This is a genomic window from Winogradskyella bathintestinalis, from assembly GCF_030407435.1.
GTDB classification, from domain to species: Bacteria; Bacteroidota; Bacteroidia; order Flavobacteriales; family Flavobacteriaceae; genus Winogradskyella; species Winogradskyella bathintestinalis.
The window spans coordinates 1-57,671 of the sequence record NZ_JASDDK010000007.1; the positions used below are offsets into that span (position 1 = coordinate 1).

The following is a 57,671-nucleotide window of genomic DNA, read 5'->3' on the forward strand; positions in this document are numbered from 1 at the left end:
TAAGGTGGTTATAGCGACGGGGCTCACCTCTTACCATTCCGAACAGAGTAGTTAAGCCCGTTTGCGCCGATGGTACTGCTTTACTGTGGAAGAGTAGGTCGCCGCCTTTTTTAGAAACCCTTACTATGTTTATAGTAAGGGTTTTTTTGTTTATCTACTAAAAGAACTTTTTACTATCTTCAAACTTTAGATCCTATACCAAGTATGAAAGAAAACAAAGAATTAAATTTAGCTTGGAATTTTGTAAATAATACCAATAGAAACATTTTCTTAACAGGTAAAGCGGGTACTGGGAAAACTACTTTCTTGCATAAATTAAAAATGCAATCGCAAAAACGAATGGTAATTGTTGCTCCAACTGGTGTAGCTGCTATTAATGCAAAGGGTGTAACTATTCATTCTTTTTTTCAATTACCTTTTGGACCTATTCTGCCTGATTCAGATTTAAAATCTTCGACTGGATTTAATAGAAAGTTCAGTAAAACAAAAATTAATATAATTAAATCCTTAGACCTATTAGTTATAGATGAAATTAGTATGGTTAGGGCTGATTTATTAGATGGTATTGATAAAACATTAAGACGTTTTAAAAATAGAAATTTGGTATTTGGTGGCGTGCAATTACTAATGATAGGAGATCTTCAACAATTATCTCCAGTAATAAAAGAACATGAATGGAGATTATTAAGTTCTTATTACAAAAATGCCTTCTTTTTTAGTAGTCACGCATATAATAATAGCAATGCTTTAGTTATAGAATTAAAACAAATTTATAGACAAGATAATCCTGTTTTTATTAATATTTTAAATGAAATTAGAAACAATCAACTAAGTCAACATTCTGCACAAGAATTAAATAAACGATACTTGCCTAATTTTGAACCGAAGGAAGATGAAGGTTATATTTCTTTAACAACACATAATAATAAGGCACGACAAACTAATCTGGTAGAATTAGAAAAACTAGATACTAAATCACGTACCTATAAAGCAAAAATACAAGGCAATTTTCCTGAGCATTCGTATCCGAATAAAGAAGAATTAACATTAAAGGAGGGGGCACAAGTGATGTTTATTAAAAACGATAGTTCTGAAGAAAAGCGTTACTTTAATGGAAAAATAGGTAAAGTTGTTTTATTGGATAAAGATGAAGTTATTATTAACTGTCCAGATGATGACTTTAATATTGTAACTAAGCCTGAAATTTGGGAAAATATAAAATACACAGTAGATTCTGAGACCAAAGCAATTTCAGAGGATAAAATTGGCAGTTACACCCAAATGCCATTACGGTTGGCATGGTCTATTACCATACATAAAAGTCAAGGTTTAACTTTTGAAAAAGCCATTATAGATGCGCAAGGAGCATTTGCTCATGGTCAAACTTATGTAGCACTAAGTCGCTGTAAGTCGCTTGAAGGTTTGGTTTTAAAAAGTAAAATCACACCAAATCAAATTATAAGTGACGGTAATGTGATTTCGTTTAACAGGGATGCAGAAGCCAACCAACCTACTGATGACATTCTGCTACATTCGCAAAAGATATTTCAACTCGATTTAATTTCAGACATCTTTAATTTCTATAAATTTTTATATCCTATAGATAGAATTTTGGATATTTATTACAAAAACAGAGCTAGTATAGAAGGTTCTATTGATTCCTCTCTATTAGCTATAAAAGATAGTGTAACTCACTTATTAAAAGTTAGTAATACATTTAAAAGTCAATTGAAATCAATCGATAGTACCTCTGAAATACCAGAATCGAATTCGGCACTACAAGAACGTTTTGTTAAAGCCATCAGCTATTTTCAAGAGCAAACAAAATCATCAATTGAAACGTCACTAAAGTCTTTAGGTTTCACAACCGATAATAAAACTGTCGAAAAAGATATCAATAAACAGTTAGAGACTCTAGAAGAATTATTGACAGCCAAGTTGCTATATTTTGAAGGTCTACAAACAGGTTTTAACATGCATCAGTTTTTAGAATTAAAAGCTAAATCGGTATTTCTAGGAAAAGAAAAACCTAAAAAACAACGAAAAGCTGTTGTAGATGGCACTACTAATGTTGCCCTTTTTGAATTATTAAGAGAACTTAGAAATCAAATTGCCAATAGAGAAGATCTCGTGCATTTTCAGGTTTTTACTCAAAAATCTTTATATGCTATGTGTGAAACCTTACCCACAACGCGACAAGAACTTAAAGCCATTCATGGCATGGGAAAAACACGAATTACAAAATACGGTAAAGAAATTTTAAATGTCATTATAAATTATTGCGATGAAAATGATATTGAAGTTTCAGATGAACCCATAACCATTGAAGTTCAAGAACCTAATAAGCGCAAAAGTGATACCAAGAAGATTTCCTTAGACCTGTATAAAACTGGAAAATCCATAGAGCAAATTGCCATGGAACGTGAGTTAAATGTAAATACTATTTTTGGACATTTAGCAACTTTTATAGCTTCAGGTGAAATAGAAATTACTAGTTTAATATCTAAAAAGCATTATACAGAATTGAAGGAACTTATTCCGACTAAAACTTTTGATAATCTGTCAGATTTAAAACATCAGTTAGACGATAAATATTCTTATGGTGAACTAAGATTGGTATTGCAAGTCCTCGAAAATGTCTAAATTAATATTACTCTACGATTACGTATTTTACTAAATAACCATTCGTTTATTATTATCAATAAAATCGAAGTGATTAAGACATATCCAAAGCACCATACTACCATAAGCTATGTAGCAACACTGTTTTTAGGATAGATCATTATTCATATTTAATTCTACTAAATAAAAAAGAACTTGTCGTAAATTAACGATTGGACTATTGGTTTTAAATATTAAAAATCGAGTTTCAGTCAAAAAGAATATTATAATCTATCTTATTGTACATGGAGGCCGAAAATTAAATTATAGATTCTAGAGGATTAGAAGAAATGTTAAAATTTTAAAAAATCCTGCACGCTTGATTGAGTGCCAAAAAAATTTGTATTTAAGCTTATCTTTATGGTTCATAAAAAAACCCATCATAAAACAATGATGGGCTCTAAAATTTGGTATTTTATATGATATTATTCCTTTATCAAACCACGAGAAATAACAATTTTTTGTATTTCTGACGTTCCTTCGTAAATCTGGGTAATTTTTGCATCACGCATTAATCGCTCTACATGGTATTCTTTCACAAACCCATTTCCACCATGAATCTGCACGGCTTCAACCGTATGTTCCATGGCCACTTTACTCGCATAAAGTTTAGCCATAGCACTAGACATGTCGTAATTATTTCCTTGGTCTTTGTCCCAAGCAGCTTTCATTACTAACATTCTAGCTGCTTCAATTTCTGTGTGCATATCAGCCAATTTAAATGCAATGGCTTGATGATTACAAATTTCGGTTCCGAAAGCTTTACGTTCCTTAGAATATTTTAAAGCCAATTCATATGCTCCGGCAGCAATACCTAAAGCTTGTGCTGCAATACCTATTCGACCTCCAGAAAGCGTTTTCATAGCAAATCTAAATCCAAATCCATCATCACCAATCCGATTTTCTTTTGGTACCTTAACATCATTAAACTGTAAAGTATGAGTATCACTTCCTCTAATTCCTAATTTATCTTCTTTAGGACCAATATCAAAACCAGGCATTCCTTTTTCAATGATAAATGCATTTATACCGTGAGATCCTTTATGTTTGTCAGTTTGAGCAATAACTAAATAGATTTCTGCGCGCCCACCATTTGTAATCCAGTTTTTAGTACCATTTAAAACATAATGGTCACCTTTATCAATCGCTGTGGTTCTTTGCGAAGTTGCATCACTACCTGCTTCTGGTTCACTTAAACAAAATGCTCCGATACACTCGCCTGTAGCTAATTTGGTTAAATATTTTTCTTTCTGTGCCTCATTGCCATAGGCTTCAAGGCCATAACATACCAGAGAATTATTTACAGAAACCATTACAGAAGCAGAAGCATCAATTTTAGATAGTTCTTCCATAATCAGCACATAAGAAATGGCATCCATACCACTTCCTCCATACTTGGGATCTACCATAATTCCTAAAAACCCCAATTCACCCATCTTACGGACTAACTCATCAGGAAATGTTTGAGCATTATCTCGCTCTATAACTCCTGGAAGTAATTCAGTTTGTGCAAAATCTCGCGCAGCGTCGCGAATCATTAAATGTTCTTCTGTTAAATTAAAGTCCATAAACTATCGTAATTATTGATTTCTTTAAAATTTCATGCAAAGATAATTTTTTATTGCAGTATTTTCAATAAGTAATATTATTTTTACTAATATGACAAAATCAGATTATAAGGTTATAGGGGTAATGTCTGGAACTTCTTTAGACGGTATCGATATAATCTATGCTACCTACACCTATAATAAGTTTTGGGAATTTGAAATTGAATATGCTGAAACCATAGCGTATCCTAAGACATGGCACTCAATTTTAAGTAAGTTGGTGAAAACTTCAATAAATAATCTGCAAACAATTGATAATGCATATACTGAATATTTAGCGCAGACTATTTTAGATTTTATAAATAGAAACCATCTTGAAGCCATAGATTTTATTGCTTCGCATGGACATACTGCTTTACATCAACCTGAAAATACACTCACTTATCAAATAGGAAATCAACAACTTTTAGCAGAAAAACTAAACCGAAAGATTGTATGTGATTTTAGAGTACAAGATGTTAAACTTGGTGGACAAGGTGCCCCTTTGGTACCAATTGGTGATCAATTGCTATTTAAGGATTATGATTATTGCCTTAATCTCGGGGGTTTCGCTAATATATCTTACGAACGTAATAACGAGAGAATCGCTTTTGATATATGTCCAGTTAATATTGTTCTAAATTATTATGTTTCCAATTTAGGTTTAGCATACGACGATAATGGTCATTTAGCTTCAACCGGAAACGTACAATACGATTTATTGGTTCAACTCAACGAACTCGATTTCTATAAAGAACAGCCACCAAAATCGTTGGGTTTAGAATGGGTTCAATTTAATTGTTTTGCTATAATAGATGCTCGTCAAATTGAAATTAAAGATATATTAAGAACTTATGTTGAGCATATTGCTATTCAAATTTCAAAAATATTAAGTCATACAAATTCTAGAGTTTTGGTTACGGGAGGTGGCGTATATAATAAATTTTTAATGCAAAGAATTCGGACGCTTTCGAATGCTATAATAAGTATTCCTGATAATGAAATCGTAGAATATAAAGAGGCCTTAATTTTTGGGTTGCTGGGTATTCTTAAAGATAGAGGTGAAGTGAATTGTTTAAAAAGTGTAACAGGAGCTACAAGAAACCATTCGTCAGGAAAAATTATGTATCCTGAAATGCAAAATTAATAACTATTTCACTTTTTAGCTTATAGAGTTTTTTATATTTGTTACAACTAAATAAACAACAAAAATTGATAAAAGATCTACTTCAGAAATACGAAAACAAAGCTCCAGAAATCGTATTTCATTGGAACGACTCTGAAACAGATGCAGAGGGTTGGACTGTAATAAACTCATTGCGAGGCGGAGCAGCAGGAGGAGGAACACGAATGCGAAAAGGATTAGATAGAAATGAAGTGTTATCTCTAGCTAAGACGATGGAAGTAAAATTTACGGTTTCAGGTCCTGCAATCGGAGGCGCAAAATCTGGAATTAACTTCGATCCTCAAGATCCACGTAAAAAAGGTGTTTTAGAGCGATGGTATGCGGCCGTTTCTCCACTGTTAAAAAGTTATTATGGTACGGGTGGCGATTTAAATGTTGATGAAATTCACGAGGTTATCCCCATCACAGAAGAAAGTGGTGTATGGCATCCGCAAGAAGGTGTTTTTGAAGGTCATTTTAAACCTACAATAGCTGACAAAATTAATAGAATTGGTCAGTTAAGGCAAGGAGTTATTAAGGTTATAGAAAATTCTGATTACTCTCCAGACGTTAATAAAAAATATACGGTGGCAGATATGATCACTGGTTATGGTGTTGCCATTGCAGCAAAACATTTTTACGATATAAATGGATACACTATAAAAGGAAAACGTGTCATTGTTCAAGGTTTTGGTAATGTTGGTGCCGCTGCGGCTTTCTATTTTGCCCAGATGGGTGCTAAAGTAGTAGGTATAATTGACAAAATGGGCGGCTTAATTAATGAAGAAGGATTTTCATTTAAAGAAATTACGGATTTATATCTTGATAAAAATGGAAATACTTTAATTGCAGAAAATTTAATCCCATTTAAAGAAATCAATGAAAAAATCTGGTCTTTAAAGGCGGAAGTATTCGCACCTTGTGCAGCTTCTCGATTGGTAACTAAAGACCAAATAGATCAAATGATTTCTACAGGTTTAGAAGTTATTACCTGTGGTGCAAATGTGCCTTTTGCAGATAAAGAAATATTTTTCGGCCCTATTATGGAATATACGGACCAAAAGATTAGTTTAATACCAGATTTTATTTCAAACTGTGGTATGGCTCGTGTATTTGCCTATTTTATGGAACGCAGAGTACAAATGACTGATGAAGCCATTTTTAAAGACACTTCCAAAGTTATACGAAAAGCGCTAAAAGAAGTACATAAAAATAACCCAACCACAATAGGCATTAGCGAAACAGCTTTTGAAATTGCATTGAGACAATTAATATAAATCCCTTAAGATATGGAAACTGTAATAATTCTTGTATTCGTTATTGGCTATTTGGCTATAACCTTAGAGCATAATATTAAAATCGATAAATTAATTCCAGCTTTAGTGATGATGGCAATTAGCTGGGCTTTAATTTCGTTGGGTGTTGATGGATTTTCGCAATGGTTTGATTCGGCAAATCATAATTTAATGGAAAATTTTGGTTTATTAGGTCATGAAGAAAAGATGCATCTTATGGAAGAGACCTTACTTCATCATTTAGGCAAAACCGCAGAAATTTTAGTGTTCTTGCTAGGAGCAATGACCATCGTTGAAATTATAGATTATTTTGACGGGTTTTCCACTATTAAAAACGCCGTAAATTTTAATAGTAGAAGAAAATTGCTATGGATGTTCTCTATCTTAGCTTTTATCCTTTCAGCAATTATTGATAACCTAACAGCTACGATTGTGTTAATTTCAATACTTCAGAAAATAGTAAAGGAACGAGATGTAAGAATTTGGTATGCAGGTTTAATTATTATTGCTGCCAACGCAGGCGGAGCGTGGTCTCCTATAGGAGATGTTACTACGACAATGTTATGGATTGGTGATAAGGTATCTACAGGTAAACTGTTTGTGTATTTATTTATTCCATCTTTATTATGTATGGTAGTTCCCACTTTCATCGCTTCACTTCTTAAACCTTTTAAAGGCGATTTAGAACTACAGGAAGCTACAGATAAACCAAAAAACAAGTATAGTTCTACTATGTTATTCTTAGGACTTGGAGCTATAATTTTTGTGCCAATTTTTAAAGTCATTACGCACTTACCTCCTTATGTAGGTATGATGCTCTCATTAGGGGTTGTGGCAATTTTTGCAGAAATTTATAGTAATTCAAAATTTGCCATTTCTGAAGTGGTATCGGAAGAGCACACGCAAAATGCAAGCCATAGTCCCGTACATCATTCCTTATCTAAAATTGAATTGCCAAGTATTTTATTCTTCTTAGGGATATTAATGGCTGTGGCCGCATTAGAATCATTAGGTATATTGTTCAACTTTGCAGGATCCTTGCAAGAATCAATGCCAATGTTAGGTACTGAGTTTCATCATGAAGGTGTGTCAGATTTAGTCGTATTACTTTTAGGTGTGGGGTCTGCAGTTATAGACAATGTGCCGTTAGTGGCTGCCAGTTTAGGGATGTTTTCGGAACCAATGGATAATGAGCTATGGCATTTCATTGCGTATTCTGCCGGTACAGGAGGAAGTATGCTAATTATCGGTTCAGCAGCTGGTGTAGTTGCTATGGGAATGGAAAAAATAGATTTCTTTTGGTATTTAAAGAAAATATCTTGGTTGGCTTTTATCGGCTTTATTGCTGGTGCAGCCGCCTTTATGGTAACAAGATCTATTTTTTAATATACTTAAGCCAAAAACACAACGTTATAACAACAAGAATTAAAATTCAAACATTTTATTTAAATAAATTAGTATGATATCATTAAGTACTATTCAAGATGAAGCAGAAGTTTTAACGGATGGAGAATCCGTTGAAAAAACCTTGTCTATAATTGAATTGATTACAAGTGGAGGCACATCAGGAATTGTTATTATTCTGATTTTATTCCTTTTATTAGTTGTAGCTATTTATATTTATTTTGAACGCATTTTTGCAATTAAAGCAGCATCAAAGGTCGATTCTAATTTTATGAATCAAATAAAGGACCATGTCAGTAACGGAAAGATAGATTCGGCCCAAATGTTATGTGCTCAGCAAAATTCGCCTGTATCTAGATTAATCGCCAAAGGTATTACAAGGATAGGAAAACCTTTGGAAGATATTAATACCGCCATTGAAAACGCTGGACGACTAGAAATATATAATCTTGAAAAAAACGTAAGCGTTTTAGCAACAATCTCTGGAGTTGCACCAATGATTGGTTTCTTAGGAACTGTGGTTGGGATGATTATTTCAATTTTTGAACTGGCAAATGCTGGGGGCACCATTCAAATGGATGTTCTTGCCAGTGGGTTATATACCGCAATGACTACAACCGTAGGCGGACTTATTGTTGGTATTGTGGCTTACGTGGCTTATAACCATGTTGTAGGACGATCAAACAAAGTCGTTTACCAAATGGAAGCTAATTCTATTGAGTTTTTAGATCACCTAAACGAACCAATCTAAATTTATGAACATAAGAGGAAGAAATAAAGTAACACCAGAATTTAATTTCGCGTCCATGACGGATATTGTGTTCTTGTTATTAATCTTTTTTATGATAGCATCAACATTGGTCAGTACAAATGCGATTGATATTATTTTGCCAAAAGCAAGTGGTAAAACAGAAAATAAAAAATCGACAGCAGTAAGTATCAAAAAAGATTTAACCTATTATATCGATCAGAAACGTGTTGGTGAAAGTGTTTTAGAAACGCAATTGTTATCAATACTTTCAAACCAAGAATCACCAACTATTGTTTTACGGGCGGAAAAATCTGTTCCTGTAGAGAATGTCGTGAAAGTAATGGATATAGCCAATCGGAATAAATTTAAAGTGATATTAGCGGTACAGCCGAATTAGCGGTATTGATTTAAGAATGATTTAATAACCGCAAAGATTTAAAAAACTGAGAGGTTTAAAAATAGTAACAATAAAGTGAAATACCTACACACCAAACACGAACGCAATTCAGCAAGAATCACAGTCCTCATTTCTTTGATTCTGCTGTTGTTATTGTTTGTTGTTGGTCCTCAATATATGGATCCACCAGAAGAATATGGTGTTGCTGTTAATTTTGGAACTACGGATTTAGGTAGTGGTAACAAACCGTTGAGTGAACCACGTAAAGCGGTTGAAGATAAAATTGTAGAAGAAAGTGCTGTAGAAGAAGTGCAGCCAGAAGAATCTCAAGTCACACCAGCTGAAGCTTCAACGAAGGCAGAAGAAGTATTAACACAAGATAATGCGGAAGATATTGCCATAAAAAAACAAAAAGAAGCAGAGGCAAAAGTGAAAGCCGCAGAAGCTAAAGCTAAAGCAGAGGCAAAAGCAGCAGCAGAAAAAGTAGAGCGTGAAAAGCGTGAGGCTGAAGAAAAGAAACGTGCAGAAGATGCTGAGAAAAAAAGAAAGCTAGATGCGCTTATTGGTGGCGTAAAAAATGCTGAAGGAAATACCGATGGAGGAGAAGGACCAGATAGTCAAGGGGGGAATAAAGGGCAACTAGATGGTGATCCGTATGCTCCAAGTTATTTTGGTGGTTCCGGTCCTGGAAAGGGTGGTGTTGGTTATGGATTAGGGGGTCGTGGTAAGCCATCACGCCAAATTTATGAGCAAGATTGCAACGAATATGGTTTAGTGGTTGTTCAGATTAAAGTTAATCGTCAAGGGAAAGTTATAAGTGCGGAACCTGGTATTAAAGGTACTACCAATAAGCACCCATGTTTATTAGAGCCAGCACGGAAGATAGCCATGTCTCATAAGTGGCCTTCAGATCCAGACGCACCAACAACACAAGTTGGCTTTGTGAGTATTAACTTTGATGTAGGTCAGTAACTCATGAATTATCTAGATACCGTTAATTGGATGTTTCAGCAGCTTCCAATGTATCAAAATAAAGGTAACTCAGCTTTTAAAAAGGATTTAACAAATACTATTAATTTAGCGAAACATCTCAATCATCCTGAGAATACATTTAAATCTGTACACGTTGCAGGTACAAATGGTAAAGGTTCTACGAGTCACATGTTGGCATCAATATTTCAAGAATCAGGTTATAAAGTAGGACTATATACCTCTCCACATTTAAAAGATTTTCGAGAGCGCATTCGAATCAATGGAAAAGTTATAACAAAACAAGCAGTTATAGGTTTCATTAAAAAAAATAAATCGTTTTTTGAAGCACATCAATTATCGTTTTTCGAAATGACTGTTGGCATGGCTTTCGATTATTTTTCCAAACAACAAGTTGATATTGCTGTAATTGAAGTTGGATTGGGCGGACGATTAGATTCTACAAACATCATAACACCAGAACTATCTATTATCACCAATATTGGATTAGATCATACTCAAATGTTAGGGAATACGCTTAAAATGATAGCAGGAGAGAAAGCAGGAATTATAAAAGCTAATGTTCCGATTGTGATTGGTGAAACCCATTTAGACACAGAAGAGGTATTTCAAAATAAAGCAAAAGAAACCCAGTCTGATATTTACTTCGCTGATCAGCAGATTAAGACGATTTTCGAAAGTGATCTAACAGGGTCTTACCAAATTCACAATATTAAAACGGTACTGCAATCAGTAAATGTGTTAAAATTAAAAGGATTTAACATTACAGCTAAGCATACAAAAGCAGGCCTATTAAATGTCGTTAAAAATACGGGGCTGCGAGGACGTTGGCAGGTTTTAAATAATGAGCCTAAAATTATATGTGATACGGCTCATAATAAAGAAGGATTATTATATGTGTTTAAACAAATTCAAAATGAAGATTATAAGCAACTTCATATCGTTTTTGGGGTTGTTAATGATAAGGATTTAGATACAATTATTCCGTTAATGCCCAAAGAAGCTATTTATTATTTTTGTAAACCTAATATACAACGTGGATTAAATGCTGAAATATTAAAAGATTTATTTAGAAATCATGAATTACTAGGGGAGTCTTATTTTAGTGTTAATGAAGCTCTAACTTGCGCAAAATCAAACGCTAATAAACAGGATTTAGTTTATGTTGGCGGAAGCACTTTTGTAGTTGCAGAAATAATTTAATTTTTTTTTCGAAAAATGTTTTGAGATATTAAAAACTAGAGTATATTTGCATTCCGATTTAGAGGGCGCGTAGCTCAGTTGGTTCAGAGCACTTGGTTTACACCCAAGGGGTCAGGGGTTCGAATCCCTTCGCGCCCACAACAAAAAGAATCCCGATTTACTTTTGTAAATCGGGATTTTTGCTTCAGAAAGGTATACCAAGCTAAAGACTTGAATCTTACTTTTTGAAGCAAAAATCTTAAGAATAGCTCTAGCGATTGGTTCTTTCTTTTTTTTGCAAGAGTGGTTACGTTCGGTGATATTCACTTTCTTTAAATGGAAGTTGCAGAATTAAAGTTGTTTCCAAATAAAAACAATAAAAACTTTTAGAACAGAGTTTCATAATATTTAGGGAAACCGTATTTTTGATATTAATAAATAGGGTCATTAACTCAGTTGGTTCAGAGTGTCACGTCGACAACGTGGAAGTCACTGGTTCGAATCCAGTATGACCCACATCATACAAAAATCCGCATATATGTGCGGATTTTTTTAATTTATAAAAACTCTTATAGTAAGGCCTGATAGGTATTTATTATTAACGAAAAAAAATAATCGCTTATTATAATTACTTGTTGAAAGTCTGTTGTCCAGAAGTCTAATTAATCTGTATTATTTACCAACATACTCTGAAATCCTAATCTAATAAAAAACGTTTTATTAAAAGTCTACGGTAATAACGGAATGTGAATAAAGTATTATTGTATAATCAAGCTAACAGGTTCTTGGTAATTTAAATTTTAAGTTGGCTAGTGTCAATAAGGAAATGAGCAATAAAAAGAATTAAAACAGCTAAACTGTCATAATTGATTAATTTAAATTGAAGTTCAAAACTAGTTGAATTAAAATATATAAATTATGAAAGTACAAGCATATCTATCGTTTAAAGGAAACTGTCAGGAAGCTCTCAATTATTATAGCGACATATTTGACGCTGAAATAGTAAACCGTCAGACCTATGAAGATAAAAAAATAGATGTTCCTTCTTCATACAGGAATAATCTTCAGCATGCCGAATTAAAAGGAAAGAATATCCATTTTATGGCCTACGATGCATCACCAGACACACCACTTAATAGCGGAAATCAGATTCATATGAGTGTTGATGTGACAGATAATTCTAAAGGAAAAGAACTATTCGAATCCTTATCGAAAGGCGGTCAAGTACACCACAATTATCGTGAACGTGAATGGGGTTATTTTGGTCGTTGTACTGATAAATACGGTATTGGTTGGATGGTGAATTATAATAATTAATATTTACAGCATACAATTGTTTATAAAACCTTTTGATTTTTGTCAAAAGGTTTTTTTAGGTATTATAATAATTAATAATTGATTTTTTAAAATAGGTTGTTCTATTCTGTCTTCGTTTTTATAGATACCACGTTATTTATAGTGATACTTTATGAGCATTTATAGCTGAGATGAAAAAGAATACATTGAATATATAACGGCAATGTTATATGAATTAAAACATTTAAGTCTTAGGATCTCGTCTAAATACACGAATAAAATTAAAAATAAGAGCACAGAGGATAACCCATATAAAACCTGCGATAAAACCTCCTAAAATATCTGAAGGAAAATGTACGCCAAGATAAATACGGCTTATACCGATACTTAATATTAGAAATGATAATAATATAATAATGATTGTTTTTGAGATAGGGTTGATTTTAAATCGGTAAAATAAATAGATTAAAAAGCCATAAAATGCCATTGCCGTCATCGCATGTCCGCTCGGATAGCTTAAAGTTTCCACTGTGACCAAATGTTCTAATTCTGGCCTAGATCTATTGATGATTTTCTTAAGAATAACATTAGATGATAAGGCTAGAACCAATACAATACTAAGTTGTATTACATATTGCCAATTTTTAAATATTAAGATAAAGGATAGGTTACAAAGTATAAAGACCACTAAATAGCCGTAAACATCGCCAACATTAGTTATAAAGATAAAATAATCGGTTAGTGTAGCATTTCTAAAAGAGTGAATATATGTGGATGTATTTGTGTCGAATTCACCCAAAGTTGTCGTCTTTAAATTCTCTGTTAACTCGACAAATATTTTGATCCCACCTACGACTAGAAGAATCGCAATAATAGAAAGAATGATATAGGGTAATTTGTCGTCATATTTTTTGAATAATCGTGATAACAATTGTCTAAATTGATGTATTAGTGATCGTATTTCGTTTTGCATAGTTACTTTATTATAATTTTAAAACGTTATAATATAGAATTAAAAGATAAACTCTTTAATTGAAACTACCTTACGTAGGTATAGATTTCTTTACAAAACTACTATGTAATTAATCAAAAGAAACAATGATCTGAAAAATTCTATTAAGTATGATATTATATGAATTCTTTTCATTAATATAAAGTATTATTTAACAATTCTGGCTTGTTTTTGAATTTTACACGAAATGGTTTTTCTGAAAATAATAGCATTATACTCATATTATTGAGTAAAATGTAATGTAACATGAAGAACTTTTAGAACAGCACAAATAATTAATATGCTTTTAATCAATTATTTGAAAAAGATAGTAAATGTATGCTTAATAATAATTTTAGGTACGATACCGCTACGAGCCCAAGACACGCGTGAAACATCGCCGCAAGTAGGAGCTACACAAAAAATAGGTGATGTTATCTTGTATGTGCTGCCCTTAGCCTCAATAGGGACATCTTTTGTGATAGGTGACGAGAAAGGGGCTTGGCAGTTTGCTAAAGGACTTATAATCACTGAAGCTGTTACTTATGGCTTAAAATACGGTATTAACAAGCGAAGACCAGATAATAGTAATGATAATGCTTTTCCATCTGGTCATACCTCCACTGTGTTTCACAGTGCTGGGTATATTCATATACGCTATGGATTGAAATATAGTATTCCGGCATACACACTTGCTGGCTTTACAGCTGCAAGTAGAATTGATTCAAAAAAACACGATATCCTCGATGTCTTGGCTGGTGCGGCAATAGGGCTTGGTAGTAATTTATTATTTACATCAACGTACCAACGAGAGCGAATGGAGCTCAGTTTTAATAATAATGACGGCTACTATCTTTTAGGGTTCAACTATACTTTTTAAATTGAATGTATTTATGCATTCGATGTAATCTATTTGATTGGGGTATTGTATTTATGCAGCCAGTTAGTTTCAAATTATGCTCTATTTATATAAAATTTATATATAGTCTAAAATTCGTTCTAAAGCCATGCCACGCGATCCTTTAATTAAAACTGTAGCGTGGTGAAGTTCTAAGTTTTTTAAAATTGGTTTTAAATCTTCAAAATTTGAAAATTTCAAGGTCGATGCTTTTGTTGTAGTTTTATAGAAGTTAGTTCCAATGACGTAGATATTGTCTTCAAAATTACGTTCTATAAAATCTATAATTCCCTGATGTTCTTTTTCGGCTTCTGCTCCCAACTCAAACATATCACCAAGAAATAGAAACTTTTTTTCTGATCTTAGTTGTTTTAGATTCTTAAGAGCGGCCAACATACTTGTTGGGTTCGCATTATAGGCGTCAAGAATAATTTTTGTACTACCTTTTTCGACAATTTCAGACCTATTATTAGTAGGGTGGTAATTTTCAATAGCCTTTTTTATGTCGTTAGTTTTTACATCGAAGTGTTTCCCGATTGCAACAGCCACTGCAATATTGCCGTAATTGTAATCGCCTAACAGTTGACTTTCTATTTTAACCTCATTGTAAATTAATGATACATAAGGATGAGCACTGTCATATGTGACCACACAATTATTATTTAATTGAGACCCGAATGTAACGCGGTTTTCATAATCGCCCATTTGAATGACTTGTGTCTCATCATCAGTACAAATAAATGCTGTTTTTTCGTGCTGTTTTAGATACTCATATAATTCTGATTTGGCCTTTATAACACCTTTAATACTGCCGAAACCTTCTAGGTGTGCTTTTCCAAAATTGGTGATTAAACCAAAATCTGGTTGAGCAATATTACATAAAAACTCAATTTCATTTTGATGATTCGCACCCATTTCAACAATGCCGAAATCCAAGTCATCCGTGAAACTTAATAACGTTAAGGGTACGCCGATATGATTGTTTAGGTTGCCAACAGTAGCTTTTACTTTGTAGGTAGTGTTCAATACGGCATTAATAAGTTCTTTGGTGGTTGTTTTACCATTACTACCGGTTAATGAGATAATACGAATATTAATCGCTTTTCTATGAAGGGTGGCTAATTGTTGTAGAGTGCTTAATACATCGTCTACTAGAATACACTTAGTGTTCAATAAAGCATTTTTATCATCAACAACGCAATATTTTACCCCACCGTCAATTGCTTTCTGTACAAACTTATTACCATCAAAATTATCGCCTTTAAGAGCGAAGTACATGCAGTTTTGCTGCAGTTTTCTGGTGTCTGTAGAAACAGTAGAACAGGTTTTGAATTTGTGATATAAGTATTCGATTTTCATAGGCTTAAAAATAAAAAAGTCCTGATAAATTTATCAGGACTTTTCTAAATATTATTTAACGTTTATTAATTACGTCTTTTTCCACCTTTATTACTCTTAGAGCCAACTCTAGAAACGGCACATCTAAAACCGATATCATCTGTTGCCATATCTTGTGGGAAATAGCGACGTTGTGCAGGATCTATCCAATATGCTCTATCTCTCCATGATCCGCCTTTGTAAACTCTTACTTCGTCATTAATTAAAGACGTTCTGCTATTAGATTGATCATATTCTCTAATTAACCTACCTCCAGAAGAATCTACTTCAACTGTATGCTTTGGTGAATTATACATTTTTCCAGTAGCACTTTTTGCTTCTCCATCAGTTTCTTCAAAACTTTCTCTGTAATAACGAGAAGAACGCTTATCTCCATCTCTAAAGTTTCTGTTGTCACTCTGGCTGAAGTTTGTTCTTAAATAGGTTTCTTCTTCATCAACAGGAATTCTTGCAACTTCACCAGGTAAATCCCTCGCTACAATTTTACCGTTACTTAAAGTGTCATAAACAATTTCTTCCGCGGTTACAATTTTTACGGTACCGTCTTCATTAATCGCGTTTTTAGAATATACATTTCCTCTATAATAGTTAAAGTCATTAAACTCATCATCTACGATAGGTCTATATACATCAGCAACCCATTCAGAAACATTACCCGCCATATCATACAATCCGTAATCGTTAGGAGCATAAGTTTTTACTTCTGCAGTAATATCAGCTCCGTCATCAGACCAACCAGCAATTCCTCCATAATCACCTTTTCCTTGCTTAAAGTTAGCCATTTGATCTCCACGATTTACACGTTTTCCAGATCTTGTATATTGTCCATCCCATGGATATTTTTTACGGCCTCTATATACATTAAACTGGCGTAATTCACTCATACCTAAAGCGGCATATTCCCATTCAGCTTCAGTAGGTAATCTATACTTAACAGGTATTAAGCCAGATTCTCTATCAGCGTACACATTAATTGGGTTACCATCGGCATCTGTTTGTTGTCTACGTTGTCCGCCTTCTAAAACTTCAGAATTTCCACCATAAGTTTGAGATGGTGCATTAATATAGGTATCTGTACTAAATGTGCTTTCTGCACTTACATCAGTATACTGTGCATCTCTTTTAATATAACCAGCTTCTTGTAATGACATTTCTGCAACACGGTCAGTTCTCCAATTAGCATACTCTACAGCTTGAATCCAACTAACACCTACTACTGGATAATTTGCATAACCCGGATGACGTAAATAGTTTTCTGTCATCATTTCGTTGTAGCCTAAACGATTTCTCCATACTAAAGTGTCTGGCAGAGCTCCCTTATATATTAAAGAAAAATTAGGATCGTCAGGTGGATATACATTTTTTAAATAATCTAAATAAAATAAATAATTTACATTAGTAACTTCAGTCTCATCCATGTAAAATGACTGAATGTGCTGTTGATTTGGAGTATTATTCCAATCGTGCATTGGATCATCACCAACTTTACCCATGGTAAAAGTACCACCTTCTATGAAAGCAGTTCCAGGAGGGGTTTCCTGTTCTTTAAACTGAGTATTGTACTGAAAACCTCCTTGTTTATCATTGATTTTCCAGCCTGTGGCACTATCTACATTGCCAGAATTAGAAGAACGATTGCAGCTTACAATTGAAGCACAAAGCGTTATTGCTAATAAAAATTTTAAGTTTGAGACATGTTTCATATCCATACGTTTAAGTAAGCTCTGTTAATTTTAGAGTTGCAATATAGTAATTAAAGGTAAACTGACAACTTTTTTTTTCGTCTAAATACAAAAAAAGATGTATTTCATCCTTTTTTTTGAACATAACAACGGATTTTTGACAATTTATCGGTGTATTTCGCTCTTTAATAACGACAGTGGAAATGAATTATTGTTGTATTTTTGAAATAAAAATTTTGAGGTCATAATATCATGCATTAATAGCCGTTATTTTATTGTAAAATTTATTTAACTTTTATTATAATCGCGCTTTGTAGTATTTACAACAGAATAACAAGGAAAAGGAATACATGAAAAATTGCTATTTAATCATTCTGCTCTTTATATCTATGCTTTGTTTTTCGCAACAAAAGCAATTTAATATTAAATGGGATGGAAACATATTGTTAGAAACCGCGTTTAATACAATTGAAGTACCCGCTTTTGATGCTGATCATTTTAGTTACAATGAAACGAAAGGACTAACCTTCTTTGCTCAATGGGAAAGTAATGGTGGCTCTATTGATGAAAATTCTATTCAATTAACTAATGTGGTTTATGAAACTATTTCTAAGACTGAATTAAAAGATTTAAACGTTGAATTAATCCCAAACTCACCCACCTATAACTTAACCAATACCAATGCTAGAGATAAACGCGCTCATTATTTAGAACTGAGTCCTATTATTAAGGACCGAGGCTCTTATAAAAAAATTAAATCTTTTACGATTAATTACAGCTCAGGTTTTGGACGTTCGGGAAATTCTACAATGGGTGTAAACGACATTTCGAGTTCTGTTTTAAGCACAGGACAATGGTATCGTTTTTATATAGAAGAATCTGGTGTATTTAAATTAACGCGCAATTTTTTAGAGAGTCTAGGAGTTAATACTAATGGTGTAGACCCTAGAAATATTAAGGTTTTTGGAAACGGAGGACGCATGTTGCCTTTAGAGAATTCTGCAAATTATCCCTTTGATGTTGTAGAAAACGCTATCAAATTTGTTGGTGAGGAAGATGGAAGTTTTGATAATAATGATTATATCCTTTTATATGGTGAAGGACCTAAAACGTACAATGAGGAGAGCGAAACAAACATAAATTTGTTTACTGATAAAACGTATTATTACGTTAATATAAGCTCGGGTTTGGGCAAACGTATCCAGCCTATGCCTACAATCAGCAGCGCAGCGGATTTTCAGGTTAGCACCTTTCAAGATTACCAATTTTATGAAGTAGACGAATATAATCTTGCGAAATTAGGACGTAAATGGTTTGGTGATGATTTTGATGTTGAAAATCAACGTACCTATGAGTTTGAATTCCCAAACTTAGTGGCTACTGCGCCGGTCGATTTTAAAATTGTAATTGGTTCTGTTTCGGAAGTTCCGACAACTATGCAGATTGGGATAAATGGTAATAACGTTTCAAATTTAAACTTAGGAACAATCACTCCTGGTTCTGTGTTAGGTACAGATAGAACTTATTCCGGGGCTCATAGTATTTCGTCAGATGAAGTTTCCGTAGTATTAGATTATAACAATAGTGGAAATCCGTCATCAAATGCCTTTTTAAATTATATTAATATAGAAGCAACCCGAAACTTAATTTACGAAGGGGATCAACTAGTTTTTAAAAATAGAGAGGTTATCACTACACCAGGAATTGCGGAATACAATATTACTAATACGTCTAACGTATCAGAAATTTGGGATATTTCCGATCGCTTTAATATAAGGAGTACGATAAATGCTACTAATGAAAGCGCAATGAACTTTAAAGCGCAATCTGGAGAGGAAAGAACCTATGTAGCATTTTCTAATGCTAACGTTTTACAGCCTTTAAAGGAGGCGAGATCTGCTGTAGCCAATCAAGATTTAAAAGGTACCATTTTTAATAATGCACAAGGTCAGTTTGAAGATATTGATTATATCATTTTGGCACCTTCTCAATTTGTGCCTCAAGCCGAACGTTTGGCACAAATTAATAAAGATCAATATAATCTAAACGTGAAAGTTGTTGAGTTACAAACAATTTATAATGAATTCAGCACGGGAAGTCAGGACATTGCAGCATTAAGAAATTTTGTAAAATATGTTTACGATAATGCGAGTAGTCCGAGTAAACGATTAAAATATTTGTGTCTATTTGGTGATGGCTCATATGATTATAAAAACAGAATACGAAATAACACCAATTTAGTACCGTCTTGGTACACAAAATCTAGTTTCAGTTTAGTAAATTCTTTTGTGTCCGATGATTTTTATGCCATGTTAGATGATAATGAAGGTGGCATGGCTACAAATATCGATCGCATGGATATTGCTGTTGGAAGAATATTAGCAGAAGATGTTCAGCGCGCTACCGAAATGGTTGATAAAATAAAATCGTATTACCAACCAGATGCGTACGGAAGTTGGCGAAATAATATTGTACTTATTTCCGATGATGTTGATGATGCTGGTGAAGATGCCTTACAGCGGACAACCGATAATTTAGGAACGGCTATAGATGACGAAAAACCATTTTTAAATGTAGTTAAAATCCATTCAGATGCTTTTGAACAGGAGTCCTCTGCAGCTGGTAATCGTTATCCTAAAGTCAATAAAGCCATAAAAGATGCGATTGAAGTGGGGGCGTTAGTTGTTAACTATTTTGGCCATGGTGGAGAAGATGGCATTGCTCAAGAAAGAATTTTCGATAAGTTCGATTCCCAAGAAGTTAACAATATCTGCAAATATAATTTATTTGTTACTGTAACCTGTGAATACACCAAATTTGATGACCCACAACGAGATACGGCTGGCGAGTTTACCTTTTGGAATAAAAACGGAGGATCTATCGGCTTAATAACCACCACACGACAAATATTTCTTAATGTAGGTAGGAACTTTAATAACGAGCTTGACGACTATTTATATAATTTCGGATCTAATGAAAACACATCCATTGCAGAGGCCTTACGCTTAACCAAAATAGACAATAATATTAGTGGTTCTAGTCAAAAACGATTAGTGTTTTTTATCGGTGATCCAGCCATGAAATTAGCATTTGCCAAGCCAGATATTAAATTAACTAAAGTAAATGATGTAGCAATTACACAACCAATAGATACACTTAAAGCTTTAGCTTATACTAAATTAGCTGGTGAGGTTGTAGATGCTAATGGAAATTTATTATCCAATTATAACGGTAAATTAACGGCAACGGTTTTCGACAAACGCATAGAGCGGCAAACGTTAGGAAATGATGGGGCTACTGATGCTGATGGCTTAATAATAATGGATTTTACTACGTTAGGCGAAGTTGTGTTTAAGGGACAGGCAAGTGTCGTTAATGGTATTTTTGAGTTCGATTTTGTAGTACCTAGAGATATTGGTATCCCTGTCGGAAATGGTAAGGTCAGTTTTTATGCGCAAACAAATAATCCGCTTACTGATCAAGCAGGGGCGAGTTTCGATGTGGAGATAGGAGGCATCAACGAAAATGCTCCAACAGATAATATTGGTCCAGTGATCAATTTATACATGAATGATGAAAATTTCGTTTCTGGTGGTATCACCAACGAGTCACCTTCCTTATTAGCAAAACTTCAGGACGATAATGGCATTAACACCGCTAGTGGAATAGGCCACGATATTATTGCTATTATAGATGGTGATGAGACCAATCCTGTAGTGTTGAATAGCTATTATCAAGCTAACATAGACGATTATACCAATGGCGCCGTTACCTATCCGTTCAGAGATTTAGAACCAGGTTTGCATACATTGACTTTAAGAGCTTGGGATGTTTATAATAATTCGTCCACAGCGGAAATTCAATTTATGGTTTTCGATGAAGATGAAGAATTAGTGGTTAATAATGTGCTTAATTATCCAAACCCTTTTGTCAGTTATACCGAGTTTTGGTTTAATCACAATAGTTCCGAGCCTTTAGATATCTCGGTACAGATTTTCACAATTTCAGGAAAGTTGGTTAGAACAATAAATGGACAAACGAGTGCAGATGAACTATGTCTAACAGGCACATCCACGTTATCTAGAAGTATTATTTGGGATGGGAGAGATGATTTTGGTGATAAAATAGGAAAAGGAGTGTATGTCTATAAACTAAAAGTGAAATCTAACCGTTTAAATAAACAAGTTGAAAAAATTCAGAAACTTGTGATATTATAAAATTGATTTAAACTTTTGTTTTTAAGCAAAAAGTGAAAGTTTAAATAAAAATATATATTTGCAATCGAATTAATGCAGCTTAAAACGTATTAATACTCAAAAACCGAACATGAAAAAATACTTTATAGCCGTAATGGCTTTAGCAACCACCAGCTTAACCTTTGCTCAAGAAGAAGTAACCCTGAATATTCCGAATAGTTCAGATAGTAGAGTTATTACAACAGGTTTACCATTTATGCTTATTTCTCCAGATGCGAGATCTGCAGCCATGGGTGATATGGGTGTGGCAACTTCTGTTGATGGGTTTTCTCAACAATATAACCCTGCAAAATATGCTTTTTCTGAAGCAAAACAAGGTGTCGCCTTAAGTTATACCCCATATTTAACGAGGTTAGTAAATGATATTTCTTTAAGTTACTTAACTTATTTTAACCGATTAAATGAATTTAGTGCATTTTCTGCAAGTCTTAAGTACTTTTCATTAGGAGAAATTGTTTTAACTCAAGATGCTAATGATCCTGGTGTGGCGGTAAAACCGAATGAGTTTGCCATTGATGCAGCTTATTCATTACGATTAAGTAATCAGTTTGCAATGGCTGTGGCAATGCGATATATGCGTTCTGCATTAAGAATAGAGCAAGTAGATCAAAACGCCAATGCAGCGAGTTCGTTTGGTGCGGATATCACGGGATATTACCAAAGTGAAGAGGAGGCATATAACGATTTCAATGGACGTTGGAGGCTCGGTTTTGCCATTCAGAATTTAGGACCAAAATTCAGCTATGATGATGAAGGTAATGATGTATTTCAACCCACTAACTTAAGAATAGGTGCTGGGTTTGATTTTATTTTCGATCAATACAGTAAATTAGGCGTCTCAGCCGAAATTTCAAAGTATTTAGTGCCAACTCCGCCGATTATTGGCGATAGGGTTGTGTTTACAGATGTTGGCGGCCCAGATGGATCAGGACCAGATGGTCTATTTAATCCTGATGATGGTGATTTTCAAAATGATGCTCAACTTGCCGCTTCAGCAGACAACGTTATTCTTGAAGGACAAGATCCAGATGTTAGTTTCTTAAATGGAGTTTTTCAATCTTTTGGTGATGCCCCAGGTGGTTTCAGTGAAGAGTTAAGAGAAATAACTTGGGCCTTGGGTGCAGAATATACATACCAAGATAACTTTGCATTTAGAGCGGGTTATTTCAATGAATCAGATGATAAGGGGGCACGTAAATTTTTTGCCCTAGGAGCAGGGTTTAAATACACCACTATCGCTGTTGATTTGTCTTATTTATTTTCTGCCTCTAAAATTCAGAGCCCATTAGAAAATACTTTACGATTTTCACTTACATTTAACTTTGGTGATGGTGAATACAATGAATATTAAAATTTATAACTATTTTTAAATTAAAAAGAACTATTGTTTATTAAAGCAATAGTTTTTTTGTCTAAAATAAATTGCAAACTATGAAGGAAGTCAAAATTGAAACCACACTAGAAGTGTATGATGCTATCAATGAGCTCCCTAAAGCTATTCAAGATTTAATGAATACTGCCATAGAAGCTAGAGAACATGCTTATGCTCCTTATTCAAAATTTAATGTAGGTGCTTCTATTTTACTAGATAATAATGAAGTTGTCATTGGTAGTAATCAAGAAAATGCTTGTTTTCCTTCAGGTCTATGTGCAGAACGCACCGCTATTTTTTATGCTGGCGCTAAATTTCCAGAGGCTAAAATTTTAAAAATGGCAATTACTGCATCATCTCAAAATCAAGTAACGGATAAGCCTATCCCTCCTTGTGGTGCATGCCGACAATCTATTGCAGAATACGAAATAAAACAAGATCAACCAATAGAAATATATTTTATGGGCGCACAAGGCAAGGTTGTAAAATCAAACTCCTTAGCTAATTTACTGCCGCTACTTTTTGAAAGTTCAGTATTATAGTGTTTTCGTTGCATTAAATTCATTAATCGTCAATTTTTTTACGATATAGTGTTTCTTGTTTATGGTCTAAAGTGTTATTTTTGTTATTCTATATTATTTAAAGAATTCATCGAGAAATGCAAAAAATAACCAAAGAAGTTTACCTAAAATGGTATGAGGACATGATGTTCTGGCGAAAGTTCGAAGACAAGCTTGCTGCAGTTTACATTCAGCAAAAAGTTAGAGGTTTTCTACATTTGTATAATGGCCAAGAAGCCGTTTTGGCTGGGGCGTTACACGCCATGGATTTAACTAAAGACAAGATGATTACGGCATATCGTAATCACGTACAACCTATCGGTATGGGTGTAGATCCAAAACGAGTGATGGCAGAATTGTTCGGAAAAGCGACGGGAACTTCTCAAGGTCTCGGTGGATCTATGCATATTTTTTCTAAAGAACATCGGTTTTATGGTGGTCACGGTATTGTAGGTGGTCAAATTCCATTAGGTGCTGGTATTGCCTTTGGTGATAAATATCACGATAAAGATGCTGTAACAATATGCTGCTTTGGTGATGGTGCAGCAAGACAAGGTTCATTGCACGAAACGTTTAACTTAGCCATGCTATGGAATTTACCTGTAGTTTTTGTTTGTGAAAACAACGGCTATGCTATGGGGACTTCAGTAGCGCGTACCGCTAATCATACCGATATATGGAAATTAGGTTTAGGCTACGATATGCCATCTGGACCTGTTGATGGAATGAATCCTATTAAAGTTGCGGAAGCTTTTGATGAAGCCATTCAACGTGCTAGAAAAGGAGGCGGACCTTCGTTTTTAGAAGTTAAAACTTATCGTTACAGAGGGCACTCAATGTCTGATGCACAGCATTATAGAACCAAAGATGAGGTTGCGGAATACAAGAAAATAGACCCAATAACGCAAATAAAAGATATTATTCTTGAAAAGGAATACGCTACAGAAGCAGACTTAAAAGCTATTGATAAGGAGGTGAAGAAACTCGTTTCTGAATGCGAGAAATTTGCAGATGAATCTCCATATCCAGAAAAGAACGTAATGTACGATGCTGTATACGAGCAAGAAGATTATCCATTTATAGACCATAAAATAAAGTAAGCTATGGCAGAAGTAATAAATATGCCGCGTTTAAGCGACACCATGGAAGAGGGAACAGTCGCCACTTGGTTAAAAAAAGTTGGTGACAAAGTTGAAGAAGGAGATATTTTAGCTGAAATAGAGACTGATAAAGCAACCATGGAGTTCGAGTCTTTTAATGAAGGGACATTACTTCATATTGGTATTCAAGAAGGAGAAACGGCGAAAGTTGATTCATTGTTAGCAATTATTGGTGATGAAGGTGAGGATATTTCGAGTTATTTAGACGGCGAATCGACTGAAGAAAAGTCTTCAGATGACGCATCGTTAAAAGAAGAGGATGACAAATCAGAAGATAATGCATCTAAAGATGCAACTACACAGGATAAATCTGAAACGTCTAATGATGAGTCAGGACTAAGTAACCAAGACGATGTGCCAGAAGGCGTTACTGTTGTAACTATGCCACGTTTAAGTGATACCATGGAAGAAGGAACGGTGGCCACTTGGTTAAAGAATGTTGGAGATGAGGTTGAAGAAGGTGATATTTTAGCAGAAATCGAAACAGATAAGGCAACGATGGAATTTGAATCTTTCCAATCGGGTAATCTATTACATATTGGCTTAGAAGAAGGTGAGTCGGCTAAAGTTGATGCGTTGTTAGCTATTTTTGGTCCGGAAGGAACTGATGTGTCTAGTATTGTGAAAAACTTCAATAGTCAGGCAGGTAATACTAAGAAAGAAGCTTCAAGTACTGATAACAAAAAAGAAACAGCAAAAGCAGAGCCAAAAGAAGTAGAAGAAAAGAAAACTACTCCGAAAACTTCAAGTTCTAATTCAACATCAAGTTCAGACTCTTCACGAATATTTGCATCGCCATTAGCGAAAAAAATGGCTGAGGAAAAGGGGATTACTCTATCTCAAGTGAATGGTTCTGGTGAAAATGGTAGAATCGTAAAGAAAGATATTGAAAACTTTACTCCGTCAGCACAAACGGCCTCAGTTGGTAAATTTGTGCCAACAGGTCAAGAAGATTTTGATGAAGTTCAGAACTCTAATATGCGTAAGGCTATTGCTAAAAACTTAGCAAAATCTAAATTCACAGCGCCACATTATTATTTGAATGTAGAGTTCGATATGGAAAACGCTATAGCGTTTAGAACGCAATATAATTCTGTCCCAGACATTAAAATTTCATATAATGACATCGTTGTAAAAGCTTGTGCATTAGCGCTAAAACAACATCCACAAGTGAATTCGCAATGGTTTGATGATAAAATGCGTTTGAATAACCACGTCCATATTGGGGTTGCGGTTGCCGTACCAGATGGTTTATTGGTACCTGTAGTTAAATTTGCTAATGAGCAGAGTTTACCTCAAATTGGAGCAGCAGTTAGAGAATATGCAGGTAAAGCCAGAAATAAGAAGTTAGCTTTAGATGAAATGGAGGGCAGTACATTTACCGTTTCTAATTTGGGTATGTTTGGTATAGATAGTTTTACTTCAATTATTAATCAACCAAATTCAGCGATTTTATCCGTTGGTAATATTGTAGAAAAACCGGTGGTTAAGAACGGACAAATTGTTGTGGGCAACACCATGAAATTATCCTTGGCCTGTGATCACAGAACAGTAGATGGCGCAACAGGAGCACAATTTCTTCAAACATTAAAAGGTTATATTGAAAATCCTGTAACGATGTTAGTGTAATAATAACTTATACGACGGTTCTAATATTATTTGGGACCATATTCTAATCCTGATTTGTTCCGATAATTAACGGAATTCGAATCAGGATTTTTTTTATCTTTAAACTCAAATAAAAAAATAAAAATGAAACATCTATTACATCTCTTTATTATAACATTGGCTTTTTCGTGTTCGTCGCACAAAAAACCTCAAATTATTAAGCCAGCAATCACGGCCATAGACATTAAAGCAAGTATGGATTACCTGGCTTCAGATTTATTAGAAGGACGAGCAACAGGAAGTAAAGGAATTGAGGATGCAGCAATTTTTATAGAAAATTATTTAAAATCCAATGGGATTAAACCTTATTTTGAAACTTATCGCGATTCTTTCAAGGTAAATGATTTAACGGGATATAATATTGTTGGTGTCATTGAAGGAAATGATCCTGAATTAAAAAATGAACATATTATTCTAGGAGGGCACTACGATCATATTGGTGTAGGTAAAATAGTAGATGGTGATTCAATTGCGAATGGAGCTAACGATGATGCCTCGGGTACAATAGCAGCCATGGAAATAGGAAAATATTTCGCACAAACAAAATCTAATAAACGCAGTATTCTGATCACGTTATATGATGCGGAGGAATTAGGTTTAAAGGGGTCAGCACATTTGGCAGAACGCTTAAAGAATGAAGGTCTAAACGCTTATACAATGATCAACTTTGAAATGATTGGTGTGCCAAGAACAGAAAATGAAACTATGTCTTATATGAGTGGTTATGAGCGTTCAAATTTTGCTGAAACTTTAAATAAATACGCAGGCGAAGAAGTGGTTGGTTATTTTCCAAAAGCAAAAGAATTCGGCCTATTTATGAGGTCTGATAATTTTCCATTTTTTAAGGAATTAAATATGCCAGCACATGCCATTTCAACTTTCGATTTTACAAATTATGATTTTTACCATCACGTTGATGACGAGGTTGACAAAATGGATTATCAGCACATGGCAAACTTTATAAATAAGATTATTCCAGCATTAGAGGGGATGATGAATGCTCCAACAAAAGAAGTCGTTTTAAAAGATGAGTAAAAATATTATTATAACAGGAACAAGTAGAGGTATTGGATTTGAACTCGTTCATTTATTTGCCAATCAAGGTCATAATGTTTTGGCATTATCTCGAAATGCAAAACCCGTAAGTAATTTGCATTTTGATAACATTTCATCCTTCGCCTTTGATCTGTGTGTTGAAGAGGATTACCAAAAAGTAGTAGAATTTGTAGAAGCAGAATGGGGGCATGTCGATATCTTAATAAATAATGCTGGTGCAATAGTCAATAAACCCTTTGATAAAACAACGTTTCAAGATTTTACAAGGATTTACCAAACCAATGTTTTCGGGGTCTCAGAATTAACAAGAACAATTTTACCATTTATAAAACCAGATGGGCATGTAGTGACTATTAGTTCTATGGGTGGCATTCAAGGAAGTATGAAGTTTCCAGGATTATCTGCATATAGTTCTAGTAAAGGAGCCGTAATTACTTTGGTAGAATTATTAGCCGAAGAATATAAAGATACCGGACCTCAATTTAACGTCTTGGCATTGGGTGCAGTACAGACCGAAATGTTAGAAGAAGCATTTCCAGGCTACAAAGCGCCAACTACGGCCAAGGAAATGGCTAGTTATATTCAAAATTTTGCGCTAACAGGTAATCAGTTTTATAACGGTAAAGTATTGCAGGTTTCTAATTCTACTCCTTAGTTAAGCTGTACTGTGAGCAAGCCAAGTTATGTTTAAGATAAATTTGCCATATCATTTAATTATTCCGGCTATGATATCGGCTCTAGTTCTAACAGTTTTAATATATAAAAGAAAAACGTTATTTAAAGTTGGCAATTGGAAATGGTATTGGATTAGTTTTACCGTATTTTTATTAAGTTATCTTTTTCTGATTGGCGGCGCAACGTTTTCTTCTATTACATCCGAAATAGCATTACAGAAATATGATTTAAATGATGACGGTTTTTTTAATGGTAACGAAATTACTTCAGATCAGAAATTGGCCTTGACGAAAGTCACTGCGGATACTGGTAGGAATTTTATAATTATAACGGGACTAGTTTTTTCTGCAATAATCGGGCTGATAGTATTCGCTATGGGAAAAATAATAGAATATTATAAGTTTAAAAAAAAATTAGATTATAGTAATTAACACAAATTTTTAGTCATCCTCAAACCGCCTTAATCTATTGTTTGTTCTGTTTAATTCCGATTGCAAATAATCAATCTTTTCTAAGAGATTGAAAACCGTATCGATACCCTCAAAGTTAAGATGAAGATCTTTATGCAAGCGAATCATTTTTTCTACATCCGCAATTTTATCTTGATGTATACAAAATGTTTTTTCAACCGAAATATATTCTATAAGACCATACTCACTTAACCCGTCGAAAAAAGACATTTCTATTTGGTAATGCGTGCATAAATTTGGTAATGGTATAAGATGTGTGTCTTTCATATCAATTATAGTTTTGAAAGTTCTACAAATAATTCTTTTTCTTTTTCGGAAAGTGTTTTTGGTAATTCTACATTATATGTAATATATAAATCTCCATATTGACCATCTTTTTTATATTTAGGAAAGCCTTTACCTTTTAATTTTACTTTTGTGCCATTTTGGGTCAGCGGCTTTAAATTCAATTTTACTTTTCCATCAAAAGTATTAACAGTAACCTCACCGCCAAGTACTGCTTTATATAAGTCGAGGTTTACAGTTTTGTACAGGTTGGCTTCTTCACGTTTAAATTCGGTATTATTGATAATATTAAATTCAATCAATAAATCCCCATGAGGACCATTATTAACACCTTCACCTCCTTTACCCTTTATTTTAATGATTTGACCATTAGTGACTCCGGCAGGAATGGTTAAGCGAATGTTTTTTCCATTAACGGTTAACACCCGTTGTTCAGTGGTATATACATCCTTTAAATTCAGTTGCAGCTGCGCATTAAAATCTTGACCTCGAAATTTTACATTGCCACTCCGGTTTCCGAAACCGCCACCAAACATGGATTCAAAAAAATCGGAATGATTACCTTCCTCAAATCCTTCAAATCCCTCAAACGCAGAGGTACGTTGATAGCGTTGTTGTTGATTAGATTGGCGCTGCTGTCGTTGGGCTTGTTCGTAGGCTTCACCGTGCTGCCAATTTTCACCATACTTATCGTATTTTTTTCTATGCTCTTCGTTGCTTAATACTTCATTGGCTTCATTAACTTGTTTAAATTTTAATTCAGCATCCTTATCGTTTGGATTCAAATCGGGGTGATATTTTCGAGCCAACTTACGATAAGCTTTTTTTATGTCGCTTTTGGAAGCGCTTTTATCTACACCTAGTATTTTGTAATACTCAATAAATGCCATAGTTTTAGAATCTGAAGAAATTTTAAGTGTTAAAATAGCGTCTAGCTAAGTTAACGGTTTTTACTACGAATTTCAAATTTGTAGTAGCTAAGAATTGAAATTTGTAATTTTTATAAGGATGAGCTATAAGTGTATAATTTTTGATTGTGATGGTGTATTAGTAGACAGCGAACCCTTAGGAAATCAAACTTTGGTTGATATGGCGAATGAATTGGGCGCTAATATTACGTTAGATTATGCGTATCAACATTTTAAAGGAAATTCATTAAATAGATGCATAAATCAAATTTCAAATTTAATTTCAGTTGAGTTACCAAAAAATTTTGAATCAGAATACAGGCGACGTTCATTTGAAACATTTAAGAATCATATTAAGCCTGTTGAAGGCGTATTAGATGTAGTAAAAAATCTAGATATTCCTTTTTGTGTCGCATCCAGTGGACCAGAAAATAAAATTCAACTCAATCTCGAATTAACTGGGCTATGGCCTTACTTTAAATCTCATGTTTTTAGTTGTTATGCGATTCAGAAATGGAAACCAGATCCTTCGGTCTTTATATGGGCAGCAGAATCGATGGGTTTTCAACCTTCAGAATGTGTGGTAATAGAAGATAGTGTGGTTGGGGTTACTGCGGCTATCAATGGTGGTTTTGACGTGTTTGGTTTTACAGCTCATGATTATAGAAATGAATTAAAAAACCTAGCAACTAAAACGTTTGATAATTATTTTAGTTTACCAGAATTATTAAAATCTTAAGGGTTTTTTTATATTTAACAAAAAATTTAGAATAATGAATAAAAAATTACACTATCTTAAATCGCTTTCCTTGTTTTTGTTTATTGGTCTGATTTCTAGTAATCAATTATACAGTCAAACTTTTAATCGTGTCGAAAATCTTGTTGGTTTAGGGCAGCTTGCCGAAAATAACGGTGTAGCGGTTGCTGATTTTGATGGGGACAATGATCTTGATATTTTTGTTGTAGCAAAGTCAAAAGATAATCCTATTAGACCAAAAACAATAAGCCGATTATTTGAAAATAATAACAACGGAACGTTTACGGATATTACTGAATCTGCAGGTTTTGAAGATTTATTATTGCCAGAAGAAGGTGGTGATGATTATTTTGGACTGTCAGGAAACAAAAACGGAGCGTTTTGGGGGGATTATAACAATGATGGTTTTCCCGATTTATTTTTAACCTATTCTTTTAAGGTACAACTATGGCAAAATTTAGGAGATGGGACGTTTGATAATATTACTGAAAACGCTGGTTTTCCTGCCACTAACGCATGTCAGAATACAGGCGCAACTTGGTTCGATTATAATAACGATGGGTTTTTAGATATCTATATTAATGATTGGAATGCGTGTGAGAGCAATCGACTTTATAAAAATAATGGTGATGGTACATTTACCAATGTAACGGTTTCTAGCGAAATACAAGCCAATGAAGGTCTAGCAAGTTATACGGCATTTCCCTTCGATTTTAATGAAGACGGTTTTATGGACTTGTTAGTATCAAATGATTTAAGCGACCCTAATAGTCTTTTTATAAATAATAATGGTGCTACCTTCAACGATCAAGCGCAAAATTATGGTTTGGCAACAGCAGGCGACGATATGGCTATAACTTTTGGAGACTACAATAATGACGGTGACTTCGATATATTTATTACGGCTATAGAGAATAATTTTTTTCTCGAAAATAGTGGGGATAATACCTTTATCGAATTAGCAGATAACTTAAATGTAGGCAATACGGATTGGGCTTGGGGAACAAAATTTTCGGACTTCGATTTAGATGGTGATGAGGATGTGTTTATTGCTAATGGTTTTGATTTTTTTGAATCGGGTGCCGATCCAAATTTTTACTTTAGAAATCTTACCGTTGAAGGTGAAGTAACTTTTGAAGATGCTTCTGCTGAATTAGGATTAAACGAAATGACCATCAGTGTTGAAGCGATGGATTGGGATTATGACAATGATGGTGATCTAGATTTGTTTGTTTCAAATAGTGATAGACCCTCATTTTTATATGAAAATGAAATTTTAAACTTTAATGATGAAGACACTTCTTTACATTGGTTTAAAATTCAATTACAAGGCACAACCTCTAATCGAGATGCCATTGGCACAATAATAACACTTACCACAGTAAACGGAACTTTAAAACGCTATCACGCTGGCGTTGGTCTCTTATCCCAAAGTTTAAAACCAGTTCATTTTGGTTTGAATGACGCCACAGAAATTACAGAATTACAGATAAAATGGCCATCAGGTATAATTGAAACCTATAATAACTTAGACGCCAACGTTACTATTAAAGCAATTGAAGGTCAAGGTATTCATGTGTTGGATATTATACCAAGCCAGAAAATATCTGGTTGTACAGATGTATTGTCGTGTAGTTATAATCCAGAAGCAACGCTAGACGATGGTTCCTGTACTTATATAGAATCGAACACTATTGTAGGTGATGTCTCGTCTTACTTTTTGTCAACGGATGTATATAGTTATGCTTTAAATAGTGGGTCTACTGCAAATTGGAGTGTTTCGGGGGGTGAAATATTAAGTGGTCAAGGAACAGATACAATTACAGTAAAATGGCATTTACAAGAAACAGGTACAATTACTGTATCTGAAGTTGGGGCACAATGTAATAGTATGGCAACCTCAATTCAAATTAGTTTAGGGCTGGATGAACTTCCCGAAAACATTTCTATTGCACGTCTATGGAATGAAGTTTTACTTGAATCTATTAGAAGAGATTATGCAAGACCAACTATACATGCTCGAAACTTGTTTCATGCCAGTGTTGCGATGTACGATATTTGGGCAATTTATGATAATGAGGCAAGGCCATATTTAATTGGTAACACCTTAAATGGATTTACTAGTACACTAGAGGATTTTGTTCCAGCAGAAAGTATAGAGAATTCTAGAAAAACAGCTATAAGTTATGCCATGTATCGCTTATTGTCTCATCGCTTTCAGAATTCGCCTAACATATTGATTTCGCAAGAAACACTCGATATGATAATGGATAAATTAGGTTACGACACAGCGATGACCTCTTTATTATATGATGACGGAGATGCCGGGGCTTTTGGTAATTTTGTTGGGCAAACCTTAATAGACTATGGTTTAGGAGATGGTTCAAGAGAAGCAACAGATTATGATAATGGCTATTACCAACCAGTCAATGAACCTTATGTTTTTAATGCGTTTTATAACCCACCAATTAACGACCCTAATCGTTGGCAACCGTTAGGATTGGACACTTTTATAGATCAATCAGGAAATGTTATTGAAGGTACTGTTATTCCGTTTTTAAGTCCGGAATGGGGAAATGTTCACACTTTTGCGTTAAATGATGAAGATAAAGTGACTTACGAAAGGGATGGGCAGACATTTAATGTGTATCACGATCCTTTAAATCCTCCGAATCTTTCTACTGAAAACACACCTGAGGGTGAGGCTTATAAATGGGGTTTTTCAATGGTGTCCGTCTGGCAATCTCATTTAGATCCTAGTGATAATGTTATGTGGGATATCTCGCCAAGTTCTATAGGTAATGTAGATATTAGCACGTTTCCAACAAACTATGCAGATTATCCAAATTTCTATGATTTTTTTGAAGGTGGAACGTCAAGTAATGGACATGCTATTAATCCCGTTACTGGTAATCCATATGAGACCAATGTTGTGCCACGAGGTGACTATACCAGGGTTTTGGCAGAATTCTGGGCAGATGGTCCAGATTCAGAAACCCCTCCTGGCCATTGGTTTACCCTCTTAAATTATGTTAGTGATCATCCGGATTTTGAAAAACGTTTTGAAGGTGAAGGCCAAATTTTAGATCCTTTAGAGTGGGACGTTAAAACCTATTTTGTGTTAGGTGGCGGTATGCACGATTCGGCTATATCGGCTTGGAGTATAAAAGGTTGGTATGATTATATTAGACCAATATCTGCACTGCGCTTTATGGCACAACGAGGTCAAAGTACGGATCCGTCATTAGATAATTATGATGTTGCTGGCATCGAATTAATTGATGGTTATATTGAGGTCATTGAAGAAGGTGATCCTTTAGCAGGTAATTTTAACCAATTTGTAGGAAAAATTAAATTATATACCTGGTTAGGGCATGATGCCATTGGTAATACAGAAACAGACCAAGCTGGTGTAGGGTGGGTTTTGGCTGATGAATGGTTTCCATATCAAAGACCAACCTTTGTAACTCCACCATTTGCAGGTTTTGTATCGGGGCATTCAACCTATTCTAGAGCGGCTGCCGAATTAATGACTATGATGACTGGAGATGAATTTTTTCCAGGAGGTTTAGGTGAGTTTGTGGCTAAGAAAAATGAGTTTTTAGTATTTGAAGAAGGACCTTCTGAAGATGTTGTTTTGCAATGGGCAACGTATAGAGATGCATCAGATCAAACAAGTTTAAGTAGAATTTGGGGAGGGATTCATCCACCAGCCGATGACATTCCTGGGCGTTTTATCGGTCAAGCGGTGGCAGAAGATGTTTTTAGTTTTGCTGTACCTTATTTTACAGGTACTCTAAGTGTTGAAGAGTTTGATGATAAGAATCAAAAGATTTATCCTAACCCAACCACCAATAGAGAACTGTTTATTACTAACACTACCAATTCTGATGTTATTGAGGTATTTGATATTAGAGGTCGAAAGATTGAGATAACAAAAACGTTTCACGCGCTTACATCGACGTCTAATATAAAATTGCATTCTGCGGCTACGGGACTGTATCTTTTGAAGGTAAATAATAATTCAGAAATGATAGTAGTTAAAGATTAATGGTTTTGAAATTGAATAAAAAGAAAAGTAGAACAATGGTGTTTAAATTTTAATATTGTGTTTTTTTTGCTTTCGATAAACGCAATAATTTTAGAATGTATGTCTGCGGCAATTTGGAATATTCGATGCTGATTAAAACGTGTGTCTATAAGTGGTTTATACAGTGTTTGGTTTGTGGAGTTTAGTTAATTGTTGTGAATAATAAGTGAATCACGTATTTTTGCCGCGATGCAGACACCCCTTTTAGAATTCATTCCGGCTTCAGCTAAATCAATGATTATAGAATTGTTAAACGTTGATAATTTGGTCATAAAAGTAAAAAATGAACGCAAGACTAGACATGGCGATTATAGGGAATTTCCCAACGACAAACACCAAATTACAATCAATTCTAATTTAAATTGTTACCGGTTCTTAATCACATTAATTCATGAAATCGCACATTTTAAAGCTTACAATCTCTACGGTAGATCAATAAAACCGCATGGGAAAGAATGGAAACAAACATTTCAGCATTTAATGTTGCCATTTTTACGTCCAGAGATTTTTCCTTCGGAATTATTACCTTTATTAGCCAAACATTTTAAAAATCCTAAAGCATCAAGTGATACGGATACACAATTGAGTTTGGCACTAAAAAGCTATAATGAACCCAATGACAAAAGTTATGTTTTTGAAGTTCCATTGGGTAAAGAATTCAAATTATATAACGGAAGAATTTTTAAGCAAGGCAAACAAAGAAGAAAACGGTTTGAATGTATGGAAGTTAAAACTGGTAAGTTATATTTGTTTAATCCAAATGCAGAAGTGGAATTATTGGAAGACTAATGCTGTGATAAAAAATGAAGTTTAATTAAAAACAATTTCTCCGCGGGGGAAATGCTTGATAGAATATGGAGAAGAATAAAAATTATTACGCCATACTTATGGCAGGTGGTGTAGGTTCAAGGTTTTGGCCAGTTAGTACACAAGATTTTCCAAAGCAGTTTCACGATATGTTGGGTACGGGAGATACGTTGATTCAGAAAACGTTTAGTCGTTTAGCGCAATTGATGCCAGAAGAAAATATTTTTATTCTTACTAATGAGCGCTATAAGGATTTAGTTTTTAATCAGCTACCTACAGTAACTAAACGTCAAGTACTTTTGGAGCCTGCAATGCGAAATACAGCTCCCTGTATTTTGTATGCCTCATTAAAAATTCAGAAAGAAAACAAAGATGCCGTTATGATCGTAGCTCCTAGCGACCATTGGATTGAAGATGAAGAAGCATTTTGTCTTAACGTTAAAACAGCCTTTAATTATTGCGAGTCTAACGATGCTTTAATGACATTAGGTATTACACCAACATTTCCTAATACGGGTTATGGTTATATAGAATACAATAAAGAGAGGTCGTTGAGTGTGCCTAAAGTGAAATCGGTAACTCAATTTAGAGAGAAACCAGATTATGAAACGGCCAAATCATTTATTAGCCAGGGAAATTTTTTATGGAATGCAGGCATATTTATATGGAGTGCAAAATCTGTTATATCGGGCTTTAAAAATAACCAGCCAGAATTGTTTCAATTGTTTGAAAGTGGTTACGCGACTTATAATACTGATGGAGAAAATGACTTTATTAAGAATAACTACGAGAAAGCAGAAAATATTTCTGTAGATTATGCTTTAATGGAAAAAAGTGATAATGTGTATGTAATACCCGCTACATTCGATTGGAATGATTTGGGAACCTGGGGCAGTCTCTACGATAAGTTGAACAAGGACGACAATAGTAATGCCATAGTCAATGCCAAGGTATTGTTAGAAAACGCTAAAGGAAATATGATTCGTTCTAAAAAAGGTAAGGTCGTAGTTATTGATGGATTAAATGATTACATCATAGTTGATAAAGACGAAGTATTACTTATCTTTCCTAAAGCTAAAGAGCAGAATATTAAAAATGTACTTCAAAATGTGAAAGCTAGTTTTGGAGAAGAATATGGATAGTCATTTTTTGTGTTTTTAAATTTTATAAATAAAAAAATCTAATTAATTTTTATCTGAATTTGGAATTTTTAATTCGAAATTTTTTTTAAATCATGAGTGACGAAAATAAATTCAATTTCTCCGAAGAAGAAAAAAACAAGCAGATCACTAACGAGATGAACAAGGAAGCTGCTGTTGAAGAAAAGAAAGACGCAGTTAAAAAGGATGCGAAAGGGTTATTTGCAAGTGTAAAAACTTTTATGAGTGAGCTTCTCGATTTTAGAGATGACACCGATAGAGATGCTACAATTACCGCAATTAAAGCAGATATTCCTTTTAAAGGGGCAACAGCTTGGATTTTAGTTTGTTCTATTTTCGTGGCTTCTATAGGTCTAAATGCTAATTCTACAGCAGTGGTAATTGGTGCCATGTTAATCTCTCCCTTAATGGGGCCGATTTTAGGGGTGGGATTATCTATTGCCATAAATGATATTGATACCTTAAAAAAGTCGCTTATCAACTTAGCAATAATGATTGTGCTTAGTTTATTGACAGCATTTTTATTTTTTTGGTTATTTCCGTTAAGCGAAGAAACCTCAGAACTCTTAGGACGAACACGTCCAGATATTAGGGATGTGTTAATTGCATTTTTTGGTGGTTTAGCACTTATTATCGCCCGAACCAAAAGAGGAACAATTGCCTCTGTAATTTTTGGTGTAGCTATAGCGACGGCCTTAATGCCACCGCTGTGTACTGCTGGTTATGGACTGGCAGAAGGAAATTGGGTTTATTTTGGTGGGGCAATGTATTTGTTTACCATTAATACCATTTTTATTGCATTAGCAACATTCTTAGTATTAAAGATATTGCGCTTTCCGATGCTGAAGTACGCAAATTCGGCCAAACGTAAACGTATTTCCAGAATTGCAACCGTGGTCGCTATTATTGTTATGATACCTGCAATATGGACATTTTTAACGGTATTACAGGAAAGTAAATATGAAAGAGATTATAAAGATTTTATAGCCAACGAAATTCAGGCAAACCCTAATTTATGGTTACAACGAGACCATATGGAAATTGAAAACCGAGAAATAAGTTTATATTTTAATGGGGATGTAAGTGAAGAAATGATTTCAGACTTACAAAATGAAATTCAAGATTATGAAAATCTAAAGAATTTTGAATTAGTGATTAATGCTAACAAAACAAGAAGTGCTGACCGCTTAATCGAATCTCTGGATAGAGCGTATGATGACCTGGATAGAAAAGATAACGTCATTGATGGGCTTCAAAAGCAAATAGAAGATTTAGAAACCAATATTTCTAATCTAAATAAAGTGATTGAATCAAAAAATACTAGTAAAAATGCTGTATCGTTTAGCGCGCTTTCACGAGATGCTAAAATAAGATTTAATGATCTTGAATATTTCGGCTATGCTAAAATGTTAGAATCGAAAGATTTTATAAACATAGATACCGTAACCGTTGCCAATGTGCGATGGAAAGTTGAATTATCTGATAGTATGGTTGTAACTAAAGAACGCGATTTACAAAAATGGTTAAAGAACGAGCTTAAAGTAGATACGGTATTTATAAGGCGGAACTAATTATTGATCCTCTTCGATGTACATCTTGCGCACTTTTCTAAATAACTCTGAAGAATAAACGAAGTTGGTAACAGCTTCGTTGTCCGTTTTAAAAATAGTATCCTTAGAACCTTCCCATTCTAATAATCCATCTTTTAAGAAAATAATTTTTTCTCCAATTTCCATTACAGAATTCATATCGTGCGTATTAATTACTGTTGTCATATCGAATTCATCCGTAATTTCTTGGATTAAATTATCAATGACCATAGCCGTTTTTGGATCTAAACCAGAATTAGGTTCGTCACAAAATAAAAATTTTGGTCTATTGACAATGGCTCTTGCAATAGCTACACGTTTTTGCATACCACCAGAAGCTTCGCTTGGCATTTTATTATGTGCATCATCCAAATTTACACGTTTTAAAACTTCATCGGCTCTATCTCTCATTTCACTTTTGCTCTGTTTCGTAAACATTCTAAGTGGAAACATTACGTTTTCAGCAATAGTCATAGAATCAAACAACGCGCTACCTTGAAAAACCATTCCCATTTCGGCACGTAAGTTGGTTTTTTCATCTCTAGAAAGGGCACTAAAATTTCTACCTTCGTAAGAAATGGAACCTTTTTCGTATTCAAATAAACCTAAAAGGCATTTTAAGAAAACTGTTTTTCCAGAACCACTTTGGCCAATAATTAAATTGGTTTTTCCTTTTTCAAAAGTGGTTGTAATCCCTTTTAAAATATGAGCGTTTCCGAAAGATTTATGTAAGTCTTTAACTTCTATCATACAATTAAGTTAATTAGCCCAATAACATGCTGGTTAGTAAAAAGTTTGTTAGTATTATCATTACACTCGTCCATACAAATGATGTTGTACTTGCCTTCCCTACTTCTAAAGCTCCACCTTTCATAAAATACCCATAGAACGATGGGATAGTGGCTAATAAAAAGGCGAAAACAAAAGTTTTTGCAAAAGCATAAATGAAATGAAAAGGAATGAAGTCTGTTTTTACACCTTCAATAAAATCTTCAGCGGTACCGTAACCCCCGTAAACTGAAGCGGCTAACCCTCCTAAAACTCCTAAAAACATAGCAATTGAAATCACAAATGGATAAAGCGATAATGCAATAAATTTAGGAAAAACAAGATAGTTTATAGCATTGATACCCATAACCTCAAGCGCATCAATTTGTTCAGTAACACGCATGGTACCTATACTAGAGGTAATAAAAGAACCTACTTTACCAGCCATAATAATGGAAATAAATGTAGGTGCAAATTCTAATATTATAGATTGTCTAGTGGCAAAACCAACTAAATATTTTGGCATTATTGGACTAGTCATATTCAATGAGGTTTGTATGGCAACAACCCCTCCAACGAAAAAGGAAATAAAGGCAACAATTCCCAACGATCCGATGATAAGATCGTCTATATCTTTTAAAATTAAAGGTCTCATCACAGACCATTTAGTAGGTCTTCGGAATATATCCTTAATCATTAAGAAATATGTGCCTATATTTTGCAGGTAAGTCATATGTAAATTTATTATTGCTAAAGTATAAAAAATGATTAGGATATGAGCATATTCATTTTTTTTTCATGTATAAAACTGATTATCTGCGAACGGTATATAGCAATTAAATAGTACCAATCAAAAACATATGAAATTACTTAAAATTAAAATTAAGGTAACATAAAAATCGTATTTTTGAAATTCATTTAAAAGACTTATCCTAATGAAAAATACCATCACCTTAATAATGGTTTTATTTTTATTTTGTTCTTGTGGCTCGCAAAACGCTACTACTAACAAAGCATCAGAAATGCCATCAATTGAAATTAACGCTAGACCAAAGTTAGTGGTCGGTTTAGTTGTGGACCAAATGAGATATGATTATTTAACAAGATTTTATTCTAAGTTTGGTAATGGCGGATTTAAACGGATGATGAACGAAGGTTTTAATTGTAAGAATAATCATTTTAATTACGTACCAACTTACACAGGTCCGGGGCATGCATCAGTGTTTACCGGTACCACCCCAAAATATCATGGTATAATTGGTAATAATTGGTATGATAAAGAAACTAAGGAGTTTGTGTATTGTGCAGGTGATGATAAGGTGCAGTCTATTGGGACTACAGACGACGCAGGTCAAATGTCACCGCATAGAATGCAAACCACAACGGTTGCGGATGAGAATAGATTATTTACACAAATGCAAGGAAAAACTATTGGAATTTCTTTAAAAGATAGAGGTGCTATTTTACCGGCTGGGCATACGGCTAATGCAGCATATTGGTTTCATGGAAGAGATGAAGGCTCATGGATTTCTAGTACTTTTTACATGAAAGATTTACCACAATGGGTGAAAAATTTTAATACATCTGATACTGCAGAATCTTACTTGAAAGAATGGAATACAGTTTATGATATTGCGACTTATACAGAAAGTGGTATAGATGAAAATACTTTCGAAGGTGGTTTTAGAGGCAAAGATAAAGCTACATTTCCATACGACTTAAAAGCTTTGAGTAAAGACAATAGAGGATTTGATATTTTAAAGGCGACGCCTTACGGAAATAGTTTGACCACAGATTTTGCGCTGGCCGCTATAAAAGCAGAAAATCTAGGTAAAGACAACATTACAGATGTTTTGGCGGTTAGTTTTTCTGCTACAGATTACGTGGGGCATAATTTTGGAGTCAACTCTAAAGAAATTGAAGATACTTATATCCGTTTAGATCTTGACTTAGAGCGTCTTTTTCAATATTTAGATGAAACCGTTGGTAAAGGAGAGTACACCGTTTTCTTAACTTCAGATCATGGTGCAGTCGATGTACCATCATATTTAAACTCTGTAAAAGTGCCAGCTGGTTATGTAGACAGAAAAGATAGGAAAGAAAAATTTAATACGTTTTTGAATAGCACTTATGGTACTGAAGATATAGTAGAAAACATAAGTAACAATCAAATATTTTTAGATAGAGCCAAAGTTAAATCTTTAGGTTTAGCACTTACTGATGTTCAGAATGCCATAGCGATGGAACAATTGGGTTATAAGAATATTTCTAAGGTTTATACGGCAACTACCATGAGTTCTTCTAGTTTCTCAACAGGAATAGAAGAATTATTACAAAATGGGTTTAATCAGAAACGCTCAGGCGATATAATATTGGTAGACGATACTGCGTTTATTTCGTATGGTAATACTGGGTCTACACATGGAAGTGCCTTAAATTATGATACCCATGTGCCCTTATTGTTTTTTGGAAAAGGGATAAAGCACGGAGAAACTTATGATAAAACTGTAATTCCGGACATTGCACCGACCATCTCAGCATTATTAGGAATCAGTTTTCCAAACGCTGCTACTGGTGAGGTTTTGGGATTTGTTATTGATTAAATTCGGGCATTGAAACAAAAACCAATATTTAGTATTATTGCTATATTAATAGTTATTGGTATTTATAGCTTTGATTATTATTTAGACTTCAAAGAAAAAGCAGAAGTAGTTAATGAAGGTAAAATAATAAAAATCAATACCAACGCATATTATTTACCAACTAGTACCACGAACCAAATAATACATCACCAAAATTATTCTTTATCTTATAATGAAACTCACGAACAAGCAGAATGGGTGGCTTACGAATTAAAAGCTTCACACTTAAGTTTTATTAACCACAAAAGACCTTATTTTGAAATCGATAAAGCGGTTAAAACAGGAGCAGCTCATTGGGGAAATTATAAAAAATCGGGGTATGATAAAGGCCATCTGTGTCCGGCAGGGGATAGGCGTTATACAAAAGACGCCCATGATGAAACATTTTTAACCAGTAATATTAGTCCACAAAAACATCAGTTTAATGCTGGTGTTTGGAATCGGTTAGAACAAAAAGTACGATTTTGGGCAAAAAAGAATGATGGCGTTTTTGTGGTTACAGGTGGTATCTTACAACATAATTTGAAATCTATAGGAGATGAAAATGTTTCAGTGCCAAACCAGTTTTACAAAGTTATTTTGGATAATAACAAGGGTGAAATTAAGATGTTGGCATTTTTAATGAATCACAAAAATTCCGATCTACCATTATATAAATTTGTGGTTTCTGTTGATGAAATTGAGTCTTTAACAGGAATTGATTTTTTTCCCGAATTAGATGACAGTATAGAAACGACATTGGAAGCTTCCAACAGTTACAAGCAATGGAGTTTTTAACAAAAGCACAAGCTGAATTTATGTCAAAATCATTTATTTCAATTTGTTGAAAATGCCCTTCCAACGTAAATCTCTAATAAATTTTCCTTCAGTTTTAGAAACCAAAAAATCTTTTTTATCTGATTTAGCTCTAGAATAACCTGTCATATAATCTCTGAAAAGCGTAAAACTTCGTTTTTTATAAGCCAATTTTATTGCGGAAATCAAAGTAATCCAAAAACCATAACGCATTTTGTACATCGCTTCTCCTTGCAAATATTTAGAGGCTTTGTTATAGGATTGACCTGTTGGTTTTAAATGTTTTACATGAAGACTTTCATCGGTTAGAATATCCCAACCGTGATATTTAGCGAGTAACTCGTCAACGGTGTCCCAACCCATCGAAGGTTTTAATTGACCTATTTGTGTAAAGCAATCTTTTCTGTAAGCTTTGAGTGCTCCTCTAATATGATCTTTGTTCGTTAGGTTTTCTAGAGTCCATTGATTATTTTTTTCAATGTAACAGAAACCGGAAGCCATACCCAAATTTTTATTCTCGGTGAAATGGTTAGCTAGTGTTTCTAAATAATTATCAGGAAAAATCAAATCCGCATCAAATTTGCAAATAACGTCGTAATTGCTATCGAGCCTTTCTAAGCCTTTGTTGAATGCGTTTATAATTTTAGATCCGGGTAAATGTTGATCTGTAGACCTTGAATTTACAATGGAGATCCAAGGAAATTTAGATGCATATTCTTCAACTAAACGCTGAGTGTGGTCTGTAGAATTATCGTTGACTACAACCAAAGCCTTTGGCAGCAAAGTTTGCAGCACCAACGATTCTAAAGTTTTACGAATGTAATCTTCTTCGTTATGCGCCGGAATTATGATATGGAAATTCATTATAAATTTCAAATACTAAATTTCAAAGCTAAGTAAACCCAAGTTGAATTTCCTATTTAAGAATTGATATTTGATGCTTTTTCTGCGTAGACGATATAGTAACGTGGGGTAAAGCGTCTTAAGATAGGTCTAAATCCTAGTTTATTTACCGGATTGGTCCACTTCTGTCGATCTTTAATAATCCAGCCTGTTTTTTCTAATAACCAATCGAGTTGCCAATCTTCAAATTCATGATAATGTCTATCTCGCATGTCTGTTTTACTTCTATAAGCTGAAGCAAACCATAATTTTAAAGGAACACTAACCACAATTTTTTCTGCCTTAATGGATTTTAAAACCTCATAAGGAGATAACAGATGTTCAAAAATTTCAAAAGCGGTAACAACATCAGCAGAAGAGTTTTCGATTGCTGATTGATTATCATCTAAGTCCTCACCAGAAGTATTCTTAACAGAATAACCGTCTGAAATCATAATTTTTGAAAATGGATTCTCTACTCCTAAGTCTAAAATAGATGTTGTTTTATCGATATGTTTACGTAAAAACTGAAGAGTCAGTTTAAATCTTTTGTTAGGAAATGTTTTCTCGTACATCAATCAAGTTGTGAGTCAATATATTTTAATGCTGATAAACAATAGCATTAATATTCATACCGGCACCAACACTAGCGAACAAAATAACATCTCCCTCGTTAATAACTTGGTTTTCTAATTCACCTTTCAAAATCATATCTAATAGGGTAGGTACGGTAGCTACACTAGAATTACCAAGGGTATTAATGGTCATTGGCATAATGTCCTTTGGCATTTCCATCTTATATAATTTGTAAAAGCGTTGTACAATGGCTTCGTCCATTTTTTCGTTGGCCTGATGAATCAATATTTTTTTTACATCAGTAATTGATTTACCACTTTTTTCTAAACAAGATTTTAGAGCTTTCGGAACATTAGAAAGTGCAAATTCATAAATTTTACGACCATACATTTTTATATATCGGCGTTGATCTGTTATTTCGGGATTATTAGTTTCGCCAAAAAAGATAAAATGCGCTTCATCTAAAGCATAAGTTGCCGTTTCATGGGCTAAAATCCCACCTTCTCGATGATCATCTTCTACAATTACAGCGCCAGCTCCATCACTATAAATCATAGAATCTCTATCGTGTTTATCTATAACTCTCGATAAAGTTTCAGATCCTATCACCAAACAACGTTTGGCTAAGCCAGCCGAGATAAACGCTTTCGCTTGTATCACTCCTTCTATCCAACCAGGACAACCAAAAAGTAAATCGTAACCTACGCATTTTGGATTTTTAATTTTTAGTAAATGCTTCACACGAGAAGCAATACTTGGCACGGTATCGCTTTGTTGATTATTGTGCTTTAAGTCACCATAATTATGAGCAACAATAATATAATCGATGGTTTCTTTATCGATTTGAGCATCTTCAATTGCCTTTTGAGAAGCATAGAATGCGATATCTGAATTTAATAGCTCATCTTTAATATAGCGACGCTCTTGTATACCAGTAATCGCTTTGAATTTTTCTACAATGACTTCATTTGGACTATTTATGGCAGAGCCATCAGCATTTAAAAATTGATGATTAAAAAAATCTTCATTCTTTTCAATTATGCTTGGTATATAACTTCCTGTTCCCGTTATTCTAATCGCCATAGTTATTTTAATTTCATTAGTACGAAGCTAATTAATATTATAGAGTTTTCTATAATTTACCGTTTTAAAGCTTTAATTTTTAATAAATTCTTAATAAATGGTATTTATAATTTGAAATACATAAAAAAGCACGGCATTCGCTTTCTTTTTTAAGCATCCATGTAATCTTCAATAGGAGCGCAGCTACAAATTAAGTTTCGATCTCCGTAAGCGTCATCTACACGTCGTACACTTGGCCAAAATTTATTGTCTCTTACAAAATCTAGTGGAAAAGCCGCAGCTTCTCTAGAATATGGTAAAAGCCATTCATTTGAAGTTAGCATATCTAAAGTATGCGGCGCATTTTTAAGCATGTTGTTTGGCTCGTCTTTATCAGCGGCATCAATTTCTTTTCGTATTGAAATCATTGCATCACAAAAACGATCCATTTCGGCTTTACTTTCGCTTTCAGTAGGTTCAATCATCATGGTTCCCGCCACAGGAAATGAAACTGTTGGTGCATGAAACCCATAATCCATTAAACGTTTGGCGATGTCGGTAACTTCGATACCATTGGCTTTAAAATCACGACAATCTATAATCATCTCATGTGCCGCTCTTCCCATTTCTCCAGAGTACAGCGTTGGGTAAGACCCTTTTAAGCGTTCTTTAATATAATTGGCATTAAGTATTGCTACTTCCGTAGCTTTCTTAAGACCTCTGTAACCTAACATTTTAATATAGCCATAAGAAATAAGGCATACTAAAGACGAACCAAAAGGTGCGCCTGAAATTGCTGAAATCGCTTGGTGACCACCAGTTTTTATAATTGGATTTCCAGGTAAAAAAGGAACTAATTGTTCGGCAACACATATAGGTCCAACTCCTGGTCCACCACCACCATGTGGAATAGCAAAGGTTTTATGTAAATTTAAATGACAAACATCAGCACCGATATTTCCAGGGTTCGTCAATCCAACCTGTGCATTCATATTGGCGCCATCCATATATACTTGTCCACCATTGTCGTGAATGATTTTAGTGATTTCTTTTATAGACGCTTCATAAACACCATGTGTTGATGGATAGGTGACCATAATAGCCGAAAGATTATTTTTATGCAGTTCTGCTTTTTCTCTTAAATCATCAACATCAATATTTCCGTTTTCTGAAGCTTTGGTAACCACGACTTTCATACCAGCCATAACAGCACTTGCAGGATTTGTTCCGTGTGCAGAAGAAGGTATTAAACAAATGTTTCTGTGATGATCTCCACGAGATTCATGATAGGCTTTTATAACCATTAATCCAGCAAATTCACCCTGTGCACCAGAATTAGGTTGAAGTGATGTTGCTGCAAAACCAGTGATTTCTGATAGTTGACTTTCTAATTCATGCAACATCAATTTATAACCAATAGGTTGATTTACTGGTGCAAATGGATGCATATTACCCCAGTTTGGCCAACTCAATGGTAGCATCTCTGAAGCAGCATTTAATTTCATGGTACATGAGCCTAAAGAGATCATGGAGTGATTTAGAGCTAAATCCTTTCGTTCTAAACGTTTTACATAACGCATTAGCTCTGTCTCGGAATGATAGGTATTAAATACATCAACCGTTAAAAAATCGGATTGACGTTTTAGGTGATCTGGAATAGTTTTATTATTAGAAATAGAATCAATTCTATCTGTAGTATTTCCGGTTACGGTTTCAAAAATCGAAATAATTTCATTTAAGTCTGAAATCGTTGTGGTTTCATTTATAGAAATGGTTATAGTATGTGTATCTGGATAATGAAAATTGACTTCACATTTTTCGGCTTCATATTTTACTTTAACGGCATCGGCTTTAATTTGGAGCGTATCAAAATAATTTGAGTTTACCTGCTCTAATTCAAGATTTTCTAAAGCTTTGGCTAGAGTAGAGGCAGAATTTTTAACCTTATCAGCGATAAATGTTAAACCTTTAGGGCCATGATAAACGGCATACATCCCTGCCATAACCGCCAATAATACTTGTGCTGTACAAATATTAGAAGTGGCTTTGTCGCGCTTAATGTGCTGCTCGCGCGTTTGTAAAGCCATACGTAATGCTCTGTTGCCATTGGTGTCTTTTGTAACGCCAATTATACGCCCAGGTACATCGCGTTTATAGGCTTCTTTAGTCGCAAAGTATGCAGCATGAGGTCCGCCGTAACCCATCGGTATTCCAAAACGCTGTGTGGTACCAACGACAACATCAGCCCCAAATTTACCTGGAGCTTCAAGCTTAACTAAACTTAAAATATCAGCAGCAACAGCTACTTTTATATTTTTCGCATTGGCCTGTTCTATAAACGATTTAATATCTGTAATCTGACCATTTTTTCCAGGATATTGTAATAAAGCTCCGAAGTATTCATTTGAAAGATTGTACTCGGCTTCATTACCAATAACTAATTCAATGCCAATCGGGTTTGCTCTTGTTTCTAATAAGTCTATAGTTTGTGGTAATACTAAATCTGATACAAAAAACTTATTGACATTCGCTTTCTTTTGGCTACGCTCTCTAACAGCGAATAATAATGACATGGCCTCTGCTGCGGCTGTACTTTCATCCAAAAGAGACGCATTTGCAATTTCCATACCGGTTAAATCAATAACCATGGTTTGAAAATTTAATAAGGCTTCTAATCGCCCTTGAGCAATTTCGGCTTGGTAAGGGGTGTAAGCGGTATACCAACCCGGGTTTTCTAAAATGTTACGCTGAATAACAGCTGGTAAATTTGTTGGATGATACCCTAAACCTATATAAGATTTATAAACTTTGTTAAGTTGAGATAATTTGTAAATATGATTTAAATATTCTTGTTCACTCATTGCAGCATCGAGATCTAGATCGTTTTCTAGACGTATATTATCTGGAATGGTTTCTGTTATTAATTGTTCAATACTAGAAACGCCAATAGTGTCTAACATGGCTTTTTGGTCGTCGGAATTTGGACCAATATGTCTAAGTGCAAATGAGGTTGTATCCATATAAAAAAATATCGTTTACTTTATTTTGCAAAAGTACGTATTTCGGCTTGTTTTATAAATAATGAGGTGTAAAGTTTTTAACCGAAAGCTAAGGTTATTAACACAATGCTTATTTTTGAACAATGGACATGCTCAAACGTAGTTTCAATTTTTATTTAAATAGTAGTATTCATGTTGCATTCGCAGCGTTAGCTTTAGTTTGGGTGACACTAATTGAGTTAGATTTATTAATTGATAAGCATCTTCTCGGTTTTGTGTTTTGTGCGACTATTACGGGCTATAACTTTGTAAAATATTTTGGTGTAGCGAAATTTCATCATCGCAGTTTAGCAAGTTGGTTAAGGGTTATTCAGATATTTTCATTATTGGCATTTACGGCCATGTGTTATTTTGCTTTTTTTCTCGAAGTACAGACATTAATCTTAACTGGAATTCTAGGTATAATAACTTTTTTTTATGCCATTCCGATTATGATTCCAAAACAATATTTATTTGATGATCATAAAAATTTACGACAAATAGGAGGTATAAAAGTCTATGTTATTGCCTTGGTGTGGACATTTGCTTCTGTTTTTTCACCCGTGGTTAATAACGAAATTCCGATTGATACAGAAATAGTCGTTTTAGGCGTACAGCGGTTCTTCTTTATCCTAGTTTTAATGTTACCTTTTGAAATTAGAGATTTGAATTATGACAGTTTAAAACTGGCCACAATTCCTCAAAAAATTGGCATAAAAAAAACCAAAATTTTTGGTGTTTTACTTTTATTATTATTTGTGATGCTGGATGGTTTGAAAGAAGAAACTAAATTAACTACTATTCTTATCGCTTTAATATCTGGAGTGCTTCTATTTTTTTCTAATAAAGATCAATCTAAATATTATAGCCCATTTTGGGTGGAGAGTGTTCCTATTCTGTGGTTAATTAGTTTGTTGTTGTTCGGATAATGCTTCGTTAAATTGATTTTGAAGTCTGCGTCGTTCTTCTGCTTTTAAACATTTCACCTCAGAGGTTTCTATAACTTTACTTAATTGTTTGTTTTTGCTAGAATAACTTTTAGTTATACGACAATACATAAGTCGTAAGCTAAGCTTAAAATGTTCCCAAATAGAAGCTTCATTATATTGTGCTTTATCACAAATATGTTTAGCTTCTTCACAGCTTATAAATAAAAAACTTTTTTTCATTACAAATTACAACCTTTCAAATCGAAAGGATTTTTAATATTTAAAACCAATTTTCCTCCATGCATTCTGCTAATGCTGTTCGGGCTCTATGAATAATGACCCATAAGTTAGACGGAGTAATTTCTAATTCATTACAAATTGTTTCCGTATCGTATCCTAGAATTGTTTTCATTTTAAAAACTTCGGCTTGTTTTTGGGGTAGTTTTTCTAAACAATCGTAAATAGCATCACCTAATTCAGAATTGACCAACGTGTCTTCTGCCGTTTTATCTGAAGGATCAGCTACACGTTCTTCTAGCCAATCTCCTTCCGATTCTTCGCTATTGATATAGCTCATTCTAATTTCGGCTTTACCTTTATTAGAATTTATTTTTCGATAATAATCAATAATCTTTCGCTTTAATATTGAAATCAGCCAAGTACGTTCACTGGCTTCACCTTTAAAATTTTTCATGGATTTTAGTCCAGCCAAAAAGGTGTCAGAAATTAAATCCTGAGCAATGTCTCTATCATTTACACGGGAAATAGTGTAATTAAAAAGATAATCTGAATATAAATTTACCCATTTATTGGGGTCTATTACGTGCTTAGGCATTTTTCAATTTCATTGCGGATTCAAAAGTAGGTTAAAAAAATGAATTGAAGTTTCCATTTTTTTACAACGATATAAAGACGTTGGTTTTAGGTTAATAATCCAGCTCGACGTAAAAGCGCTTCTGGTTGTGGTTCTTGACCTCTAAACTTTTTGTACAAAACCATAGGGTTTTCTGTGCCTCCTTGAGATAACACGTAGGTTTTAAATTTATTAGCCACTATTTTATTGAAGATACCTTCTTCTTTAAAATATTCAAAAGCGTCGGCATCTAATACTTCTGCCCATTTGTAGCTGTAATAGCCAGATGAATAGCCTCCTTGAAAAATATGCGAAAAAGATGTACTCATACAATTCTCAGGAACATCAGGATACAAACTTGTGTCTCCAAAAGCATCAACTTCATGTGCTTTTACATTCTTAATTTTTGATGGATTAATACCATGCCAAGACATATCTAATAGTCCAAAACTCAATTGACGAAGCGTTTGCATACCTTCATGAAAGGTCGCAGAGGCTTTAATCTTATCAATAAGTTCCATCGGAATAACTTCACCAGTTTCATAATGCGTAGCAAATAATTCTAAGGCTTCTTTCTCATAGCACCAATTTTCTAATACCTGACTCGGTAATTCTACAAAATCCCAATAGACACTTGTACCGGATAAACTCGGATATGTAGTGTTGGCTAGCATGCCGTGAAGTGCGTGCCCGAACTCATGGAATAAAGTAGTTACTTCATTAAACGTTAATAAAGATGGTTTACTTTTAGTTGGTTTTGTAAAGTTGCAAACTATAGAAACATGTGGTCTGTCGTTATTACCATCCTTAATCATCTGAGGCTTGTAAGATGTCATCCAAGCTCCATTTCGTTTGCCTGCACGTGGAAAAAAGTCCGCATAGAAAATAGATATTAATGCGCCTTCGCTATCTGTAACTTTGTAAGTTAAAACGTCATCGTGATATTTATCAATAGTGTTTATTTCTTCAAACTGCAAACCAAACAATTTGTGGGCAATAGTAAAAGCTCCATCAATTACATTGTTTAATTTAAAATACGGTTTCAATTTTTCATCATCTAAATCGAATAATTTTTGTTTCAATTTTTCAGAATAATAAGCCGAATCCCATTTTTGAAGCTGATCGATAGCGTCTAAACCCTTTGCAAAATTCTCCAAGTTAGTAAATTCGTCTTTTGCAGCTGGTTTTGCTTTGTCTAATAAGTCATTTAAAAAAGACGTTACTTTTTTTGGTGTTTCTGCCATGCGTTCTTCAAGAACAAAATGAGCATGACTTTTATAACCTAAAAGTTGAGCGCGTTCAAATCTTAAATTCGCAATTTTAAGAACAATATCTTTATTGTCTAATTCATCATTATTAAACCCTTTGCTGCCAAAAGCTTTTGATAGTTTTTCTCTTAATTCTCGGTTGTCGGCATAAGTCATAAACGGAATATAGCTTGGATAATCTAAAGTAATCACCCAACCGTCTTTATCTTTGCTTTCAGCTAATTGTTTGGCAGCTTCTTTGGCTCCATCTGGTAATCCCGAAACATCATTTTCATCAGTTAAATGCATTTCAAACTTATTTGTTTCCGTCAAAATATGTTCACCAAACTTCAATTTTAATTGACTCAACTCTTTATCGATAGCTCTGAGTTTTTCCTTTTTGTCTTTAGGTAAATTCGCTCCGTTTCTGGCAAATCCTTTATATTTTTTTTCGAGAAGTGTTTTTTGTTCAGTAGATAAATCAATTTCCGATTGAGCATCATAAACTGATTTTACACGTTTAAACAATGCTTCATTCAGGGTAATATCATTACTAAAGTCTGAAAGTAGTGGTGAAACTTCTTGAGCAATTTTTTGAATCTCATCATTCGTTTCGGCAGAATTCAAATTAAAAAAAATACTTGAAATTCGATTTAATTCTTCACCAGAATAATCAAGTGCTTCAATTGTATTTTTAAAAGTAGGAACCTCGTTATTTGATGTAATTGCATCGATTTCTGATTTTGCTTTTTCAATAGCTGTTTTAAACCCAGGCATAAAATCGCTGGTTTTAATTTTTGAAAATGGTGCGGTATTATATGTGGTTTCGAATGTTTTATTAAGAATATTCATTTGTTGTAAGTTCTTGTTAAATAATTGATAATCTTTATTTTAACTTATTTTGTGACACAAAAATGTGAAGTATTTTGTAATTTAGTTAAATTACTTGGCAGAAATAATAATGTTAAAGTAGAATTGATTAATAGCGATAAGCCTTAACGAGAGTTGAGGCTTTTTAATACCAAATTATACCTATGTTACTAGGTAACTTTATAGGTTATAAATGGCATTAAAGATCTTTCGCAGAATCAAAAACCTTAGTTTTTAAATCTTCTTTATAATTTACTATTTTATCCAATATATTTTGATCTGAACTGCCTAATATTTGAGCAGCCAATATACCTGCATTTTTTGCGCCATTAAGAGCAACCGTTGCTACAGGAACTCCGCCGGGCATCTGTAAAATAGACAAAACGGAATCCCAACCATCTATAGAATTGCTGCTTTTTACAGGCACTCCTATTATAGGAAGAGGAGATAAAGAGGCAACCATGCCTGGTAAATGTGCAGCACCACCAGCACCAGCAATAATAACTTTGATGCCTCTAGTATGTGCATTTTTACTAAAATCGAATAATTTTTCAGGTGTACGATGTGCTGAAACGATATCAACTTCAACATCAATATCAAATTCTTTTAATATATCTATAGCGTCTTGCATTACTGGCATGTCGCTTTTACTTCCCATTATTACGGCTACTTTGCTCATTTTGTTGTGTTGATTAAATTTATAATCACGTTATTAAAAATTCTAATTCTTTCAGTTAATTATCTACAATAATCAAAGTTAAGACAACTGACGTGTCATTGCGAATTTTTTTGAATCCATTAACAGTTTGTTCCTGCTTTAAAACTAATAATGGTTCAGTATTTTTAGCGATTTTATTTATATGAGAATTAAAATCAGAAACAATGATTGCATTTTTCACAATGCTTTTTGCATAGTAATTATTCACATATAACGGCAATACTCTTTTTTACTTTCTCAGCTACTTTACGAGCTACAGCAACATCTTTGTTCACAATGGTAACATGGCCCATTTTTCTAAAAGGTCTCGTTTGTTTTTTACCATAAATATGAGGGGTGACACCTTCCATAGCTAAAATCTTATCTATATTTTTATAGACGACATCGCCTGTATGGCCATCTGCGCCAACAAGATTAACCATTACACCAGCGACTTTACTTTTGGTGTCACCTAAAGGCAAACCTAATACGCATCTAATTTGCTGTTCAAATTGTGAAGTATAACTGGCCTCAATACTGTAGTGGCCAGAATTATGTGGTCTTGGAGCTACTTCGTTCACTAAAATATCATCATTTTCAGTTTGAAACATTTCAACCGCCAGTAAACCAACATGTTCAAATGCGGAAGCTACTTTTAATGCTACTGTTTCTGCTTTCTGAGAAATTGCATCAGGAATTCTAGCCGGACAAATTACATATTCTACCTGATTGGCTTCGGGATGAAACTCCATCTCCACAACAGGATACGTTTTTACGTCACCAATTTCGTTTCTGGCAACGATCACCGCTAATTCATTTTTAAATGGAATTAATTTTTCCGTAATGCATTCCACATTAGGTAAATCGACTAAGTCATTTTCATTTCTAACGACTTTTACACCTGTACCATCATAACCAAATCGTGCACTTTTCCATACAAAAGGAAAAACTAAATCACCATTATCGACAACTTTATTAATTTTAGACGAATCAGAAAATCGCATAAAATCTGCCGTTGGTATGTTATTGTCGCGATAAAATAATTTCTGAGTGGCCTTATTTTGAATAGTTCGTAAAGTTTTAGAAGATGGAAAAACTTTTACGTCTTGTTTCTCAAGTGTTTCTAAGGCATCAACATTGACATTTTCAATTTCAATAGTGAGTACATCAACGTTTTTGCCGAAGTTAATCACAGTGTCGTAATCCATTAAATCTCCTACGTTAAATTCATCGCAAGCCAATCGTGATGGTGCTTCAGGGCTAGGATCTAAAACACAGGTGTAAATATCGAATTTGCGCGTGTCGTATAGCATCATTTTGCCCAACTGTCCGCCACCAAGAATGCCAAGTTTGAAATTTGAAGAAAAATAATTCATATGTATTTCCCACGAAAACGGGATTTTTTTTAGTTAGATTAATGTTCTTTTCTCGATTTTCGATAGATCGAAAAAATATAAAAAACTTAATTAATTATGATGAAAATTTGTGCTTTTCAACAACAAAAATAAGGTAAAAATGAGACAACCTTAGAAATTCGTAAATCAAAAAACGACCAATCGTCAATCAAAATGTTTATCTTCGCCATTCTAAAATAAAAATAAAGTGATTAAGCTTCACGATTTATACTTCAAACCTTTCATTTCAGAACAAGAAATAGATACTGCTGTCCAAAAAATGGTTGATAGCATTGCTGATGATTTAGGAGATGAAGTACCTGTTTTTGTTGGGATTTTGAATGGTTCCTTTATGTTAGTGAGCGATTTTGTAAAGAAATATCCGAAGCCTTGTGAAGTCACATTTATAAAATTAGCATCTTATGAAGGTGTTAAATCCACTGAAGATATTCAACGTTTAATTGGGTTGACGCAAGATTTAACCGGAAGAACGGTTGTTATTTTAGAAGACATTATAGATTCAGGCAAAACATTAGAAGAAGTACATCGTATTTTTGAAAATGAAAATGTTAAACAATTGCTTATCGCGACCTTGTTTTACAAACCTGAAGCTTACGATAAAGATTTTAAACTTCATTACGTTGGTATGGAGATTCCTAATAAGTTCATCGTTGGCTACGGCTTGGATTACGATGGATTAGGGCGAGATTTACCAGACGTTTATCAATTAAAAACCACACAACACATGACAAACTTAGTGCTATTTGGTCCTCCAGGTGCAGGTAAAGGAACACAAGCTAATTATTTAAAAGAAAAATACGATTTAATTCATATTTCAACAGGTGATGTTTTTAGATTTAATATTAAAAACGAAACGGCATTGGGAATGTTAGCCAAGTCATATATGGATAAAGGAGAATTAGTGCCAGATCAAGTGACTATAGAGATGTTAAATAAAGAAGTAGAGAAAAATGCCGGTGCCAATGGTTTTATTTTCGATGGTTTTCCAAGAACCAATGGACAAGCCAAAGCGTTAGATAAATTAATGGACAGTAAAGATTCTCAAATTAATGCCATGGTAGCGCTCGAAGTTGATGATAATGTTTTGGTTAAACGTTTGCTCGAAAGAGGAAAAACTAGTGGAAGAGCGGACGATGCTGATGAAAAAATCATTAGAAACCGAATTAAGGAGTATTACAATAAAACGGCGATCTTAAAAGACTATTACGCAGCACAAGATAAGTATTTTGGGGTTGATGGGGTAGGGAGTATTGAAGATATTACAGAGCGTTTAAGTGCTGTAATAGATAAACTCTAAATTATAGCGTACGCAGAAATTTCATCATGTATATTTATTACATGATGAGAGAATAGAATAAGATTTTAACTTAAAAGAGACCCACTTTTGTGGGCAGTGAACATGACAGAGGGTAACTTCGTAGACTACGTAAAAATGCACGTGACTTCCGGAAATGGAGGAAAAGGCTCATCGCATTTACATCGCGAAAAATATATAGCTAAAGGGGGACCAGATGGAGGTGATGGTGGTCGAGGTGGTCATGTTATTCTTCGTGGTAATTCTAATCTTTGGACATTGATTCATTTAAAATTCAAACGCCATATTAGAGCTGGCCATGGAGCACATGGAAGTTCTGGAAGAAGTACCGGAGCCGATGGTGAAGATATGTATGTAGATGTCCCATTGGGAACTGTGGTTCGGGATTCTGAAACAAATAATATTTTATTTGAAATTACAGAAGATGGCGAAGAAAAAATTGTAGTTGAAGGAGGCATGGGAGGACGAGGAAACTGGCACTTTAAGAGCTCAGTAAATCAAACCCCAAGATATGCACAACCGGGTATTCCACTTGAAGAAAAAGATATTACATTAGAGCTTAAAGTTTTAGCCGATGTAGGATTAGTTGGGTTTCCTAATGCAGGAAAGTCGACTTTATTGTCTGTCTTAACCTCTGCAAAGCCAAAAATTGCAGATTATGAGTTTACCACTTTAAAGCCTAATTTAGGCATCGTGGAGTATCGTGATTTCCAATCTTTTGTTATGGCGGATATTCCGGGTATTATTGAAGGTGCCGCAGAAGGTAAAGGTTTAGGGTATTACTTTTTAAGGCATATCGAACGCAATTCAATTCTTTTATTCTTAATTCCTGCGGATGCCAAAGATATTGTGGAACAATATAAGATTTTAGAAGACGAATTAAGACGTTATAATCCCGAAATGTTAGATAAGGAAAGATTGGTCTGTATCTCAAAATCTGATATGTTAGATGAGGAACTTAAAACTGAAATATCAACAATCTTAAAGAAAGATTTAAAAGCTGATTTTATGTTTATTTCTTCTGTAGCACAACAAGGCTTAACTGAGTTAAAAGATAAGCTTTGGAGGTTGTTGAATGATTAATGTTTCATCTTAAACTATGAAAACATATCTGAAAAATCTGGTAGAACTCAACGATACCAAACAAAGTAAACGTTTTGCCTATTTTATTCAGTTTTTAATAATTTTTTCGGTAGTAACTTTTTCAATTGAAACCTTACCAGATTTACAACCTCAAACTAGAATAGTTTTAAATACCATTGAAGCATTTTGCGTAGTCATTTTTACATTTGAATATTTAGCTCGGATTTATGTCGCCGATAATAAACCAAAATTCATTTTTAGTTTCTTCGGCATTATAGATTTTTTGGCTATTCTACCGTTTTATTTAGCCTTTGGTATCGATTTACGTTCCTTACGTTTGCTTAGAATGTTTAGGTTATTTAGATTGTTCAAATTGGTGCGCTATAACAAAGCGATGCGGCATTTTGCAAATGCTATGATAGTGGCGAAGGAACAAATTATCTTATTTATGATTATAACCTTAATGCTTATATATTTTGCGGCAGTAGGTATTTATTATTTCGAAAATGCCGCTCAACCAGAACATTTTACTTCAATTTTCGACAGTCTCTGGTGGTCTATTGTAACCTTAACCACGGTAGGATATGGTGATGTATATCCCATAACAGTTGGAGGACGCATTTTTACTTTTTTTATATTGTTAATAGGTTTAGGTGTTGTAGCTATTCCAACAGGTATTATTTCGTCTTCATTGACTAAAGCCGTTGAGCCTAATGAGAAGAAAAATTAGGTTGATTTTGACTTCATTAATTTTTAATTAGCACAATATTCATGAATTTGTAACTGATTTTTTTTATTTTTAAAATAAAAAGATGAAACATTTAAAATTCCTTTTCGTACTATTTTTTATGACTTCTTGCGGAAGTACTGTACACTATGACTATGAAAAATCGACCAATTTTAACAACTATAAAAGTTACAATTATTTCGATAACATGAAAACGGGTCTGAGTGAATTAGACACCAAGCGCTTAATTAGGGCTATGGATG

47 protein-coding genes, 2 tRNA genes and 1 rRNA gene (1 of these 50 running past the window's edge) are annotated in these 57,671 nt (G+C 34.0%); 33 read left to right on the forward strand and 17 right to left on the reverse strand.

Annotated features, from left to right (window positions below):
• Nucleotides 1-110, forward strand: a 5S ribosomal RNA gene (gene rrf / locus QMA06_RS14375).
• Nucleotides 111-204: 94 nt separating this feature from the next.
• Nucleotides 205-2,643, forward strand: coding sequence for a helix-turn-helix domain-containing protein (locus tag QMA06_RS14380; protein WP_290207594.1), 2,439 nt, complete (start codon nucleotides 205-207; stop codon nucleotides 2,641-2,643).
• A 443-nt stretch (nucleotides 2,644-3,086) separates the two neighbouring features.
• Here the strand turns inward: QMA06_RS14380 and QMA06_RS14385 are convergent, their stop codons facing one another.
• A complete protein-coding gene (locus QMA06_RS14385) occupies nucleotides 3,087-4,229 on the reverse strand; it encodes an acyl-CoA dehydrogenase (protein WP_290207595.1) in 1,143 nt (380 codons plus the stop codon).
• Nucleotides 4,230-4,320: 91 nt separating this feature from the next.
• Between QMA06_RS14385 and QMA06_RS14390 the strand changes: the two genes are divergently transcribed.
• From QMA06_RS14390 to QMA06_RS14435, 10 genes are all read left to right on the forward strand, one after another.
• On the forward strand, nucleotides 4,321-5,394 hold the full coding sequence (locus tag QMA06_RS14390; protein ID WP_290207596.1) for an anhydro-N-acetylmuramic acid kinase: 1,074 nt from the start codon (nucleotides 4,321-4,323) through the stop codon (nucleotides 5,392-5,394).
• A 68-nt stretch (nucleotides 5,395-5,462) separates the two neighbouring features.
• Nucleotides 5,463-6,689 (forward strand): Glu/Leu/Phe/Val dehydrogenase dimerization domain-containing protein, encoded by a 1,227-nt coding sequence (locus QMA06_RS14395; RefSeq protein WP_290207672.1) that lies wholly within the window; start codon nucleotides 5,463-5,465, stop codon nucleotides 6,687-6,689.
• Nucleotides 6,690-6,701: 12 nt separating this feature from the next.
• Nucleotides 6,702-8,093, forward strand: coding sequence for a sodium:proton antiporter NhaD (gene nhaD / locus QMA06_RS14400; RefSeq protein ID WP_290207597.1), 1,392 nt, complete (start codon nucleotides 6,702-6,704; stop codon nucleotides 8,091-8,093).
• 73 nt (nucleotides 8,094-8,166) lie between these two features.
• On the forward strand, nucleotides 8,167-8,862 hold the full coding sequence (locus QMA06_RS14405) for a MotA/TolQ/ExbB proton channel family protein (protein WP_290207598.1): 696 nt from the start codon (nucleotides 8,167-8,169) through the stop codon (nucleotides 8,860-8,862).
• 4 nt (nucleotides 8,863-8,866) lie between these two features.
• Entirely contained in the window at nucleotides 8,867-9,259 is a 393-nt protein-coding gene (locus QMA06_RS14410) for an ExbD/TolR family protein (protein WP_178989878.1), read from the forward strand.
• Nucleotides 9,260-9,334: 75 nt separating this feature from the next.
• The gene (locus tag QMA06_RS14415) at nucleotides 9,335-10,231 is read left to right on the forward strand and encodes an energy transducer TonB (RefSeq protein WP_290207599.1); all 897 of its coding nucleotides are present in this window, start codon (nucleotides 9,335-9,337) and stop codon (nucleotides 10,229-10,231) included.
• Nucleotides 10,232-10,234: 3 nt separating this feature from the next.
• Nucleotides 10,235-11,452 carry a bifunctional folylpolyglutamate synthase/dihydrofolate synthase gene (locus QMA06_RS14420; protein ID WP_290207600.1) on the forward strand — a complete coding sequence of 406 codons (1,218 nt, stop codon included), beginning with the start codon at nucleotides 10,235-10,237 and terminating at the stop codon, nucleotides 11,450-11,452.
• 63 nt (nucleotides 11,453-11,515) lie between these two features.
• A tRNA-Val gene (locus tag QMA06_RS14425) sits at nucleotides 11,516-11,590 on the forward strand.
• Between the two features lie 282 nt (nucleotides 11,591-11,872).
• A tRNA-Val gene (locus QMA06_RS14430) sits at nucleotides 11,873-11,947 on the forward strand.
• Between the two features lie 402 nt (nucleotides 11,948-12,349).
• On the forward strand, nucleotides 12,350-12,748 hold the full coding sequence (locus tag QMA06_RS14435; protein WP_290207601.1) for a VOC family protein: 399 nt from the start codon (nucleotides 12,350-12,352) through the stop codon (nucleotides 12,746-12,748).
• Between the two features lie 223 nt (nucleotides 12,749-12,971).
• Here the strand turns inward: QMA06_RS14435 and QMA06_RS14440 are convergent, their stop codons facing one another.
• Nucleotides 12,972-13,700, reverse strand: a complete 729-nt coding sequence (locus QMA06_RS14440; protein WP_290207602.1) for a phosphatase PAP2 family protein — start codon at nucleotides 13,698-13,700, stop codon at nucleotides 12,972-12,974.
• 337 nt (nucleotides 13,701-14,037) lie between these two features.
• On the opposite strand from QMA06_RS14440, the gene QMA06_RS14445 reads away from it, so the two are divergent.
• Nucleotides 14,038-14,598: a phosphatase PAP2 family protein gene (locus QMA06_RS14445; protein WP_290207603.1), complete on the forward strand. Its 561-nt coding sequence runs from the start codon at nucleotides 14,038-14,040 to the stop codon at nucleotides 14,596-14,598.
• Nucleotides 14,599-14,694: 96 nt separating this feature from the next.
• Here QMA06_RS14445 and QMA06_RS14450 read toward each other — a convergent pair whose 3' ends face one another.
• Nucleotides 14,695-15,975, reverse strand: coding sequence for a UDP-N-acetylmuramoyl-tripeptide--D-alanyl-D-alanine ligase (locus tag QMA06_RS14450; protein ID WP_290207604.1), 1,281 nt, complete (start codon nucleotides 15,973-15,975; stop codon nucleotides 14,695-14,697).
• A gap of 65 nt (nucleotides 15,976-16,040) precedes the next feature.
• Nucleotides 16,041-17,723 carry a gliding motility lipoprotein GldJ gene (gldJ, locus tag QMA06_RS14455; protein WP_290207605.1) on the reverse strand — a complete coding sequence of 561 codons (1,683 nt, stop codon included), beginning with the start codon at nucleotides 17,721-17,723 and terminating at the stop codon, nucleotides 16,041-16,043.
• A gap of 323 nt (nucleotides 17,724-18,046) precedes the next feature.
• Here gldJ and porU point away from each other — a divergent pair, with 323 nt between their 5' ends.
• From porU to QMA06_RS14495, 8 genes are all read left to right on the forward strand, one after another.
• On the forward strand, nucleotides 18,047-21,913 hold the full coding sequence (gene porU, locus QMA06_RS14460) for a type IX secretion system sortase PorU (RefSeq protein WP_290207606.1): 3,867 nt from the start codon (nucleotides 18,047-18,049) through the stop codon (nucleotides 21,911-21,913).
• A gap of 109 nt (nucleotides 21,914-22,022) precedes the next feature.
• Nucleotides 22,023-23,303 carry a type IX secretion system outer membrane channel protein PorV gene (gene porV / locus QMA06_RS14465; protein ID WP_290207607.1) on the forward strand — a complete coding sequence of 427 codons (1,281 nt, stop codon included), beginning with the start codon at nucleotides 22,023-22,025 and terminating at the stop codon, nucleotides 23,301-23,303.
• A gap of 80 nt (nucleotides 23,304-23,383) precedes the next feature.
• Entirely contained in the window at nucleotides 23,384-23,866 is a 483-nt protein-coding gene (cdd, locus tag QMA06_RS14470) for a cytidine deaminase (RefSeq protein WP_290207608.1), read from the forward strand.
• Between the two features lie 116 nt (nucleotides 23,867-23,982).
• Nucleotides 23,983-24,984 (forward strand): pyruvate dehydrogenase (acetyl-transferring) E1 component subunit alpha, encoded by a 1,002-nt coding sequence (gene pdhA / locus QMA06_RS14475; protein ID WP_290207609.1) that lies wholly within the window; start codon nucleotides 23,983-23,985, stop codon nucleotides 24,982-24,984.
• Between the two features lie 3 nt (nucleotides 24,985-24,987).
• Nucleotides 24,988-26,673, forward strand: coding sequence for a pyruvate dehydrogenase complex dihydrolipoamide acetyltransferase (locus QMA06_RS14480; RefSeq protein WP_290207610.1), 1,686 nt, complete (start codon nucleotides 24,988-24,990; stop codon nucleotides 26,671-26,673).
• 123 nt (nucleotides 26,674-26,796) lie between these two features.
• Nucleotides 26,797-27,747 (forward strand): M20/M25/M40 family metallo-hydrolase, encoded by a 951-nt coding sequence (locus QMA06_RS14485; RefSeq protein WP_290207611.1) that lies wholly within the window; start codon nucleotides 26,797-26,799, stop codon nucleotides 27,745-27,747.
• On the forward strand, nucleotides 27,740-28,423 hold the full coding sequence (locus tag QMA06_RS14490; RefSeq protein ID WP_290207612.1) for an SDR family NAD(P)-dependent oxidoreductase: 684 nt from the start codon (nucleotides 27,740-27,742) through the stop codon (nucleotides 28,421-28,423). The genes QMA06_RS14485 and QMA06_RS14490 overlap by 8 nt, the downstream gene beginning before the upstream one ends.
• Before the next feature lie 28 nt (nucleotides 28,424-28,451).
• Nucleotides 28,452-28,874: a hypothetical protein gene (locus tag QMA06_RS14495; protein WP_290207613.1), complete on the forward strand. Its 423-nt coding sequence runs from the start codon at nucleotides 28,452-28,454 to the stop codon at nucleotides 28,872-28,874.
• Nucleotides 28,875-28,883: 9 nt separating this feature from the next.
• Here the strand turns inward: QMA06_RS14495 and QMA06_RS14500 are convergent, their stop codons facing one another.
• Nucleotides 28,884-29,180 (reverse strand): chaperone modulator CbpM, encoded by a 297-nt coding sequence (locus tag QMA06_RS14500; RefSeq protein ID WP_290207614.1) that lies wholly within the window; start codon nucleotides 29,178-29,180, stop codon nucleotides 28,884-28,886.
• Between the two features lie 5 nt (nucleotides 29,181-29,185).
• The gene (locus QMA06_RS14505; protein ID WP_290207615.1) at nucleotides 29,186-30,088 is read right to left on the reverse strand and encodes a J domain-containing protein; all 903 of its coding nucleotides are present in this window, start codon (nucleotides 30,086-30,088) and stop codon (nucleotides 29,186-29,188) included.
• A gap of 118 nt (nucleotides 30,089-30,206) precedes the next feature.
• On the opposite strand from QMA06_RS14505, the gene QMA06_RS14510 reads away from it, so the two are divergent.
• The 5 genes from QMA06_RS14510 to QMA06_RS14530 all read left to right on the forward strand — a co-directional run bounded on the left by QMA06_RS14510 (nucleotide 30,207) and on the right by QMA06_RS14530 (nucleotide 38,491).
• Nucleotides 30,207-30,845 (forward strand): HAD family hydrolase, encoded by a 639-nt coding sequence (locus tag QMA06_RS14510; protein ID WP_290207616.1) that lies wholly within the window; start codon nucleotides 30,207-30,209, stop codon nucleotides 30,843-30,845.
• A gap of 34 nt (nucleotides 30,846-30,879) precedes the next feature.
• On the forward strand, nucleotides 30,880-34,914 hold the full coding sequence (locus QMA06_RS14515; protein ID WP_290207617.1) for an FG-GAP-like repeat-containing protein: 4,035 nt from the start codon (nucleotides 30,880-30,882) through the stop codon (nucleotides 34,912-34,914).
• Between the two features lie 228 nt (nucleotides 34,915-35,142).
• Nucleotides 35,143-35,742, forward strand: coding sequence for a SprT-like domain-containing protein (locus tag QMA06_RS14520; protein ID WP_290207618.1), 600 nt, complete (start codon nucleotides 35,143-35,145; stop codon nucleotides 35,740-35,742).
• 65 nt (nucleotides 35,743-35,807) lie between these two features.
• On the forward strand, nucleotides 35,808-36,902 hold the full coding sequence (locus QMA06_RS14525) for a mannose-1-phosphate guanylyltransferase (RefSeq protein ID WP_290207619.1): 1,095 nt from the start codon (nucleotides 35,808-35,810) through the stop codon (nucleotides 36,900-36,902).
• A gap of 92 nt (nucleotides 36,903-36,994) precedes the next feature.
• On the forward strand, nucleotides 36,995-38,491 hold the full coding sequence (locus QMA06_RS14530) for a DUF389 domain-containing protein (protein WP_290207620.1): 1,497 nt from the start codon (nucleotides 36,995-36,997) through the stop codon (nucleotides 38,489-38,491).
• Here the strand turns inward: QMA06_RS14530 and QMA06_RS14535 are convergent, their stop codons facing one another.
• Both QMA06_RS14535 and QMA06_RS14540 read right to left on the reverse strand, forming a co-directional pair.
• On the reverse strand, nucleotides 38,492-39,259 hold the full coding sequence (locus QMA06_RS14535) for an ABC transporter ATP-binding protein (protein ID WP_290207622.1): 768 nt from the start codon (nucleotides 39,257-39,259) through the stop codon (nucleotides 38,492-38,494). It lies immediately after the preceding gene.
• Nucleotides 39,260-39,272: 13 nt separating this feature from the next.
• Entirely contained in the window at nucleotides 39,273-40,010 is a 738-nt protein-coding gene (locus QMA06_RS14540) for an MlaE family ABC transporter permease (RefSeq protein ID WP_290207623.1), read from the reverse strand.
• A gap of 202 nt (nucleotides 40,011-40,212) precedes the next feature.
• Between QMA06_RS14540 and pafA the strand changes: the two genes are divergently transcribed.
• Together pafA and QMA06_RS14550 are read left to right on the forward strand one after the other, a co-directional pair.
• Nucleotides 40,213-41,880, forward strand: a complete 1,668-nt coding sequence (gene pafA, locus QMA06_RS14545) for an alkaline phosphatase PafA (protein WP_290207624.1) — start codon at nucleotides 40,213-40,215, stop codon at nucleotides 41,878-41,880.
• Between the two features lie 9 nt (nucleotides 41,881-41,889).
• The gene (locus QMA06_RS14550; protein WP_290207625.1) at nucleotides 41,890-42,696 is read left to right on the forward strand and encodes a DNA/RNA non-specific endonuclease; all 807 of its coding nucleotides are present in this window, start codon (nucleotides 41,890-41,892) and stop codon (nucleotides 42,694-42,696) included.
• Between the two features lie 33 nt (nucleotides 42,697-42,729).
• On the opposite strand, the gene QMA06_RS14555 is transcribed toward QMA06_RS14550, so the two are convergent.
• The 4 genes from QMA06_RS14555 to gcvP form a co-directional block, all read right to left on the reverse strand.
• Nucleotides 42,730-43,578: a glycosyltransferase family 2 protein gene (locus QMA06_RS14555; protein WP_290207626.1), complete on the reverse strand. Its 849-nt coding sequence runs from the start codon at nucleotides 43,576-43,578 to the stop codon at nucleotides 42,730-42,732.
• 56 nt (nucleotides 43,579-43,634) lie between these two features.
• Complete coding sequence (locus QMA06_RS14560) at nucleotides 43,635-44,171, reverse strand: methyltransferase (protein ID WP_290207627.1); 537 nt, start codon at nucleotides 44,169-44,171, stop codon at nucleotides 43,635-43,637.
• Nucleotides 44,172-44,196: 25 nt separating this feature from the next.
• Nucleotides 44,197-45,255, reverse strand: coding sequence for a 3-oxoacyl-ACP synthase III family protein (locus QMA06_RS14565; protein WP_290207628.1), 1,059 nt, complete (start codon nucleotides 45,253-45,255; stop codon nucleotides 44,197-44,199).
• Between the two features lie 149 nt (nucleotides 45,256-45,404).
• The gene (gene gcvP, locus QMA06_RS14570) at nucleotides 45,405-48,254 is read right to left on the reverse strand and encodes an aminomethyl-transferring glycine dehydrogenase (RefSeq protein WP_290207630.1); all 2,850 of its coding nucleotides are present in this window, start codon (nucleotides 48,252-48,254) and stop codon (nucleotides 45,405-45,407) included.
• 128 nt (nucleotides 48,255-48,382) lie between these two features.
• On the opposite strand from gcvP, the gene QMA06_RS14575 reads away from it, so the two are divergent.
• A complete protein-coding gene (locus QMA06_RS14575) occupies nucleotides 48,383-49,201 on the forward strand; it encodes a UbiA prenyltransferase family protein (protein ID WP_318036610.1) in 819 nt (272 codons plus the stop codon).
• Here QMA06_RS14575 and QMA06_RS14580 read toward each other — a convergent pair.
• The 5 genes from QMA06_RS14580 to QMA06_RS14600 all read right to left on the reverse strand — a co-directional run bounded on the left by QMA06_RS14580 (nucleotide 49,175) and on the right by QMA06_RS14600 (nucleotide 54,244).
• Nucleotides 49,175-49,441: a hypothetical protein gene (locus QMA06_RS14580; RefSeq protein WP_290207632.1), complete on the reverse strand. Its 267-nt coding sequence runs from the start codon at nucleotides 49,439-49,441 to the stop codon at nucleotides 49,175-49,177. The two genes, QMA06_RS14575 and QMA06_RS14580, sit on opposite strands and share 27 nt — an antisense overlap.
• 40 nt (nucleotides 49,442-49,481) lie before the next feature.
• Nucleotides 49,482-50,036, reverse strand: a complete 555-nt coding sequence (locus QMA06_RS14585; RefSeq protein WP_290207634.1) for a sigma-70 family RNA polymerase sigma factor — start codon at nucleotides 50,034-50,036, stop codon at nucleotides 49,482-49,484.
• Between the two features lie 86 nt (nucleotides 50,037-50,122).
• Nucleotides 50,123-52,153 (reverse strand): M3 family metallopeptidase, encoded by a 2,031-nt coding sequence (locus QMA06_RS14590; RefSeq protein ID WP_290207635.1) that lies wholly within the window; start codon nucleotides 52,151-52,153, stop codon nucleotides 50,123-50,125.
• A gap of 217 nt (nucleotides 52,154-52,370) precedes the next feature.
• The gene (gene purE / locus QMA06_RS14595; protein WP_290207637.1) at nucleotides 52,371-52,850 is read right to left on the reverse strand and encodes a 5-(carboxyamino)imidazole ribonucleotide mutase; all 480 of its coding nucleotides are present in this window, start codon (nucleotides 52,848-52,850) and stop codon (nucleotides 52,371-52,373) included.
• A gap of 239 nt (nucleotides 52,851-53,089) precedes the next feature.
• Complete coding sequence (locus QMA06_RS14600) at nucleotides 53,090-54,244, reverse strand: 5-(carboxyamino)imidazole ribonucleotide synthase (protein ID WP_290207638.1); 1,155 nt, start codon at nucleotides 54,242-54,244, stop codon at nucleotides 53,090-53,092.
• Between the two features lie 226 nt (nucleotides 54,245-54,470).
• On the opposite strand from QMA06_RS14600, the gene QMA06_RS14605 reads away from it, so the two are divergent.
• The 4 genes from QMA06_RS14605 to QMA06_RS14620 all read left to right on the forward strand — a co-directional run.
• A complete protein-coding gene (locus QMA06_RS14605; protein WP_290207639.1) occupies nucleotides 54,471-55,580 on the forward strand; it encodes an adenylate kinase in 1,110 nt (369 codons plus the stop codon).
• 102 nt (nucleotides 55,581-55,682) lie between these two features.
• Complete coding sequence (gene obgE / locus QMA06_RS14610) at nucleotides 55,683-56,681, forward strand: GTPase ObgE (RefSeq protein WP_290207640.1); 999 nt, start codon at nucleotides 55,683-55,685, stop codon at nucleotides 56,679-56,681.
• A 16-nt stretch (nucleotides 56,682-56,697) separates the two neighbouring features.
• Nucleotides 56,698-57,411 (forward strand): ion transporter, encoded by a 714-nt coding sequence (locus QMA06_RS14615; RefSeq protein ID WP_290207641.1) that lies wholly within the window; start codon nucleotides 56,698-56,700, stop codon nucleotides 57,409-57,411.
• 82 nt (nucleotides 57,412-57,493) lie between these two features.
• A protein-coding gene (locus tag QMA06_RS14620; RefSeq protein WP_290207642.1) for a DUF4136 domain-containing protein crosses the window boundary here: on the forward strand, nucleotides 57,494-57,671 show its 5' end (the start). Its footprint extends 344 nt past the window's final position; the window shows 178 of its 522 coding nt (coding positions 1-178); it begins with the start codon at nucleotides 57,494-57,496; its stop codon lies beyond the right edge, outside the window.

Excerpts from the sequence above, each read along its gene's own strand:
- QMA06_RS14380 (WP_290207594.1), top strand. The coding sequence starts at position 205 with ATGAAAGAAAACAAAGAATTAAATTTAGCTTGGAATTTTGTAAATAAT.
- QMA06_RS14385 (WP_290207595.1), bottom strand. The coding sequence starts at position 4,229 with ATGGACTTTAATTTAACAGAAGAACATTTAATGATTCGCGACGCTGCG.
- QMA06_RS14390 (WP_290207596.1), top strand. The coding sequence starts at position 4,321 with ATGACAAAATCAGATTATAAGGTTATAGGGGTAATGTCTGGAACTTCT.
- nhaD (WP_290207597.1), top strand. The coding sequence starts at position 6,702 with ATGGAAACTGTAATAATTCTTGTATTCGTTATTGGCTATTTGGCTATA.
- QMA06_RS14405 (WP_290207598.1), top strand. The coding sequence starts at position 8,167 with ATGATATCATTAAGTACTATTCAAGATGAAGCAGAAGTTTTAACGGAT.
- QMA06_RS14410 (WP_178989878.1), top strand. The coding sequence starts at position 8,867 with ATGAACATAAGAGGAAGAAATAAAGTAACACCAGAATTTAATTTCGCG.
- QMA06_RS14420 (WP_290207600.1), top strand. The coding sequence starts at position 10,235 with ATGAATTATCTAGATACCGTTAATTGGATGTTTCAGCAGCTTCCAATG.
- QMA06_RS14435 (WP_290207601.1), top strand. The coding sequence starts at position 12,350 with ATGAAAGTACAAGCATATCTATCGTTTAAAGGAAACTGTCAGGAAGCT.
- QMA06_RS14440 (WP_290207602.1), bottom strand. The coding sequence starts at position 13,700 with ATGCAAAACGAAATACGATCACTAATACATCAATTTAGACAATTGTTA.
- QMA06_RS14450 (WP_290207604.1), bottom strand. The coding sequence starts at position 15,975 with ATGAAAATCGAATACTTATATCACAAATTCAAAACCTGTTCTACTGTT.
- gldJ (WP_290207605.1), bottom strand. The coding sequence starts at position 17,723 with ATGGATATGAAACATGTCTCAAACTTAAAATTTTTATTAGCAATAACG.
- porU (WP_290207606.1), top strand. The coding sequence starts at position 18,047 with ATGAAAAATTGCTATTTAATCATTCTGCTCTTTATATCTATGCTTTGT.
- porV (WP_290207607.1), top strand. The coding sequence starts at position 22,023 with ATGAAAAAATACTTTATAGCCGTAATGGCTTTAGCAACCACCAGCTTA.
- cdd (WP_290207608.1), top strand. The coding sequence starts at position 23,384 with ATGAAGGAAGTCAAAATTGAAACCACACTAGAAGTGTATGATGCTATC.
- pdhA (WP_290207609.1), top strand. The coding sequence starts at position 23,983 with ATGCAAAAAATAACCAAAGAAGTTTACCTAAAATGGTATGAGGACATG.
- QMA06_RS14480 (WP_290207610.1), top strand. The coding sequence starts at position 24,988 with ATGGCAGAAGTAATAAATATGCCGCGTTTAAGCGACACCATGGAAGAG.
- QMA06_RS14485 (WP_290207611.1), top strand. The coding sequence starts at position 26,797 with ATGAAACATCTATTACATCTCTTTATTATAACATTGGCTTTTTCGTGT.
- QMA06_RS14490 (WP_290207612.1), top strand. The coding sequence starts at position 27,740 with ATGAGTAAAAATATTATTATAACAGGAACAAGTAGAGGTATTGGATTT.
- QMA06_RS14495 (WP_290207613.1), top strand. The coding sequence starts at position 28,452 with ATGTTTAAGATAAATTTGCCATATCATTTAATTATTCCGGCTATGATA.
- QMA06_RS14500 (WP_290207614.1), bottom strand. The coding sequence starts at position 29,180 with ATGAAAGACACACATCTTATACCATTACCAAATTTATGCACGCATTAC.
- QMA06_RS14505 (WP_290207615.1), bottom strand. The coding sequence starts at position 30,088 with ATGGCATTTATTGAGTATTACAAAATACTAGGTGTAGATAAAAGCGCT.
- QMA06_RS14510 (WP_290207616.1), top strand. The coding sequence starts at position 30,207 with ATGAGCTATAAGTGTATAATTTTTGATTGTGATGGTGTATTAGTAGAC.
- QMA06_RS14515 (WP_290207617.1), top strand. The coding sequence starts at position 30,880 with ATGAATAAAAAATTACACTATCTTAAATCGCTTTCCTTGTTTTTGTTT.
- QMA06_RS14520 (WP_290207618.1), top strand. The coding sequence starts at position 35,143 with ATGCAGACACCCCTTTTAGAATTCATTCCGGCTTCAGCTAAATCAATG.
- QMA06_RS14525 (WP_290207619.1), top strand. The coding sequence starts at position 35,808 with ATGGAGAAGAATAAAAATTATTACGCCATACTTATGGCAGGTGGTGTA.
- QMA06_RS14530 (WP_290207620.1), top strand. The coding sequence starts at position 36,995 with ATGAGTGACGAAAATAAATTCAATTTCTCCGAAGAAGAAAAAAACAAG.
- QMA06_RS14535 (WP_290207622.1), bottom strand. The coding sequence starts at position 39,259 with ATGATAGAAGTTAAAGACTTACATAAATCTTTCGGAAACGCTCATATT.
- QMA06_RS14540 (WP_290207623.1), bottom strand. The coding sequence starts at position 40,010 with ATGACTTACCTGCAAAATATAGGCACATATTTCTTAATGATTAAGGAT.
- pafA (WP_290207624.1), top strand. The coding sequence starts at position 40,213 with ATGAAAAATACCATCACCTTAATAATGGTTTTATTTTTATTTTGTTCT.
- QMA06_RS14555 (WP_290207626.1), bottom strand. The coding sequence starts at position 43,578 with ATGAATTTCCATATCATAATTCCGGCGCATAACGAAGAAGATTACATT.
- QMA06_RS14560 (WP_290207627.1), bottom strand. The coding sequence starts at position 44,171 with ATGTACGAGAAAACATTTCCTAACAAAAGATTTAAACTGACTCTTCAG.
- QMA06_RS14565 (WP_290207628.1), bottom strand. The coding sequence starts at position 45,255 with ATGGCGATTAGAATAACGGGAACAGGAAGTTATATACCAAGCATAATT.
- gcvP (WP_290207630.1), bottom strand. The coding sequence starts at position 48,254 with ATGGATACAACCTCATTTGCACTTAGACATATTGGTCCAAATTCCGAC.
- QMA06_RS14575 (WP_318036610.1), top strand. The coding sequence starts at position 48,383 with ATGCTCAAACGTAGTTTCAATTTTTATTTAAATAGTAGTATTCATGTT.
- QMA06_RS14580 (WP_290207632.1), bottom strand. The coding sequence starts at position 49,441 with ATGAAAAAAAGTTTTTTATTTATAAGCTGTGAAGAAGCTAAACATATT.
- QMA06_RS14585 (WP_290207634.1), bottom strand. The coding sequence starts at position 50,036 with ATGCCTAAGCACGTAATAGACCCCAATAAATGGGTAAATTTATATTCA.
- QMA06_RS14590 (WP_290207635.1), bottom strand. The coding sequence starts at position 52,153 with ATGAATATTCTTAATAAAACATTCGAAACCACATATAATACCGCACCA.
- purE (WP_290207637.1), bottom strand. The coding sequence starts at position 52,850 with ATGAGCAAAGTAGCCGTAATAATGGGAAGTAAAAGCGACATGCCAGTA.
- QMA06_RS14600 (WP_290207638.1), bottom strand. The coding sequence starts at position 54,244 with ATGAATTATTTTTCTTCAAATTTCAAACTTGGCATTCTTGGTGGCGGA.
- obgE (WP_290207640.1), top strand. The coding sequence starts at position 55,683 with ATGACAGAGGGTAACTTCGTAGACTACGTAAAAATGCACGTGACTTCC.
- QMA06_RS14615 (WP_290207641.1), top strand. The coding sequence starts at position 56,698 with ATGAAAACATATCTGAAAAATCTGGTAGAACTCAACGATACCAAACAA.